Source organism: Thermoactinomyces sp. CICC 23799, assembly GCF_016055145.1.
In the GTDB taxonomy this organism is placed as follows: Bacteria; Bacillota; Bacilli; order Thermoactinomycetales; family Thermoactinomycetaceae; genus Thermoactinomyces; species Thermoactinomyces intermedius.
Genome location: NZ_JAECVV010000002.1, coordinates 1 through 57,671, shown reverse-complemented (window position 1 = coordinate 57,671; position 57,671 = coordinate 1). Strand labels below are relative to the sequence as shown.

Here is a 57,671-nt window from a genome sequence, read left to right as displayed (position 1 = left end):
ACTGGAATTTCTGACGCAGCCGAAAGATGTTTTGCAATTCAAGGCCACCATTGAAAAAAAATGGTCGGAAATGGTTTATGACGGGCTTTGGTATTCGCCGCTGAAAAAAGCGCTGGATGCGTTCATTGAAGAAACGCAACAAGTGGTGACCGGAAAAGTCCGTGTAAACTTGTTCAAAGGCCATGCGACGGTCACAGGAAGAATCTCCCCGTATTCGTTATACAACGAAAAATTGGCCACCTACTCCAATGAAGACAGTTTTGATCATCAGGCGGCCGTCGGGTTTATTAAATTGTGGGGATTGCCGACGAATATTTATGCAAGCGTGCATAAAAAGGAGGAAGACCATGAAACTGTGGGGCGGGCGTTTCACCAAGACCACACACCAGTGGGTGGAAGCCTTTAATGCATCCATCGGATTTGACAAAGAATTGGCAGAAGAAGACATCGAAGGGAGCATGGCCCATGTGAAAATGCTGGGGGCATGCGGGATTATCACAGAGGAAGAAACAAACCGGATCCTGGAAGGTTTGGCAAACATCCGGCAAAAAGTCCGGGAAGGGAAAGCCGAATTCACCATCGAACATGAAGACATCCACATGAACATCGAGAAGATGCTGATCGACGAAATCGGGGAAGTCGGCGGGAAATTGCACACCGGGCGGAGCCGGAATGACCAGGTGGCCCTGGATATGCACCTTTACGTGCGCAAGGAGACGGTCGAACTGGCCGTCAAGATCCTGGAATTGCAGGAAGCTTTGCTCAAACAGGCCGAAAAACACGTGGACACCATATTGCCGGGATACACGCACTTGCAGCGCGCGCAACCCGTCCGGTTTGCCCATCATTTACTGGCTTATGTCTCGATGTTTGAACGGGATGTGGAACGGTTCATCGACAGCTTCAAACGCGTCAACTGCTGTCCACTGGGGGCCGGCGCCATTGCGGGGACGACATTTCCCGTCGACCGGCAAATGGTTGCGGAAGCGTTGGGATTTTCTTCGCTTTACGATAACAGCATGGATGCGGTGAGCGACCGCGATTATTTGGTGGAGTTTCTTTCTGTCTGTTCCCTGGTGATGGTTCATTTGTCCCGGCTGTCGGAAGAACTGATTCTGTGGTCGAGTGAAGAGTTTCAATATGTCATCCTGGATGATGCGTTTTGCACCGGAAGCAGCATGATGCCGCAGAAAAAAAATCCGGATATCCCCGAGTTGATCCGCGGGAAAACCGGCCGGGTGTTCGGTCACCTGATGGCTTTGTTGACCACGCTGAAAGCTTTACCCCTCACTTACAACAAAGACTTGCAGGAAGACAAAGAAGGGGTTTTTGACACGGTCCGCACATTAAAAGGTTCCCTTCGTTTGATGGCGGCCCTCATTGAAACAATGGAAGTCAACCACTTGAAAATGAAACGGCATGCCGGGCAAGGGTTTGCCAATGCAACAGATTTGGCTGATTATTTGGTGGGCAAAGGCATTCCTTTCCGCAAAGCGCATGAAATTGTCGGGAAGCTGGTGTTGTATGCCATTCACAAAGAAAAAACCTTGAACGACTGCACGTTGGAAGAGTTTCACCGTTTCTCCCCGGAAATCGGGGAAGATGTTTATTCCTGTTTGGAACTGGAAAATGTGGTGGATGCACGCAAAAGCGAGGGAGGAACCGCAAAAGAACAAGTATTGAAGACACTTTCAAACAAAATGGCCACACTTGAAAAACACCGGGAAACCATATCCAATATTTACTAGGAAGGAATTCTGTGGTAAGATAATACCCCAAATCACCATCATTTGGGGTTTTTTGTATTTTTGAATAAAAAATGATTTTGCAAAATATTAACCCGGGAAATTGGTGAATGGTGTTATAATATTGAAGTAGTTTTTGAAGGAAAGTAAGCCATTTCTTTATTTGATATTTTTCTTCAAATTTAGGATGATAATGGGATGAAGTGGCGGACTATTTTTGTTACCATCAGTAAGCAGGAGAAAAAATGGTGAGAGATAAACTATATTGAAAATCATGTTTCCTGGGGTGAGTTTCTGTGATTGAAATGCATGATGTGTGGAAGGTTTATCCAAATGGGGTTGAAGCTCTCCGCGGTGTGGACGTACGGATCGACCAGGGAGAATTCGTGTACGTGGTCGGACCGAGTGGAGCGGGGAAAAGTTCATTTATCAAGCTGATGTACAGAGAAGAAAAACCCACGCACGGCGTTGTTCTGATTAACGGAGTCAACGTCAAACGGGTACGCGATTGGAAAATCCCGCATGTTCGCCGCAAAATCGGTGTCGTGTTCCAGGATTTCAAATTGCTGCCGCATATGACGGCTTTTGAAAATGTTGCTTTTGCGATGGAAGCAATCGAGGCTCCCAAACGCAAAATCAAACCGAGAGTCACCGAAGTCTTGGAGCTGGTTGGTTTGGCGGACCGGATGCATGCCTTGCCGTCGCAACTTTCCGGAGGGGAGCAACAACGTGTGGCAATCGCTCGCGCAATTGTCAATAATCCAACTTTTGTGATAGCGGACGAGCCCACCGGAAACCTCGATCCGGAAAACTCTTGGGACATCATGTATCTGTTGGAAGAGATTAACCGGCGCGGAACCACCATCGTAATGGCGACACACAACAAAGAAATTGTAAACACACTCAGACAACGCGTTATTGCCATTGAACAAGGTGTGATTGTCCGGGACGAAATGGGAGGAGAATACGGCTATGAGGATTGAGACATTATCGCGACATTTTCGGGAAGCTTATCGTGGCGTGCGTCGCAATGCCTGGATGAGTTTTGCCGCGATCAGTGCTGTAGCCGTTACGCTGTTTATCTTCGGTATTTTCCTCATTTTTGCATTCAACGTCCGCTACATGGCGGTGGAGCTGGATAAACAGGTGGCGATTCGTGCAGCACTTGCCGAGCAGTTGACGGATGACCAGCAGCTCCAGGTATTGAAACAAATCGAATCGATGCCCGAAGTGAAAAGCGCGGAGCTGGTGCCGAAGGAAGAAGGGTTGCGTCAGCTGAAGGCCCAATGGGGAGAGGAAGGAACGGAAATCTTCCGCAGCTATGAAGGGGAAGGGAAAAACCCCTTGCCCGACGTCATTACGGTTGTACCCAAAGATCCGCATCAAATCAAAAGCCTGACCGACAAGGTGAAATCGGTGACCGGGATTGACGAAGCGGATGACGGTGAGTATGTGACCGAGCAATTGCTGACATTGTCCAGCTGGATTCGCAACATCATTTTGATTTTCGGATTGGGGCTGGCGACCCTTGCTGCTTTCTTGATTTCCAACACCATTAAGCTGACCATTATTGCCCGTCGGAAAGAGATTGAAATCCAACGGCTGGTGGGAGCCAGCAACTGGTTCATCCGGTGGCCGTTCTTTATTGAAGGGGCGTTTATCGGATGGGTTGGTGCCCTCGTTCCGACCATCCTGGTTCTGGTTCTCTATCAGGTGGCTTACACCATTTTGGGGGCCGGTGAAGCCCAGTCCATTCTGAAAATGATGCCGATCCTCTCACTGGGTACGTATGTGACCCTGTGCATTTTCGCTCTGGGAACTGCGATCGGGACACTGGGAAGCATTATTTCCGTGCGCCGTTTCTTGAAAGTGTAATGAGGAGGAATCTAGTTCGAGGAGGAGCAAAGTGATTAGGAAAGAATTTGCAGGGATATTTTCTTTTTTGCTGGTTTTTTCTTTGATCCCCGTCAAAGACAGCTTTGCGATCACAGATTCCTCTTCCATTGATGAGAAAAAAGAGGAAATCCGACAACGGGATCAAGAAATCATGCAACTGGAAAAAAAGAAAGAACTAGCACAAGAGGACATGAAACAGCTTTTGGGTCAGATTGAAGCGAAAAAGAAGGAACTCAACCGGTTGGACATGCGTGTTTATGCACTGGAAAACCAGATAAAGGAAAAACAGGAAGAGCGCAAAAACGTTGAGAGGGAATTGGATCTTTTGCGTCAAACTTACAAGCATCGCATGCAGGATATTTATTTAAAAGGGAACAATTTTTACTTTGAGCTTTTGTTGCAATCCAACTCCATCGGGGATTTCCTGAAACGGTACGATTATATCAGCATTTTGGCCCGGGCCGATCAGCGCGTGATCCAAAAATATACCGGCAAACAAAAAGAATTGGCCGGAGTTGAGCAGGAATTACGGGAGGATTTGGCTAACTTACAAACAGCGCAAAAAGAAGCCCAGGGCGTCTTTGCTCAACTCCAAAAAAAATACCGGCAACATGAAGGAAAGTTGGCGGCGCTGGAGACGAACCTGGCGGAATTGGAGGACCAAAACATTCAGGCCCGGAAAGAATTGCGCAACCGGGTGGCCAAACTGGAAGAAGAAGCCCGCAAAAAAGAGCAACAAAACCATCCGGATGGCAATGTCCCGTCAAGCGACGGCTTTCTGTGGCCGGTAAACGGGACGGTGACTTCCCCGTTCGGCATGCGATATCACCCGGTTCACCGGGAATACCGGATGCATGAAGGGATGGATATCGCGGCGAAAATGGGGACTCCGATCCGCGCCGCGTCGTCCGGTGAAGTGATTGAAGCCCGTCCTTCAAAAGGATACGGTTATGTCATTGTCATTTACCATGGGAACGGACTTTCCACGCTTTATGCCCACATGTATGCCCAAACGGTAAAAGTGGAAGTCGGCCAAAAGGTATCGGCGGGAGATGTCATCGCAGCTGTGGGAAGCAATGGATTTTCAACCGGACCTCACTTGCATTTTGAAGTACATAAAGGAAGTACACCTGTCGATCCCGCCTCTTATTTGCCTCCGGAACAGGGCAAGTAAGTTGAATTGAAACGGGAGGAGTACGACCAAAGTGGTTCGAAAATGGTTTGTCACTACAATGATGCTTGTTCAGGCGATCTTATTCAGCCTCGCAAGCCCGCTTTCGGTCAAAGCAAACAGTGAACACCAGAAGAACCCGGCATGGACCGGACTGGAAGAAGCCAGAAAACAGGTCATGGCCAGGGAGCGGCAAGTTGCGGCATTAAACGAAGAAATCGCGCAAAAGAAAATGAACCTGGTGGAGAAACAAAAAAAGTTGAGCATGCTGGAAGCGCGGTTTGAGGCGGTGCTGGTACATATATATAAAAGAAGTCACAAAAATCAATATCTCTATTATTTGTTGAGCGCTGATTCCGTTTCGGAGTTTTTGATGCGCCTGGATATTCTCTCCATGTTCGTGGAAAACGAAAGTGCCGTGATCAAGCAGTATTTGAAAGAGAAAAAATCCTTGGAAAATGAAGTGGCCATGATCGAGAAAAGCAAAAAAGAAAAAGAGGCTTTGCTGAAAGAAGCCCGGCAACATTTGACACGTTATACAGCGTTGTATCAGCAACAAAGCCGGACACTCGATCCGGTACGGGAGCCGGAGCCCGAAACAATGCAACCCGTTCGTCAGGAGGATAAAAACAGGCAGGTTCGCAATTCCCGTCCGCCGGCGAATTCTTCACCGGACCGGCAGGAGAATGATGCTCTGGCCTGGCCGCAACCGGGCGGAAAAGTCTCTTCTGAATTCGGGGAACGAAACGGAAATCACGAAGGAATCGACATCAAAAATTCGATGGGCTCACCGATTGTGGCGGCAGCTTCAGGCATCGTTGTATTGACAAAATCGGACCCGGACGGATACGGCTACTATGTTGTGATTGATCATGGGAACGGATTGAAGACCCTTTATGCCCATATGTATCCAAGCACAGTGCAAGTCGAGGTCGGGGATCGCGTGGAAAAAGGGCAACAAATCGCATCGGTCGGGAATTATCCCCAGTTGGTGCCCTACCTGCATTTTGAAATACATGAAAACGGGAAGCCGGTGGATCCCTTGCAATATTACTAGGAAAAATCATGGACAAAGTCGATCTAATCCTGTTGATTAGATCGACTTCCCATTTTCATTGGCCCCATCCGATAAATTGGATAAAAAGGACAAAATCGTCAAAATTTCTAAGTATGTTTCCATATAAAATAGAATTAAACCATATTGATATGTTTTGAGTGATATAAAAAAGAACAGAGAACAGGAAGGCGATGGGGAACTAGGAGAAAGACTGGGAGGCGCTTATATCAATGAGTAAGAAATGGTTAACCATGGCTTTGATTGCTTCACTGACGGCAATGATGACTCCTCCACAAACGGTGTCAGCCGAGTCGCTCCGGGAAAAAATCGACAGCGTCCGTGAGGACAAACAAGGGATCCTGGAGCAACAGCAAAGTTTGAAACAAAAGATGGAAGAGTTTAAAAGCAAGATGGACGAAGCGGATCAAAAGATTGAGTCCATCCAGAAGGAAATCGAGCCCATTGAGCAAAAGCGGCAGGAAGCGGAAAAAGATTTGCAAGAGATCCGGAAAGACTTCGACGGGCGCATCAGCCGGATGTATTTGCACGGAGAAAATAACTATTTGGTCCAATTGCTGTCTGCGGAGGATTTCAATGAGTTTTTGAACCGCTTTGAAGTTATCCGCCTTCTCGTCAAAGGAGATTATAAAATCGTGGCTGAATACCAAAAAGCGGTCGATGAACGCCAGAAAGCCATTGACGAAAAACAGGTGAAAATCGAGGAACAACAAAAGCTGATTGATCAAATTAACAAAGAATATCAAAAGTTGATGAAAGAACTTGAAGCGTCCGATGCCAGCTTGGAGAAGCTGGAGAGCATTCTGGAGGAACATAAAGAAGAATTGATTCAAATCAACCTGGCGGAATGGCGTTCAGGTAAGCTTCGTTTTGCATACACCGGTCCGCTTATCAAACCGACCACTGTCACCAAGACTTCTAATTACGGATACCGTGTGCATCCCATCTTTGGAACGAAAAAACTGCACGCAGGAGTGGATTATGGCGGGCCGATCGGAACTCCGATCAAGGCTGCTGCTGACGGTGTCGTGGTATCCAGCCGTGCGTCTTCCGGATATGGTTGGTTGATCACCATTTATCACGGACATTATAAAGGCATGCCTTTCTTTACCCGGTATGCTCACAGTTACCCCAGCCAGGTCAAAGTGCAACCCGGGGAAGAAGTCAAAGCCGGGCAGGTCATTTCAGCGATTGGAAATAACGGAAACTCCACAGGACCGCACTTGCACTTTGAAGTACGGATCGGAGAAGGGGCCCAACCGCCATCTTATGACCCGGAACGGTATATGAGGTAAAAATGTGATATAGTTAAAATAATATCCCGGACGACTATTTTGTCCGGGGTTGTCATACATTAAAGAGTATAAAGGGCTGATCCGGATCGCCTGCAAGGGGATCCAAAGGTGGGTGTTTACTGATAATGAATTTTAAAGGCAGGACCGTCGCGATCATTACGGTTGTGACCATGATTTTCAGCAGTTTGCTGACTGTGCTGGTTGTGGGTGACGGGGGGTTGATTGATCAACTGGAATCCGGAACCCTGTTTTCTTTTGACCGGTCTCAATCATTTGAAACACACGAGGAGAAATTAAAGCAAGCATATCAAACGATTACTTCTTCTTATTTACATAAAGTAAATGAAGAACAATTGATTGACGGCGCCATCAAAGGAATGATCGAATCCCTGGGGGATCCTTATTCCGCCTATATGAGTCCGAAAGAAGCCGCGCAATTTGAGGAAGATTTGCAGTCTTCCTTTACGGGAATCGGCGCCGAAGTGACATTGACCAACGGCCAAGTGACCATTATTGCGCCAATCAAGGATTCGCCTGCGGAAAAAGCCGGATTGCGTGCCGGCGACCAGGTGTTAAAAGTCAACGGGCAAAGCCTGGAAGGAATGGACCTTCAGGAGGCAGTCAGCAAAATCCGCGGTCCGAAGGGGACCAAAGCCCAATTGCTCATTTCCCGTCCTGGCGTCAGTGAACCGCTGAACATTACGGTGGTGCGTGATGAAATTTCGCTTCAAACCGTAGAAGCAACGATGTTGCCTGACAAAATCGGACGGATCACTTTGACGCAGTTTTCGGAAAATACAGCTGAAGATTTTGCCAAAGAGCTGAAAAAACTGGAGGAGCAGGGGATCAACGGGCTGATCATTGACGTGCGCGGGAACCCGGGCGGCCTTTTGCAGTCTGTATTGGAAATTTGTGACCAATTGGTGCCCGGTAAAAAACGTGTCTTGATGACGGAGGATAAGTCGGGAAACCGCACGGAATACCATTCCAAACTGGAAACCAAAAAACCTTATCCCATCACGGTTTTGATTGACAAAGGGAGTGCGAGTGCGTCTGAAATCCTCGCGGCCGCTTTAAAAGAATCCGGTGGATATCCGTTGGTCGGGGAAACCACTTTCGGCAAAGGAACGGTTCAGACCACCAAGTCCTTTGATGACGGCAGCAACTTGAAACTGACCATTGCCAAATGGTTGACGCCGGAAGGCAACTGGATTGATCAGCATGGCGGAACCAAAGGCATCAAACCGGATGTTCCCGTGAAGAAACCCGCGTATGCCAATGTGCTTCCTCCCCAGCCGGATGCGCCGCTGAAAAAAGATGATAATTCAACCGAAGTCAAAAATATGCAGTTGATTTTGGATGCGCTGGGTTACCATCCGGGTCGCACAGACGGATACTTTGACGGTTCGACCGAACAGGCTGTCAAGTCCTTCCAAAAGAAAGAAGGAATTCCGGAGACGGGGCAACTTGATGAGGTCTCCTCCGAGAAATTGCGCCAAGCATTTATCAACTTTTTGCGCGACCCGAAAAATGATGTGACATTGCAGGTCGCAGTGGAGCTCTTGAAGAAAAAATAAAGGATTTGTCCGGGAAATATAGAAAATACCCCAATAATTTCCATTGGGGTATTTTTTTATGATATGGAGGAAGGCAAATTGTGGTCCGTTTGGGAAGATCCGCTTTCTTTTTTGACCAAGTGGTTTTCAATTTTCATTCATCCGGCCTTTTGGCTGGGAACAGGGATGATCATGGTATATGTTTGGGTACGCAGGCGGTATGAAATCAAAAAGTTTCACAGTGTGTTGGAACCCAAGTTGGCTTTGTTGCTTCGGACAATTTTTTGGTCGTCGGTGGCCGGTTTGGCCGGTTCCCTGTGTTTGTCCGGGATCCGGTGGGAGATTCAACCCGGGGACTGGCTCATGGTTTGGAGCCTGACGCTCCTTTTTTCCGCCTTTGGCCTGCGCTTTGCTTGTCTTGCTTATTCTGCCGGCATGTTGTGCCTGGTTCACTATGGGGTGACGGAGACCACGTGGCTGGGCTCTTTCCCGGTTCCCGAAATGGTGTATGCTTTTCCTGCCCGGGACTGGTTATGGCTGATTGCCTCCAGTCACTGGTTGGAATGGGTTTTGATACGCTTGGATGGGGAGAACGGAGCTTATCCGGTTCAAGTCAATCAGGTGAGTGGATTCATGCTGAAAAAAGGCTGGCCGGTTCCTTTGCTGTTGAGCGGTCCAAATGGTTGGATTCCGCTTCCGGTTTTTTTTAGTTTTGCGCGGATGAATCTGTCGGGAATGTTAAAAAAACAAAAAAGGCAGACCTCCACCTTTATTTTGTTGTATGCCGTGATTTTAAGTTTGGGGCTGGCCTTTTCAGAAGGACGGGAGTCAGGGGAGTGGATCATGGCGGTCTTGGCGGTACTCGGGCATGAAGGGATTTATCTCGGAACCAAGTGGATGGAAAAACGTTCGACGCCGTATTTTGTTTCCAACCATCAAGGGGTGAAGGTTCTGGCGGTGATTCCGGATTCTCCGGCAGAAGCGATGGGACTAAGAACCGGCGATGTGATCCAGCGCTGTAACGGCCGGCCCGTCCGGAGCATGGAAGAGCTGACCCGGGTGGCGGAAACGGCGACCCATTGCAAGCTGGCGGTGTTGGATGAACACCAAAACCTGCACATCACCCAGAAAACATTGTTTGAGGATGACCCGGCTGATCTGGGAGTGATTCCGGCCCTTCCGGCGGACGAAAAAACCCGCATCCGGTCCACGTCCTGACTTTCCCGGTACCTCCGGGATTCAGGCACAAACCGGGAACATATCAAAAGCCTTTCCAGACCGGAAAGGCTTTTTTTGGATTCGGAACGAATGTTCTTATCAGGCATGTCCGTATGTTATAATACTTTCATGTGGAAATGAGGTGAGTCGGATGGCAAAACAATTCCAACTGGTGTCAAATTTTGAACCGCGTGGGGATCAACCGCAGGCGATTGAGAAACTGGTCCGCCAAATTCAGGCGGGAAACAAGTACCAAACCCTTTTGGGAGCCACGGGGACAGGGAAAACTTTTACCATGGCTCAAACGATCGCCCGCGTCAACAAACCCACGCTGGTAATTGCGCACAACAAGACATTGGCGGCGCAGTTGTGCGGGGAGTTGAAGGAATTTTTCCCCCATAATGCCGTCGAATATTTTGTCAGTTATTATGATTATTATCAACCTGAAGCTTATATTCCGGCAACGGATACTTATATAGAAAAAGATGCATCCATCAACGATGAAATTGACAAATTACGCCACTCGGCAACCAGCGCTCTGTTTGAGCGGGAAGATGTGATTATCGTCTCAAGTGTTTCTTGTATTTACGGCTTGGGTTCACCGACAGAATACCGGGATCTGGTCCTTTCCTTGCGAGTGGGAATGGAAAGGGACCGGAACGAAGTGTTGCGAAAGTTGGTCGATATTCAATATGAACGAAACGATATCAATTTTGTGCGCGGAACATTCCGGGTGCGGGGCGATGTGGTGGAGATTTTCCCTGCTTCCCGGAGTGAACAAGCGGTCCGGGTGGAATTTTTCGGGGATGAGATTGACCGGATTCGCGAAATTGATGTCGTGACGGGAGAAATTATCGGGGAAAGGGAACATGTTGCCATTTTTCCGGCTTCTCACTATGTCACCCGTTCCGATGTGATGGAAAGGGCTTTGAAAGGGATTGAACAGGAGCTGGAAGAACGCCTCAAGGAACTGAGGGGGCAAGGAAAACTGCTGGAAGCGCAACGTTTGGAGCAGAGGACACGATATGACTTGGAAATGATGAGGGAAGTCGGATTTTGTTCCGGGATCGAGAACTATTCCCGCCACTTGGTCGGCAAAAAGCCGGGGGAACCGCCTTACACGTTGTTGGACTTTTTCCCGAAAGACTTTTTGATCATTGTGGATGAATCCCATGTCACCATTCCGCAAATTCACGGGATGTACAACGGGGATCAGGCGCGAAAAGAGATGTTGGTGGAACACGGTTTCCGGCTCCCGTCGGCCAAAGACAACCGGCCGCTGAAGTTCAGTGAGTTTGAAGAGAAAATCAATCAAATCTTGTTTGTTTCCGCGACACCGGGGCCGTATGAATTGGAAAAATCGCCGGAAGTGGTGGAACAGATCATCCGCCCGACCGGGTTGTTGGATCCGAAAATCCACATCCATCCGATCAAGGGGCAAATTGACCATCTGATCGGGATGATTCATGACCGCATCGAACGGGATGAGCGTGTGCTGGTGACGACCCTGACGAAAAAAATGGCGGAGGATTTGACGGATTACCTGAAAGAAATGGGGATCAAAGTCCGCTATTTGCATTCGGATATCAAAACCATTGAACGGATGAAAATCTTACGTGATCTGCGCTTGGGTGAATTTGATGTGTTGATTGGGATTAACCTGTTAAGGGAAGGATTGGATTTACCGGAAGTTTCCTTGGTGGCGATTTTGGATGCCGACAAGGAAGGCTTTTTGCGTTCGGAGCGTTCTTTGATCCAAACCATCGGCCGGGCTGCGCGAAATGCCCGCGGCGAAGTGGTGATGTATGCGGATAAGATCACCGACTCCATGAAAAAAGCGATTGATGAAACGGAGCGTCGTCGGCAAATTCAAGCGGCCTACAATAAAAAACACGGAATTGTCCCCCAAACGATTAAAAAAGATGTGCGTGAAGTGATTGAAGCGACCAAAGTGGCGGAACAAACCGCTGAATATGTGACAGGGAAACAAACGAAGAAAATGAGCAAGTCTGAACGGAACAAGTTGATCCGCGACTTGGAAAAAGAAATGAAACAAGCCGCCAAAGAGTTGAATTTTGAACGTGCTGCCGAATTGCGAGATTTGATTATCGAATTGAAAGCGGAGGTTTAAGACATGTCGCAAGAAAAGATTGTCGTTCGCGGTGCACGGGTGCATAATCTGAAAAACATTGATGTGACGATTCCGCGTGATCAGTTTGTCGTCATCACGGGGTTGAGCGGTTCCGGAAAGTCCTCACTTGCGTTTGACACCATTTATGCCGAAGGGCAACGTCGTTATGTCGAATCGCTTTCGGCTTATGCCCGCCAGTTTTTGGGGCAAATGGACAAGCCGGATGTCGATGGAATTGACGGGTTGTCCCCGGCGATCTCCATCGACCAGAAAACGACGAGCCGCAATCCCCGTTCCACGGTCGGGACCGTGACCGAAATTTATGATTACCTGCGCTTGCTTTATGCGCGGGTGGGACATGCGTATTGTCCGGTGCATGGAATCGAGATTCAATCGCAAACCGTTCAGCAAATGGTGGATCGGATCATGGAATTGCCGGAGCGTTCCCGGATACAGATTTTGGCACCGGTCGTCAAAGGGCGAAAAGGGGAGCATATCAAGCTTTTAAAAGACATCAGCCGCCAAGGGTATGTGCGTGTCCGAATTGACGGGGAACTCCGGGATTTGTCTGAAGAGATCAAACTGGAGAAAAACAAAAAGCATACCATCGAAGTGGTGGTGGACCGGATCATTGTCAAACAGGGCGTGAACACCCGGCTAACGGATTCTGTCGAGACCGCTCTGGCGATCAGTGATGGTGAGGTGCTGGTGGATGTGATCGGCGGAGAAGAACTGTTATTCAGCTCCAAGCTGGCTTGTCCGGAATGCGGGTTCAGCATCGAGGAATTGTCTCCGCGCATGTTCTCTTTTAACAGCCCGTACGGCGCGTGTCCGGCTTGTGACGGACTGGGAAACCGGTTGGTGATCGATCCGCAGCTGGTGATTCCCGATCCGTCCCTTTCCCTGAACGAAGGAGCAATCGAGCCTTGGTCTTCTTCCAACGGCAATCATTATTACGAACAACTGTTGAAAGCCGCTTGCGACCATTTCCAAATCGACATGGATAAGCCGTTTCAGGATTTGAGCCAAAAGGAAAAGGAAATTCTCCTTTACGGTTCCGACGAACGGTTTCCTTTCAGATATGTGAGAAACAGCGGTTTTGAACGGGAAGCCATGGCCCGGTTTGACGGGGTGGTGGGACATTTGAACCGCCGTTACAAAGAAACCGGTTCCGACATGGTGCGTGAGTATTTGGAAACCTATATGACAACCAAGTCTTGCCCTTCTTGCAAGGGGGCCCGCCTGAGAAAGGAGATTCTTCATATCTACGTCGGCGGAAAAAACATCGATGAGGTCACCCGTCTCTCGATCAAAGAGGCGCTGGAATTTTTCCAAAACCTGTCTTTGTCGGACAAGGAAAACCAAATCGCTTATCAAGTGTTAAAAGAAATTAAAAGCCGGCTCGGTTTTTTGGTCAATGTGGGACTCGGTTATCTGAGTTTGTCCCGTGCGGCCGGGACATTGTCGGGGGGAGAAGCGCAACGGATTCGCCTGGCGACCCAGATCGGGTCCAAATTGATGGGGGTTTTGTATATTCTGGATGAGCCGAGCATCGGGCTCCATCAGAGAGACAACAATCGTTTGATTGCCACCCTCAAAGAGATGAGGGATTTGGGGAATACCTTGATTGTGGTGGAACATGACGAAGATACGATGTTGGCGTGCGATTATATCATCGACATTGGTCCCGGTGCCGGGGCCCACGGGGGGAAAGTGGTTGCTGCCGGCACGCCGCAGGAATTGATGAAAAATGAGAAATCGTTGACAGGGGAATACTTGAGCGGCCGCCGTTTCATTCCCGTGCCGCAGAAGCGGAGAGAGCCGAACGGCAAATGGATCAAAGTGTCGGGAGCGCGGGAAAATAACCTGAAAAACATCGATGTTGCCTTTCCTCTCGGCGTTTTCACCTGTGTGACGGGTGTTTCCGGTTCGGGAAAAAGTACACTGGTCAATGAAATTTTGTTGAAAGGGTTGGCGCGCCGTCTGGGCAAAGCCAAAACGGTGCCCGGCAAGCACAAAAAAATTGAAGGCGCCGAACATTTGAATAAAATCATTAACATCGATCAATCTCCGATCGGGAGAACGCCGCGTTCCAATCCCGCAACGTACACCGGGGTGTTTGATGATATCCGCGAAGTGTTTGCATCCACGCCGGAAGCCAAGGTGAGAGGGTACAAGAAAGGGCGTTTCAGTTTCAACGTCAAAGGCGGACGGTGCGAAGCCTGCCGCGGGGACGGAATCATTAAGATTGAAATGCACTTCCTGCCGGATGTCTACGTACCGTGTGAGCAATGCAAAGGGAAACGGTATAACCGGGAAACCTTGGAAGTGAAATATAAAGGAAAAAGCATTTCAGACGTCTTGGAAATGACGGTGGAGGAATCCTTGGACTTCTTTAAAAACATTCCCCGGATTCAACGGAAATTGCAAACCCTTTATGATGTGGGGCTGGGATATATCAAACTGGGACAGCCGGCCACGCAATTGTCCGGCGGGGAAGCCCAACGGGTGAAACTGGCTTCGGAGTTGTATAAACGGAGTCAAGGGCGGACGTTATATGTGCTGGATGAACCCACCACCGGTCTTCACATCGATGATATCGCCCGGTTGCTCAAAGTGTTGGAGCGGCTGGTGGAAAACGGGGATACGGTGGTCGTCATTGAGCATAATCTGGATGTGATTAAAACGGCCGACTATCTGATTGACCTGGGGCCGGAAGGCGGAAGCGGCGGGGGAACGGTCGTCGCCAAAGGAACACCGGAAGAAGTCGCCAAGAGCAAAGGATCTTATACCGGACAATTCTTGGCGCCGGTTTTGGAAAGAGACAAAAAACGCATGGAAAATCTGCTGGCAAAACGGGAAGAAACCGCAACCCCGAAGTAAGGAATCAATAATTGCAAGGAATTGCGGACAAACTGAATAATGCAAGACGTTCATCCACCACCTTACGACAAAGGAGTGATTCGAATGGCAAGAAGAAACAGGCTTGTCGTTCCGGGTGCCAGAGAATCATTGGAGCAGATGAAGAACGAAATCGCTCAAGAATTCGGAGTCGAGTTGGGGGCTGACACCACAGCCCGTGCCAATGGGGCAGTAGGTGGAGAGATGACAAAACGTCTTGTGGCGCTGGGCTCCCAAGTCATGGAGCAACAGCGAAAAGGAAAAGCAGGGGAATGATTTCCCCTGCTTTTTTATGTCAACACCATCCCAAATCGCAATCGCTCACATACGAGTCAGGCGAAGGTTGGGATGGTGGGATGAGTGAAGAATGGATGTCTCCGTTTTTGAACTGATAGCCCTCTTCCAAATGAGGAAGCTTTTCGTCCAACGGAATATGGCCGATGGTTTTTCCATGATGATATAAGACCACTTTGCCATTTTTAATTTTTCCAACAACCTCGGATGTGATTTTTTGATGGCGATCCATTTCGTCCATCCCCTCCTTGCTGAAAAACCCAAAGATAAGTATACCCGTGGCATGACCCCTGAATGCAGGAAAGGGCTGATTCATTGTATTCTTACAATAGCACGGCCATATATTAAAGTCAATATCAATTTATAATAATTATAAAATGAGATTAATTATTAGTCAAATACGGGGATCAAAAATGCGTTTGGTTTCATGATTTTATTCATCGTGAATACAGTGTATTAAAGATGGGAAAGAAATCATGATACAATAAAAGAGAAGATCGGTTTGAAAAGAGGAGGAGAGAGATGTATTCATATGTCGTGGATGTGAAAGGGGCTACGACGGAGCAGGTGCTAAAACGTTTGGAGGAAAAAATCGCCGAGCATAAATTCCGATTATTGTGGAAGTATGATATTTCCACCAAATTGTTTGAACAAGGAATCCGGTTCAATCAGCTTTATTACATTCTTGAATTGTCCCACGCCGATTTGACCAAACAGCTGTTAACCGAACATCCCGACTGTGGATTTTTGCTTCCGGCCAAATGCATGGTTTACTGGGATCAAGAAAAAAATACCGTACGAGTCGGTGTTCTCCGCCCGAGCGAATTGGCCAAAGAAGTGGAAAGTGAACGGGTGAAAAGGATTGCCGGGCAACTGGAGAAAAGACTGGTCGAAATGGTGAACCAATGCACGGGAGAAGAAATGGCATCTTGAGGCTTGTGTGATGCGGGAAGCGGGACGCCGGCTTTTCCGGACAGCCCTGGTCCGATTTTAAAAAAGACAGCCATGGCGGTGGAGGGGATTCCGTAAAGTTCTGCTCCTTCATCCGGGACAGAGGGAGATTCAAGAAAAGGGTTGATTGTTCACAAAGCATTTTATATCTTTGTACAATCGGGTATGAATGGAATAAGGAGGGGAATGTTTATGAGAATCCTGTTAAAAATCATCGTGGGCGCCATTGCTGTCTTTCTTGCTTCCCAATTGGTCACGGGAATTGAAGTGGAAAGCTGGAAAGCCGCGCTTTTCGCGTCGATTGCACTGAGTATCATCAATCTGATTGTCCGGCCGGTCATCAAGGTGTTGACTTTGCCCATCACTATTTTGACATTGGGCTTGTTTTCATTTGTGATTAATACGTTCATGTTTTGGATGGCCAGCTTCTTTGTGGACGGGTTTGAAGTGGAAGGATTTGTCGCCGCATTTTTGGGGGCGTTGATCATGACCGTGGCCAACTGGATTTTGGGTTGGTTTACGGATTAACCGGCAACATAAAAAGGCTTGTGTTTTGCACAAGCCTTTTTATGAATGATGTTTGTAAAATTGGTATTGTCCGAAAAGCAGTTTGCAAACATGGATAAACATTTCTTTTCGTTTTACCTGGTTGTTGGTGAAAATGCCGACGGCTCCTTGATCACGGCGAACCCCTTTTTGTTTGGAATATTCTTCCATGATCCATCCCAATTCCTTTCCCTCATTCAGCGGAGCCCTGAATGAATCCGGAAGCGGAATGCGGGCTCCTCCGGCCAGCCGCAAGCGGTTGTTTTCATCCACAAGGGCTCCCCAGTTGCATAAAAACAAACCATTGGGCGTTTCGGTTACTCCGCCTTCCAAGCCGATTCCAATGGCTGCGTCCAAGGCTTTTTTGGCGCGGCGGGCACGGTGTATGGCCCCTTCGATGGTTTCCTCATCGGAAAAAGGCTGGTCTGAAACCCCGGAAGGAACGGATGCGGATAAAACCGTTCCGGTCCGGTTAAATTCCTGCCACGCTTCTTCAACGGCCCCGACTTTAGCGGGATTGGTCGATCCGACTGCGATGATCATCTTCGTTTTCACCTTCTTGAATTTGAATCAATTCCGCCCGGATGATGTACCGATCCGGGGCATCTCCCACGAAATCAAACGGATAACAAGTTGACAGGGTCAGAACCGGATGGGAAATGGGAACGATCACGGTCCGGTCATCGGCGTGGGTGATCCAGGATTTGCGGATTTGATAAGTGAAAAGATGGTTCCCATATTTTATGTATAACCGGTCTCCTATTTTCAGTTTGCCCAAATCCCGAAAAACGGTGTCCCGGTGGCCGGACAGGACGACGTGCCCGGTGTCCCCGGGATAAACCGTGCCATGTCCCTGATACAATCCGACCCCTTTTTTTAAGGAATCCGGGTCTGTTCCTTTGACGATCGGGAGAATCCGTCCCAGTTTCGGAATCACCAGTTCGCCCAGTTTTTCACCTTGGCGGACGGGAGGGGGCGGGACGGGGATTCCCTGTTTCAAAGAGGGCATCGTGGTTTGGACATGCCAATCGGGGGCAACGGATGCCGCCAGTTGTTCATTTTGTTCCACGACCGATGTTTCTTTCTGCCAATGATACATATTGTAACAAAAGAAAATACCGCCTGCCAGAATCAGGAGCCAGGCCACTGTGCGCATCACGCGTTTCCTCCTCGCCGGCTTCCATTTCCGTGTTTATGGTTTTTATTCGACAAGAAGACAAATATTCCCTGTATCACGCCGGGGAGAGAAAATCTCTCCTTGTGTTTTGACAAAGAAACAGAAAAAAAGGTATTTTAGGATATGAAACAAGTCAAGCCGCAAGAGGAATGGCATGCGTGAGCATAAAAACTGTCCGCCGTCAAAGCGGCAATCAAAGACCGGTTGGATGTTAGGAGATACGGACGATGAGTAAAAAGGTTACATTGGAAAAGCTGATTCAAGAGTTTCGCCTGGAAGTGATTTATGGTTGGGATCAATTGGACCGTGCCGTGACCGTCGCGGATTTGTACCGGCCGGGATTGGAGTTGGCAGGTTTTTTCACTTATCATCCGGTCGAACGTTTGCAGTTGCTTGGCAAAACAGAATTGTCCTTTATCGAGGGATTGACCAGGCAAAAAAGAGAGGAACGTTTGGAGCGGTTGTGCCATTCGGAAATCCCTTGTTTTATCGTGACGCGGCAGTTGGAAGTGCCGGTCGAATTGATCCAGGCTTCCAAGAAGAAAAAGGTGCCGATTTTGCGCACTTCACTGGCCACCACCAAATTTGCCAGCAAATTGACGAATTACCTGGAAAAATACTTGGCCCCGGCCACCACGATGCACGGGGTGTTGGTGGATGTGTATGGAATCGGTGTGTTGATTACGGGTTCAAGCGGAATCGGCAAAAGTGAAACGGCATTGGAACTGGTGAAGCGCGGCCATCGGTTGGTTGCCGATGATGCGGTGGAAATCACCCAGTCCGAAGAGGGGACACTGGTCGGACATGCCCCGGAATTGATCCGTTACCTCCTGGAGATCCGGGGACTCGGGATCATTAATGTCATGACCCTGTTTGGAGCCGGAGCCGTGCGCGATAAAAAGAAAATTTCGCTGGCCATTCACTTGGAAGCATGGAAAGAAGAACGCCAATATGACCGATTGGGCTTGGATGAAGAGAAAATCCGCATTATCGACACAGAAATTCCCAAGTTGACCATTCCGGTGCGCCCGGGGAGAAACCTGGCGGTGATCATTGAAGTGGCGGCCATGAACTACCGGTTGAAGCAAATGGGTTATCATGCCGCGCAACAATTTGTCCAGCAATTGGGTTCGGCGATTGATGACAGTGAGGAATTTGATTGATCGGGTTGAATCCGGGAGGAGGAGAAGAAAAATTTGATGAAAAATATAAATGCATGGATGAAAGAGGGTTTTTCCTTTTTACAATGGGTGGTCTTCTTGTTGGCCAATGCGCTTTCGCTTCCCGTTGTCATCGGTCAGCTTTACCATCTCTCTGCTGCAGAAGTTGCCGGATTGATGCAGCGGACTTTTTTTGTGATCGGATTGACTTCTTTTTTGCAGGGATGGTTGGGACACCGTTATCCTTTGGCAGACGGCCCGGCGGGAATCTGGCTCGGCATGTTCACGGTGATGGGAACCATGGCCGGGGCCGGTGAAGCCGGTCTTTCGGAGACCTTACGCGTGTTGGAAGGGGCGATGATCATGGCCGGGGTCATCATCATCGTGATTTCCGCCTTCCGCTTGCTTCCGAAAATCCTGTTTTTATTCACCCCGTTGGTGACCGGTTCCTTTTTAATGCTGCTGTCGCTCCAATTAAGCGGTGTGTTCTTTCAGGGAATGTTCGGGATCGGGCAAGGCCGTGACGCGTTGGAGGGCAAATTGTTGCTCGTGTCGGTGACGGTTTTTGTCTTGGTGTGGGTTCTTTCCGTTTGGGGAAAAGGCTGGATGAAAAATTACGCGGTCTTAATCGGCATTGCGGCAGGTTGGGCCGGTTTCGCAGGACTGGGTTATGATGCGGCGGCGCCGGTTTCTTTTTCTTCTTTTGTCACCCTTCCGTCCGTCTTTGCCTGGGGAACACCGGTTTTTGATCCGAACATGATTTTAACCGTATTGGTGATTGTGTTGTTGCTTTTGTCCAATTTGATTGCAAGTGTGTCCGCCATGGAACAAGTGTTGTCCGGGAAGAACCGTTTGGAATCCGGGTTGTTGTCCCGTTCCGGAACGGTCAATGGGGTGGCGACGCTTGCTTCTTCCCTTTTTTCGACGGTCGGGATGGTTCCTTTGACGGTTTCCGCCGGATTTGTCAGCATGACCGGCGAGAAGAGAAGACGTCCTTACCTGGCAGCCTGTCTCGGGGTTATCGCCATTTCCTGCATTCCGCCCGTTATCTCGTTTTTTGCACAATTGCCGGGTCCAGTGGCTTATGCGGTCTTGTTGGCTTCGTTCGGGCAAATGTTCGGCATCGGTTTGAAAGGCGTGTTGAAAGAAGCGCTTGATTCGCGGAGATTTCAGATTTTGGGCATCACCATGTCGGCCGGGGTGGGAATGATGTTTCTTCCTTCCGAAGTGTTCCAAAACTTTCCCCCGGTGATTCAGTCCCTGATGAGCAACGGATTGCTGGTGGGGATGCTGATCTGTCTGGTGCTGGAACAATGTTGGAGGCCGCGTGGGGAGGAATCATTCAAAAAGGTGTCAAACCACGCATAAAGGCTGCTTCTTCGGTCAGGAGCAGCCGGTGGTGATCTATTACTCAAGCGTGATTTCGCGATCGGCATGACAAGTTTTCGGCTTGCGCCAATGAGGAAGGTACACAAACTGGATGGGATCATTGGACAAACATCCGGGAGTGGAGCAAAATCCGCGATCTCCCATGATATACACACTTTGGCTGTTTCCGCATTCCATACAATCATAACGTTCTGCTTCTTCTCGGTGTAAATCGAACGCCAACAAAATAAATCCCTCCAATGATTTGTGTATACTATTTTAATGAATCAGACTTTTTATGTCCATAATAAATAATTCGATAAAAAATTGAAAAATACTGCATGGAAAGTCCGCCGGAATTTTCATGACGTTGCTTTGGACAGGCCATCCTGCTTCGGATGGAAACCGCTTGATCCGGCCGGGATTTCCCTTGCAAAAATTTTTAGGTTACAATGAAGACCAAATTTGTCCAAAATGGAAGGATGGATCCGTTGAGATTCCTGCTTGGGAAAGAAGGGGGATGAAGGGAATGACGTTTATGGTGATTGATCCCGTGGCCTTTTCCATCGGCCCGGTCCAAGTGCATTGGTACGGGATCATCATGGCGACGGCAGCCATGTTGGGTTTGTGGTTGGCGACAATGGAAGCAAAGCGCCAAGGGCTGGATCCGGATATTTTGTTGGACATGATGATCTGGGTGCTGCCTTCAGCGATCGTGGGCGCCCGGCTTTATTATGTGCTTTTTGAGTGGGAGTATTATGCCATGCATCCGGGAGACATCATTGCCGTTTGGAAAGGCGGACTGGCGATTCACGGCGGATTGATCGGCGCTTTTACAGCGGGATACATATTTGTGCGCAAGCATGGATTGTCATTTTTGCAAATGGCGGATATTGTGGCTCCGAGTATCATATTGGGCCAGGCGATCGGGCGTTGGGGAAATTTCATCAATCAGGAAGCCCATGGCGGGGAAGTGTCACGGGCTTTTTTGGAAAGCTTGCATTTGCCCCGATGGTTGATTGAGCAGATGAATATTTACGGTGTGTATTATCATCCGACGTTTCTGTATGAATCGGTCTGGAATTTGGCCGGATTCCTTTTACTGATCGGTTTACGGAAGATTCGCATCCGGCAAGGCGAGATTTTCTTTTCCTACTTGATCTGGTATTCACTGGGCCGCTTTTTCATTGAAGGCCTCCGGACGGACAGCCTTGCGTTTTCCGGCCCCGCTTTTTTGGAACAACTGCTGGCCGTGCTTTGGTCCCCGATGCATCTGTTGTTCGAACCGGGAATGTTAACCGGGGGGAACATCCGCATCGCGCAGTTGGTGAGCCTGATCGGCGTCTTGTCGGGGCTGGGGCTCATCATTTGGCGGCGCATGAGCAAAGCCGTCCCCAAGCAGGCCGATGAAAGTAAAAAAGCTTAAATCCCCGAAGGAGTGGAACAAGCGTGAAATATTCCGTCGTCCTTTTTGATCTGGATGGAACGCTGATCAATACCAATTCGTTGATTCTTGCTTCTTTTATGCATACGCTCAATCAGCATTGCCCCGGAAAGTACACCCGGGACGATGTGCTGAAGATCATGGGGGAGCCTTTGCTCGACCAGATGCGCCGTTTTGATCCCGGCCAGGCCGAAGCAATGGTGAAAACCTACCATGCTTACAATATCAAGCATCATGATGAATATGCCGAAGCGTTTCCCCATGTCCGGGAGGTTTTGCAAGCGTTGGATCAAGCCGGTGTGGTGATGGGGGTGGTTTCCAATAAACGCCGGGTCGTGGTGGAAAGAGGATTGGATCTGTTTCAGCTGACCCCGTTTATGAAAACGATCGTGTGCATCGGGGACACTCCCGAGGCAAAACCGGCTCCGGATATGATTTTTCTGGCTTTGGAACAGTTGAAGGCGGTTCCGGAAGAAGCCTTGATGGTCGGAGACAGCCGCTATGATTTGATGGCTGCCCGGCGAGCCGGGGTCGATGCGGCAGCGGTGGGTTGGAGCCTTCATGCGGAAGAGCTGAAGAAGTATGAACCGGCGTATTTCTTGCACGATATGCGTGATTTGCTTCGCATTTTGGATACAGAGAAGGGGTAAGCGGACAAAATGCGCAAGACGGAACGATTCAAAGTGAGCGGGCCCAATTCATTATGGCAGGTATACCGGACGGTTCCCTTTTGGAAAGTGTTTAAAAACACCCTCGTGATCGTGATGGCCCGATATTTGCCGTGGATGGGGCTGAAAAGGCGGGTTTACCGCAAGCTGACCGGCATCGAAATCGGGGAATGCACGGCGGTTGCTTTCATGGTGATGATGGATATTTTGTATCCGGATAAAATCCATATCGGGAAAAATACGATTATCGGATATAACACCACCATTTTGACGCATGAGTATTTGATTGATGAGTACCGGCTGGGGGATGTGTATATCGGCGATCATGTGATGATTGGCGCCAATTCCACCATCCTTCCGGGAGTGACGATTGGAGACCGTGCGGTGGTCGGAGCCGGTTCCGTGGTCACCAAAGATGTGCCCCCCGGCACTTTTGTGGCAGGAAATCCGGCCAGAGTGATTAAAAGTACAAACTAATAAGGCATTGATCCAAAAACCGGAATCCGATTCCGGTTTTTGGCATTCATGGGATGAAAGATTGGAATTTATATGAACAACGGTGAGATACACTATATTTAAATTCGCTGGGAAGTTATTATTTAATCAGATTAATTATTCATGGGTGATATGAAAGGGGAGTCAAGGTGAATTGGTTGACCCGTTTTTCACTGCGAAACGTTGCCGCAGTGTTGATATTGATCATTTTGGTAACCGGTGGCGGTGTTTATACAGCAACCCAATTAAAGATGGAAGCCATGCCGGATATCAACTTTCCGGTGATTGTCGCAGTCACCCCGTATCCGGGGGCATCGCCTGAGGATATCGCCGAAGAGGTGACCAAGCCGATAGAAAGAGAAATCATGGGAGTCAAAGGGGTGGACAAGGTTACATCCATCTCGGCAGACAGCACTTCCGTGGTGGTTGCCCAATTTGATTTTGACGCGGATCTGGACAAGGCGCAGCAACAAATGAGAGACGCCCTGGATCGTTTGGATTTGCCGGACGATGTGATGGATACAACCTTTAACCGGTTTGGATTCAACACCTTCCCCATGATTAACTTCACGGTAACCAGTGACAAGAAAAATGCCACTGAACTGGAGCAATGGGTCAAAGATGTGGTGAAACCCAAGCTGGAGTCGATCGAAGGGGTCGGTGAATTACAGGTAAAAGGAGAAGGACCCAAAGCGGTATACATCCGTTTGAATCCGGAAGCATTAAAGAAACATAACCTCACTTTGCAACAAGTGCAACAAGCTTTGGCCAGTGCCCAAATGTCTTTGCCGCTGGGGGATTTAAACACCGGTAATGTGGATATGCCTGTACGCATTCACCAAGAGATCACTTCGGTGGAAGACTTGAAAAATTTTGAGTTGACCGTTCCGACCAATCCGACGGAAGGCATGCAGGATGCCTTCAACCAAATCGGTCAATCCATGGAGAGCTTGGGTCAAGCCGTAGGCGGCTTGGGACAAGCTGTCGGAGGATTGAGCGAAGGGCTCGGACAAATGAGCAAGGGATTGGGACAGGTGAGCCAAGGATTGGGCCAAGTCAGCCAAGGAACCCAGCAGTTGGCGAAAGTACAGGCCCATACCCAAAAAGTCCAAGCCGAAATGATCGGGATTCAGATTGAGTTAAATAAAGCGATGGAGCAACTGCAAAAAGATCCTGAAAATCCGGAGCTGCAACAACAAATCGCCATGTTGCAGGGACAGTTGAAGGCCAAACAAGCCGAACTGGTGGCGCTGAGCAAACAATTGCAAGCAATGCTGGCGAAGATGCCCAAATCCTCCGGAGCCGTGCCGAAAGGAAACGGCCAATCGGTTAAAATGCCGGCTGCACAAGGAAAAACTTCTGCCGGTACCGGAAAACCGGAAATGAAAGAACCGGAAATCAAAACCGTCAAACTTCAGGACATCGCCACCATTACGGAATCAGCAGAAGGTCAATCCATGATCACCCGGACCAATGGGAAACCCTCCATCAATGTGGAGGTCATCAAAAATCCGGATGATAACGTGGTGGAAACGGCGGATGCAGTGAATGCGCAACTGGATCAGCTGGCAAAAACCAATAAAGACGTTCAATTCATGGAGTTGTTCGACCAGTCGGACAGTGTCAAAATGTCCATCCATTCCATGATGCGGGAAGGATTGCTCGGGGCTCTGTTTGCTTCGGTTGTGATTCTTCTGTTCTTACGGAATGTGCGCATGACATTGATTTCGATTGTTTCGATTCCGGTGTCTGTTTTTGCAACCTTGATCTTGTTGAAACAAGCGGATGTGAGCCTCAATATCATGACCCTTGGCGGAATGACAGTGGCCATCGGACGCGTGGTCGATGACAGCATTGTCGTGATCGAAAACATTTACCGCCACCTGATGAAGGGAGTGGAGCGCACATCTGAATTGATCCGGTTGGCGACCAAAGAGGTTGCTTCAGCCATTACTTCCTCCACGTTGACGACGGTTGCGGTGTTTGTTCCGCTCGGGATGATTGAAGGGATTATCGGGGAAGTCTTTTATCCCTTTGCGCTGACGGTGACCATATCGCTTTTGTGCTCGCTGGTGGTGGCTGTCACCATTGTTCCGGTCTTGGCGAAATTGCTGGCCTTAAACGGAAAGCCGTTGAAGAGAGACCGGACAAGAAGCCGATTGGCGGAACAATACAAAAAAGCGTTGCGCTGGTCCTTGAATCATAAAAAAATCGTTTTGGTCGGGTCGACTTTATTGTTGCTGGGAAGTTTTGCGCTCGTTCCTTTGATCGGAACCATTTTCCTTCCTTCCGATAAAGAAAAAGCGATGAGCATCGAATTGAAGATGCCTTCCGGCACGAATTTGGAAAAAACGAATCAAGTCGCCGAACAAATGGAGCAAAAGTTGAAACAGCACCCGGAAGTGAAAACGATCAGCAGTTCGGTCGGGAACATGAGCGGCCAGATGATGGCCAATGACGGATCGGCGGGCAGCAGCAACCGCGCTTCCATGTTCGTCACCTTGGCGGATGACACCGAGCTGGACACCTTTTTGGAAAACGTCCGCAAGGAATTGAATGCGGTGGATCAGAATGCTGTCGTGAATGTCAGTGAAGTCAACAGCATCAATCCCGCTACCAACTCCATTGAAGTGGTGATTACCGGGGATTCGATGGACAAGATCCGGACATTGACCAACCAATTGACGGCAAAAATTCAAAAAGTGAACGGCCTTGCCAATGTGGAAAACAATTTGAGTGAACAGAAGAAAATCGTCACCATTGAAGTGGATGATGCCAAAGCCGCCAAAAAAGGCTTGGTGGCCCAACAAGTCGCCGCCAGTGTCCGCGGCTTGTTGCAGGCGGATACAATCTTTGAAATAGAGAAAGGAAACGAATCGCAAGAAGTGAAATTGGGATTGGAACAAGATGAAGTCAACTCGGTGGATAAGGTGAAAGAAATCCGGATTTTATCTTCCGCCGGTGAACTGGTTCCGCTCAAAGACATTGCCACCGTCAAAGTGGAAGAAGGACCGGTGACCGTCAAAAGAGAGAACGGGCAGTTGGCTGCCACCATTTCCGGGGATGTCACTGTGAAGGACACCGGAGCCGTTTCCAAAGACATTCAAGCGCAAATTGACGGCACCCCGATCCCGAAAGGCGTTTCGGTCAAACTGGGCGGGGATATCGAACAAATGAATGAAAGCTTTGCCGATCTGGGGAAAGCCATGATTGTCGCGGTCTTTTCCGTTTATGTGGTCATGTTGATTGCATTTGGGGAAGCCACGGCACCCTTTACCATTTTGTTCTCTCTTCCGTATGCCGTCATCGGCGGTTTGCTCGGTCTGTGGATTGCCGGTCAGCCGATCAGTGCGCCGGCTTTGATCGGGGCATTGATGTTGATCGGGATCGTGGTCACCAATGCGATCGTCTTTGTGGATCGTGTGCAACAGATGAAAAAACGCGGGCACAATACCGTGGATGCGTTGTTGGAAGCGGGGGAAACCCGTCTGCGTCCGATTTTGATGACGGCTTTTGCCACGATTTTCGCCTTGTTGCCGCTGGCTCTCGGGTATGGAGAAGGTGCCGCCATGTCGCAAGGGTTGGCGATTGTGGTGATCGGAGGGCTTGCCTCGTCCACGTTTTTGACGTTGTTTATTGTTCCGATCGTTTATCTTTTCCTCTCCCAATTGCAAGAAAGAAGGCAGTCCAAAAGAAGTCAGCAGGCGGAAGCATAACCAAATCCCCCGGGCATGATGTCCCGGGGGATTTTTTATAACGGGTCCACCTCGATCAATTGATCAAAGGTGATTTTTTTCTTCCATTCGCCATTGGCCATGATGAACCATTCTTCATACGGATGGATTTTTTCAATGCGTCCGTAAAACTGAAGGGGTGAATATTTCCCCGCATAGATCACGATGACGGGTTTTTGCAATTCATAAGCTTCTTCCAGCAAAAAGGTCATGTATTGACGCTCGTCTTCGTCCATTGCGGGGGGATGGTAGGTTGCGGCCGGCCTGTGGGTGACCATGTTATGCCGCTGGGTTTCATACCATTTGTGAAAAGAAGCTGCCAGCATCTTTCTCCGCCTCCTTGTTTATGATCATACACGAACACAAGTTCGTATTCAAGGAGGAACAGAGAAAAATTTATTGTTTAATCAACTTGAAGGCATCGGCCACCACATAACCGGAACCGGATGACCATCTGGATACGGCAATTTTATAATCGGTGCCTTGTGACATGTGAAAACGGCCCAGATAGTTCCATTTGCCTCCGTTTTGCTGCTGGTTGACATAAACCGTCTGGTTGCCGGAAGATGTTTTGATGATCACAGGCGTGTTGGAGTTATAGCCGCTGTTGGCCGGCCACCAGCCGTAAATATCATAGTTTCCGGAGGAAGGGATATTGATTTGGTACCAGAAAGGGTCGCTGGCAAGCACCGGTTCGGCAAAATGATAGTTGCTTCCGTATTTTTGGGAATTCCAAGTGCTGGTCCCCCATGCGTCGCTGGCCATTTTTGCGCCGGTGTTGTCATAAACGAGTTCCTGAGACTGGTTGATCAAAGACATATAGTAATTCCAATCCCAGTTGGAACCCGGATCGGTATGGGTTGCGCCCGGTACTTCACTGTGTCCGATGATATGGCTGCGGTCTTTGGGAATGCCGTACCGGTCACATAACCAGCGGGTCAGGTTGGCTGAAGCGCGGTACATGGCATCTGTGTACCAAGCCGGATCGCTGACATATCCTTCATGTTCGATCCCGATGCTGTGAACGTTGTAGTTCCAGTTTCCCGCATGCCATGCAATGTCCTTGTTTTGGACCATTTGGGTAATCTCTCCGTCACTGGAGCGGATCACATAGTGGGCGCTGACGCTGGCTGCCGGATTTTGGAACCAGCTGATCGTGCCGCTGTAAGAACCCTGAGTCGTATGAATGATGACATAGTCGATGGAATTGCCGTCGCTTTCGCGATTGGCCGCCGTATAGTTGGAACTGGATGCAGCCACCCATTTGGCACCGGGGTAATCGGGCGTTGCCTGTTTTTCCAATTGCTTTTCCACTTGTTCATACTTTCCTGTATGAGGTGTCACCGGGGTCGGCAGAATGAAAACATCTTCCCCGTCAATCACCCGTTGTGCGCCTTCATTGATGATTTTGAAAACTTCATCGGCATACCATTTGGCAGCCACTTCGGAGGACGACCCGCTGTAATCGGCCACGGTGGTATACCAGTCAGCCAAATTTTGCGGGATTTGTCCCTGATTGTTTTCCTTGGCCAGTTCGGCCAAAACGGCCGCGCCACCCCGGATGTTTTGTTTGATATCCGTTTTCAGTGTGGATTCGGGGAGATTCAATAAGCGGCTGGCTTCTTTCAATGATTGGTTGGACGGGTTGTCGGCCAGGTGCATCAACCCGTAGCCGTTGAGCTGGCTGGGTTGTCCGTGATGGTCTTGCCAGCGGGTTTCGGCATAACTGACAGCCAGCAAAATTTCATCGGGAACTTGAAATTCCTTGGCCGCCTGCCGGAACGTTTCATATAAAGTTCCCGGCTGAAAGTGGTCGTCGGCTGCAAAGCTGACCGGCGGACTGAAACTGAAAAAGACCATGCTGAAAAGAAGAAGCGAGATCCCCAAAATTCTCCTCACACCGGATTCCCCCTTTTTATGTCTGGAGTGATTCTCTATCTTTAATTATATAGCTATTTTATTTTTCATAACAATCTTTTCATTTTAAAAATGAATAATATTCTATATAAAAAAGCAGCGGCCGGAGGAAGGATTTAAATGTAAGAAAAAGAAACAAGGAAAGAGAGAAAGGGGAGTGACAGGGGATGAACCGAGAACAAGACCAAATATTGAGCCAATTAAAGGAAAAGGGGGATACCGTCAAAATATATTTGGTCAACGGATACCAATATCAAGGGAAGGTTAACGATTTTGACAAATACACCATTTCCATCGAGGTGGAAGGCGAAATGTTTGTCATCTCCAAGAAGATGGTCAGCACCATTGAAATGCCAAAGCCACCTGAAATGGTTTGACAGGAAAAAGACGGGCTTTTACAAGGGAACCCGTCTTTTTGTTTCGTGCAAGTCTTGGCCGATCCATTCGGTAAAATGGCTGATTTGTTCTTTTTCCATCTGAGCAAGCAGTTCCTGGTTGATTTTCTTGACGATCCCGGGTCCCTCATAAATCATGCCGGTATAGATTTGAACCAGATTGGCCCCCGCTTTCAGTTTTTCGATCACATGTTGTCCCGTAAAAATGCCTCCCGAACCGATGATGGGAATGCTGCCTTGTGTCACGGAATAAATGTGGCGGATCATTTCGTTGGATTTTTCCCGCAGAGGCTTTCCGCTCAAACCCCCGTTTTCATTTTGGGCCGGGGCGGTCAATCCTTGGCGGGACAATGTGGTGTTGGTAGCGATGATGCCGTCAATCCGCAAGGAAACCGCCGTGGAGACAATTTCTTTTAATGCTTCGATTTCAAGGTCCGGAGCGATCTTCAACAGCACGGGCTTTCTTTTTTGATGGATTTCTTCCGATTCCGTTCGTTGGTTCATCATTGCCGTCAATAACGACTGCAATGCCTCGATGTGCTGGAGGTCGCGAAGCCCTTTGGTGTTGGGGGAGCTGACATTGATCACAAAATAGTCCCCGTACGGATACAGTTCTTTGAGCCCCAGGGTGTAATCCTCCACTGCTTTTTCATTGGGGGTGTCTTTGTTTTTGCCCAAATTGATGCCGACCGGAATGGCGGGATGCCCCAACCGCTCAAAGGATTCCTTCGCCGCGGCAACCCCGTGGTTGTTAAACCCCATCCGGTTGATCACGGCTTCATCTTCCGGAAGGCGAAACAGCCGGGGTCGGGGATTCCCGCTTTGCGGACGGGGAGTCAGGGTGCCCACTTCCACGAACCCGAATCCCAAGGCGGCAAGGGCCGGATAAACATGGGCATTTTTATCAAATCCGGCCGCCATCCCCACCGGGTTTGGAAAAGAAATTCCCCATAATTCGGAGGCAAGGCGCGGATCTTGGACGGAAAATGGTTTGGAGACGGTCTTTTGAACCAGGGAAGCAGACTGCATCCATTTCAATCCCCGGACGGTCCAGTTGTGGGCGGTTTCCGGATCCATCCGAAACAATACTTTGCGAAATAACTGGTAGTTCATGGGTGTGACTTCTCCTTTACCGCAAATATCTGAAGGTAGCATACCACAAGGGGTGGACAAAAAAAAGCTGACTGGCTTATACCGGCCAGTCAGCAGAATGTGTATCAAGAGTTTTCAAAACAGAGGGGATCGTCCGTCATATGTAATCAATAATTTAAATTGGTGAAAAGGTTCGCTCTGTAAACTTCTTCTTTCCCTACATAGGCTACCAGATAATCGGCTGCATCGTTGATCCAGCTTTGGGCAACAGCTTGTCCTTCTTCGCTGGCCAGGATTTTTTGCAGGGCATCGGGGCTTGCGAAGTAAATTTCGCACATTAAAGCAAAATCGTTATCCGGTGTCACATCGGTCGGGCTGCTGTTGGAAACCATCAAGTCTGTCACTTCCACTTTAATTACACCGTGGATTTTTAAGATTCTCGGGATCAATGTATTTTTTAATCCCTCTGCAAACTCTTCAATTCCATCTTTTCTTTTGTAGTAACCAATGATCTTATACATAAATAAAAACCCCTCTTTCCTTATATCTTTCTGGAAATATATTTGATCGGAAATAAGTAAATGATAATTAACAGATAAGTTCATTACTTAAACCCAATAATTCAATTTTAATACCTTTATTAATCATTGTGTAGAATTAATCGAATCTTTTCAAGATGATTTCATGGTTTTTATCACAAATTTGTTACAGCAAAAAGAAGAGATCGTTAAAATCCGACGTTATTTGTAAGCGCTTTCAAAAAATCGCAAAAAAGCTTTGTTTTTTAAATAGCGGTTTTATATGGAAATCATTCCAACCAACAGGAAAACGAGGCCCATCATAATGGGTTCCAATGATCGGTTTTTTCCCCGATAGACCAGAAAGATTCCGATCAGTTCCAGAACGATTCCGGTTGCCAGGAAAGAGAGTCCCAAGTAGCCCATTCGCTTTCGCCTCTTCCTTGTTCAAGTCTCTATTGTATTTATTCGCATTGAACCGATCGTTTATGTCTTTTTTGAAAAAAATAATGTGGATGGCAGTGTATTATTTATATTACTGGTGCAAGAGAATTCGCGTTAAAATGAGAAAAAATCAAAGTCAGATCGAACCATCGGAGGGGAAAACATGAAACTTTTTTTCGTGACTCAAAACAAAGCAAAAGTGGCAGAAGCGAAAGGAATCCTGGCGCCTTACGGAATTGACGTGGAGCAGAAGACGGTTTCCTTTGTGGAACCGGATAAGGGAACGGTGGAAGAAACGGCCCGGGCCAAATTGAAACAAGTCCGCAAACAAGGGCTGGACCAATTCATGGTGGATGATGCCGGGATCTATTTTGCTGCTTACAAAGATTTCCCCGGGATTTTGTCCAAACGGATTTATGAGCGGATTGGCTACAAAGGAATCCGCAAACTGTTGCACGGGGAAAGGAGGGAAGCCTGGTTCCGGGGAGCGGTCGGCATCTGCTTCAACGGGGAAATGAAGATCTTCAGCGGAGAAACCAGAGGGCACATCATTGAGCAAATCGACCAACCGGAAAGTCCCGTCACCGACTTTCCCTATGACCCGATTTTTATTCCGGAAGGGGAGTCGCGGGTGCTGAGTGAGCTGTCCGAAGAAGAATGGCAGACTTATTCTTACCGCCGCAAAGCATTGGTTGGTTTGGCCGAATGGTTGAAAGAGAAAAAACAAAACACTAGTCAATAAGAAGTGCTTCATGTTATACTACTTGAAACGATCCTTTAATTCATTATCGATTTAATAAGATAAAGTAAAGCGAAGGGGAGTACGATGACCAAACCGCAGACATTTGAAAAACCAATGGGTTTTCGGGATTTTCCGCCGCTTATTGCGGAAAAGAAACGTTTGTTGGAAGACCGGGTCCGGGAGCAATTTGTCAAATGGGGCTATCAGGAAGTCTGCACACCGGCCTTGGAATTTTTTGATACAGTGGGACAATCCAGCCAGATTCCCGTTTCGCGGATGTTTAAATGCATGGACCGGGACGGGAATTTGTTGGTTTTGCGTCCCGACCAGACCGCTCCGATCGCGCGGCTGGTGACTTCAGTTTTAAAAAGGGAGCCTTTGCCGTTGCGCCTGTTTTATCACGGGACGGTTTTCCGCGCCCAAGAAAAGGAAGCAGGTCGAAACAGCGAAAAATTTCAGTCGGGGGTGGAACTGGTCGGACAGGCCGGGCCGGAAGCCGACGGGGAAGTGATCGCGTTGGCCGTGGAATCGCTCCAAGCTTGCGGCATCGGCGCTCCGACCATCGTACTCAGCCATGTCGGACTTTTGGAAGGATTTTTAAGGGAACGGATTCATCGGGATGAAGCGATTGAAAAGTTGAAAGAAACATTGGAAGTCAGGGATTTGGTTGCATTTCGCCGCATTCTGGAGGAGTTGGATCTTTCCCTTGAAGAACGGAAAGAAATCATGGAGCTGACCAAACCCGGCCTGGAAGGGAAAGATTGGCAAAAACTGTCCGCGTCGGCCAAAACGGAAGAAGTGCGGGATAAATTTTGTTATCTGAAACGGGTTTGGGACCAGTTGCAGATCTTTGGCTGCATGTCGCAAGTGAAAGTGGATTTGAGCTTGGTGGGAAGTCTCGGTTATTATACCGGCGTTTATTTTGAAGGCTATGCGGAAGGGATGGGATTTCCCCTCGTCAGCGGAGGACGGTATGACCAGTTGTATCAATCGTTCCACACCGATCTTCCGGCAACCGGTTTTGCTTTAAATACCGACCGCCTGCTGGAGGCCAGTCCGTTAAAACCGGTATCGCCGAAACGGATCGCGGTCTTTTATGAACCTCATTTGCAGCAGGAGGCTTACCGGAAAGTACGTTCCTTGCGGGAGGAAGGTTGTGCGGTGATCATGCAGCCGGTGGAAAGCCGGGCAGACCGGACACCGGATGTGGATGAAGTGTTGACGATCGCCGGTGAAGGAGAGTGGTCCACGTGTTAACGATCGCCATGGCCAAAGGGCGGGTGATGGAAGAAGCTTTTGACCTGTTTCAACAAGCCGGCTTGCCGGTTCCGAAAGCGGATGATCTGGATTCGCGAAAACTGGTGGTGTCGGTGCCGGAAAACGAGTTGACCTTTTTTTTGGCCAAGCCGATGGATGTCCCGACCTATGTGGAATATGGAGTGGCGGACCTCGGTGTGGTCGGGAAAGATGTACTGATGGAGCAGTCCCGCGATGTTTATGAATTACTGGATTTGAAAATCAGCCCCTGCCGGATGTCCGTGGCCGGGAAGCCGGATTCCACTCTTTCCCCTCATCCGAAGGTGGCAACCAAATATCCGCGGATTGCAGAACAATATTTCAAAGAACAGGGACAGCAGGTGGAAATTATCAGCCTGCACGGATCGGTCGAACTGGCTCCGATCATCGGATTGGCGGAACGGATTGTCGATATTGTCTCCACAGGCCGGACACTGAAGGAAAACGGGTTGGTGGAGTGGTGTTGTATTGCCGACATTACTTCGCGGTTGATTGCCAATAAAGGAAGTTACCGTTTAAAAAATAAACGGATCCAAAAGATCCTGGGGGATTTGGAACGCGTGATTGAAAAGGAGGGGAACCTGTGATCAAAATTGTCTCGCGGGAGGATTTAAAACGTCTTAAACGGGCCGGAGCCGAAACGGAAGAACCATTGTCAGCGGTGCAAGAGATCATTGACCTGGTCCGGAAAAAAGGCGATGAAGCCCTGCGTACCTTCACGCTTCAGTTCGACGGTGCCGACGTTCAAAAATGGGAAGTGGGGCCGGAAGAAATGGAAGAAGCCATGGAGCAGGCGGATCCGGCGTTGGTCCGGGGATTGACCGAAGCGGCCCGTCGCATTCGGAAGTTTCATGAACACCAGCGGCAACAGTCGTGGTTTTTTACGGAGGAAGACGGAACCGTTCTGGGACAAAAAGTCGTCCCTTTGGAAAAGGTCGGAGTTTATGTGCCGGGAGGGAAAGCCGCTTATCCCTCATCCGTGTTAATGAATGTGATTCCGGCCAAAACCGCCGGTGTCGACGAGGTGATCATGGTGACGCCCCCGCTGGAAAACGGGAAGGTGTATGAAACGACGCTGGTGGCGGCAAAAATTGCCGGAGCGGACCGGATCTTCCGGGTCGGAGGGGCTCAGGCGGTTGCCGCTTTGGCTTATGGAACGGAAAGCATTCCCCGTGTGGACAAAATTGTGGGGCCCGGCAATGTTTATGTGGCGTTGGCGAAACGGGCAGTGTTCGGCCAAGTGGATATTGACAGCATCGCCGGCCCGAGCGAGATTGTGGTTCTTGCGGATGAATCGGCGGATCCGGTTTATGTGGCAGCTGATCTGCTTTCCCAGGCGGAACATGACCGGATGGCTTCTGCTGTGTGTATCACTCCTTCCCGCGATTTGGCTGAACGCGTCGCGGAAGAAGTGGAAAGGCAATGCCGCCGGTTGCCGCGCCGCGAAATTGCGGAAGCATCGATCAAAAGTTTTGGCGCCGTTTGTCTGGTGAAAGATATGGAAGAAGCGGTGTCAACCGCAAATCAGCTGGCGCCCGAGCATCTGGAACTGATGGTTCGCGATCCATGGCATTGGCTGGCCAAGATTAAACACGCAGGTGCCGTCTTCTTGGGCGAACACAGTCCGGAACCGGTGGGGGATTATTGGGCAGGGCCCAATCATGTTTTGCCGACCAGCGGAACGGCCCGCTTTTTTTCTCCGCTGAGCGTGGATCAATTTGTGAAAAAGACCAGTGTCATTTCCTACAGTCCGGAGGCGCTTTACCGTGACGGGGACAAAGTGATGTACCTCGCGGAAGCAGAGGGCCTGACGGCGCATGCCGAATCGGTCCGGGTGAGACTGACAAAGAAAAGGGAAGGTGAGGGAATTGGTGAAAACAGGGAAACGGATGAGTAACATCTCCCGTCAAACCAGGGAAACCGAGATTTCTTTGGCCCTGCAATTGGACGGGATGGGGCAAACCAATTTGAAGACAGGCGTCCCGTTTTTGGAACACATGCTGGATCTGTTTGCAAAACACGGGAAATTTGATTTGTTTGTCGAAGCCAAAGGAGATACCCATATTGATGATCACCATACCGTGGAAGACATCGCCATCTGTCTGGGGCAGGCGTTGCGGGAAGCGCTCGGGGACAAAAGGGGAATCCGCCGCTACGGGAATGCTTTTGTTCCGATGGATGAGGCGTTGGGCCAGGTGGTGGTCGATTTGTCCAACCGTCCCCATCTGAAATTTCGTGCTGAATTTCCGAGTGAGAAAGTGGGGCGGTTTGACACGGAGCTTGTCCATGAATTCTTTTGGAAATTGGCGCTTGAAGCGCGTATCACTTTGCATGTGATCCTTCACTATGGCAAAAACACCCACCATATGATCGAAGCTTGTTTCAAAGCATTGGGGAGAGCATTGGATGATGCGGTGCAGATCGATCCCCGCGTACAGGGAATTCCTTCATCGAAAGGAGTCTTGTGATGATTGTCATTGTCGATTACGGAATGGGAAATTTGCACAGTGTGTCCAAAGCATTGGAACGGATGGGCTATGAGAGTGCCATTACGTCGGACCGGGAAACGATTCTTCAGGCGGATGCCATTATCCTGCCGGGAGTAGGCGCGTTCGGCAAGGCGATGTATGAACTGACCCAAAGGGATCTGGCCGCGGTGATCAAGGAAGCTGCCCGCCGGAACAAACCGGTTTTGGGGATTTGTCTGGGAATGCAATTGTTGTTCACCAGCAGTGATGAACATGGCTATCATCAGGGATTAAATCTGCTGCCCGGTCACGTGGTCCGGTTTGAAGGGGATTACCGGATTCCGCATATGGGGTGGAATTGGCTGTGCTTCAAGCATCCGCATCCTTTATTTCAGGGGTTGGAAGAAGGACATGTTTACTTTGCCCATTCCTATCATGTCCAAGCGGACAATCCCGAAGATGTGATTGCCACCACCGATTACCACCAGACAGTGGCGGCGGTGGTGACTCGCGGAAACATTTACGGCATGCAATTTCATCCGGAAAAAAGCGGTGAGCTGGGACTCAAATTGTTGGAACGGTTTGCCAAGCTCAGTGAAAAGGTGGGGAAATCATGAGTTTTGTCATCTATCCGGCCATCGATTTAAGGGGCGGCAAGTGCGTCCGGCTCAAACAAGGAGATTACCGTCAGGAAACGGTGTACAGCGAAGATCCGCTGAAAGTGGCACAAACGTTCATCAATCAGGGAGCGAAATGGCTCCATATCGTGGATTTGGATGCGGCGCGTTCGGGAGGGATGGAAAATGCCTCCATCATTCAAAAGATTGTGGAATCCTCTCCGGTTCCGGTTCAAATCGGCGGGGGCGTCCGGAATATGGAGCGGTTGGAGCGGCTTTTAAATTGGGGCGTCCGCCGGGTGGTCATCGGTTCCGCAGCCATTGATGACCAGGCGTTTGTGAAAGAGGCATTGAAGCTTTATCCCGGACATATTGCCATCGGTTTGGATGCCAGGGACGGATTTGTCGCCACCCACGGCTGGCTGAAGACATCCCGGGTGAAAGCGGGGGAATTGGCACAACAAATTAGTGAATGGGGTGCGGAAACGTTTATCTTTACAGACATCTCTAGAGACGGAATGCTGACCGGGCCGAATATCGGGGCCGTGCGGGATCTGGCGGCCGCCTGCGGGAAAACGGTGATCGCGTCCGGGGGGGTTCACCGGGTGGCGGACCTGAAACAATTGGCTTCTTACCAACACGAAGGCGTGAAGGGGGCCATTGTCGGAAGAGCGTTGTACACCGGTGCGATCCACTTTCCGTCAGCCATCCGTGTGACAAAGGAGGCGAATTCATGATTACCAAGCGCATCATTCCTTGTTTGGATGTCAAAGACGGCCGTGTGGTCAAAGGGGTTTCTTTTGTTGATTTAAAGGATGCGGGCGATCCGGTGGAACTGGCGGCTTATTATGACCGGAACCAGGCGGATGAACTCGTTTTTTTGGATATCTCCGCTTCCCACGAGGGGCGCAAAACCATGCTGGATGTGGTGAAAAGGGCAGCGGAACAGCTGAGAATCCCTTTCACCGTGGGCGGGGGAATCCGTACGGAGGAAGACATGTATGACATTTTGCGGTCGGGAGCGGACAAAGTGTCGGTCAATACGTCTGCCGTGTTGAATCCCGAATTGATCGAATCAGGCGCCGAACGGTTTGGCCGCCAATGCGTCGTGATTGCCATTGATGCCAAGTATGACCCGGAGGAGAAAGACTGGTTTGTTTATACACACGGCGGCCGGAAGCGGACAGATAAGCGGGCGGTGGACTGGGCCGTGGAAGCCGTCGCAAGAGGGGCCGGGGAGATTTTGCTGACCAGTATGGACCGGGACGGGCACAAGAACGGCTATGATCTGCCGCTGACCCGGCTGATTGCCGAAAAAGCGGGCGTCCCGGTGATTGCGTCAGGCGGGGCCGGCAAAGTGGAGCATTTTGTGGAAGTGTTTCTGGAAACCGAAGCGGATGCGGCGTTGGCGGCTTCTATTTTTCATTTTCAAGAAGTCGGAATCGATCAAGTGAAAAAGGCTTTAAAAGAAAACGGGGTGAATGTGCGTTGATCCATCCGGATGATATTCAATTTGATGAAAAAGGGCTGGTGCCGGCGATTCTGCAGGATGCGGCCAGCAAAGAAGTGTTGACCCTGGCTTATATGAACCGCGAAGCATTGGAATTGACGCTGAAGACAAAGGAAGCCTGGTTTTACAGCCGTTCCCGCAATCAACTTTGGCATAAAGGGGAAACTTCCGGAAATGTGCAGGAAGTGGTGTCTGTCCAGGCGGACTGCGACAGGGATGCGATTTTGGTGAAGGTGCTTCCGGCGGGGCCGTCTTGCCATCAAGGAACCTACTCTTGTTTTGAGGAACAACCGGAAGATCCGGACTTGTCCGGCCGTTTTCAGATTATCAATCGGTTGGAATCGGTGATTGCCAAAAAAGAAGCGGAACGGCCCGAAGGCTCTTATACGGCTTATTTGTTTGACAAAGGATTGGACAAGATCTTGAAAAAAGTCGGTGAGGAAGCTTCCGAGGTGATCATTGCCGCCAAAAACCGCAGCGCCGAAGAGTTGAGCAATGAAACGGCTGATCTCCTTTATCACTTGTTTGTTTTGTTGCGGGAACAAAAATTGCCTCTGGATGAGGTGCTTCGTGTATTAAAAGACCGGAATCAATAGCAAATATTTAAGCATTCAGACAAGGGAGCGTGCGTTCCCTTGTTTTTATTTTGTTTGTGACCCTCCATATATCGATGTTTTGTTGTAATATTTAAATGGATCCATGTTAAAAAGATGGCTGTTAAAATTTGTCGGATCCGTTTAGAAATATTATCCATTTTTTTGCTAGGATTCTTGGTGATCCCCTTGTGTTTGCGCTATAATTGAATAAAATAATGAAACAACTTCTTTCATGGCTTTCTTGTTCGGGTTTTGAAATTTATTTCTGTATTTGCATCATTTTATGTCAAATCGTTGACAAGCACCCTGAGAATGATACGAATTTGGTATACTACCAAAAAACCACACACCAGCCTGGCGAAAACATTGTGCTGGGTGGAGGGGAAATTCATGAGAAAATCACAGGCCGGAGCAGACCGCCAAAAAAATAAAAAGGTCATCCGTTTGCGGATGGATGCCGGTTTTTTCTTTGAACGGGCTTTATATTACCTTGACCGCCACCGTTACGACAAAGCGGTCAAATATTTTCGTTTGGCGACGGAAAAGGAACCGGGAAATCCGGTGAATCACTGCAACCTGGCCGGCATTCTTTCGGAACTGGGGCGCTTTGAAGAGTCCAATCAAGTGCTGATGTCCGTTTTGGAAGAAGTGGATCCTGATTTATATGAATGCTGGTTTTATATGGCGAATAACGCGGCCAACATGGGCGATTTGGAACTGGCCGAAGAATACTTGTTGCAATATTTGAGCCTGGACCCTTACGGAGACTTTGCAGAAGAAGCAGAAGAAATGCTTTACATGATTGCCCAGGAGCTCGGACGTCCCCCAAAAGAATGGAAGCCGGTGAACCAGCCCGGTTATGTTGAGGATCATGAAAAAGCACGCGGTTATTTGGAAGAAGGGAAATTTCTGCAGGCCATACAGCTGCTCGAAGAAATTTCCGAGGCGCATCCGGAGTTTTTGGCGGCGAAAAACAATCTGGCGTTGGCTTATTATTACACGGGGGACTTGGAAAAGGCGACGGGATTGATTGAACATGTGCTGAAGATCGATCCCAATAATCTGCATGCATTGTGCAATCTGGCGGTTTTGTCCCGGAATCTCGGTGACGAAAAAAAGGAACGGGCCATTATTGATATGTTGAAAAAACTGGTTCCGTTTCATCAGGAAAATACTTATAAATTGGCAACCACGCTGGGAATTTTGGGAGAACATGAAGTGGCGTACGCATTGTTTTCCCGCCTTTTGAAAGTTGACGGGATTCAGGAACCCGGACTTTACCATTACACGGCGGTTGCGGCTTGGAACTGCGGTCTCTTTGAAAAAGCCCGGCAATATTGGAAAAAGGCAATGAATCTCGAAGGCAGGGAAGCGATTGCGGCTTTCTATTACAAACATATGGACCAATGGGTAAAGCTGGATCAACCGCCAAAGCTCCCTTATCATTACCAGCTTCCTTTTGAAGAACAATTAAACCGGATGGAACTGTTCGGACCCAATGAGGAGATTGTCAAGCAATTACAGAGCAATCTGCTTTTGCGCTCTGCTTTTTTCTGGGCTTTGAGCCGGGGCGATCATCAAACGAAAAGGCAGGTCATCAAGTTTTTGACCTGGTTTTCGGATGATGAAGTGAAACAGTTGTTGAAGCAGTTTGTGTCACAGCCGGAAGAAGACGAAGAATTGAAAGAGTTGGCGCAAATGGTGCTTCGCGAATTGAGCCGCACGGAAAGCGGAGAAACGGAAGAAACCCTTCCTTCGGTTATTGAAGTGAATCATAAGTGGAAAAAAGTGTTGGAATGCTGTCTGGAGCATGTTCAGGAAACATCCACCGCCCATCTCTGTAAGGAGATCGAGCGGTTGTGGTTCGAATGGGCTGCAAGAAACCGTGACTTTTCGGTAGTCCGGAAAGTGGAAGGATGGGCGGCGGCTCTGGAATATTTGACGGCAAAATATCACGGGGTGGCCGTGACGCAGCGTGAACTGGCCAAAAAATATGAAGTATCCATGTCAACGGTATCCCGGCTTGCCAAACAGTTGGAAACCATCGCCAAAGAATGTTTTTCCTGAGGAAAAGGGAGGGATCGTTGTGAAAAAAGTGGACAAAGGAAGCTTTCACGACTTTATTGCAGAAGGGGACAAAGTGGTGGAATTCAGTGCAAAGTGGTGTATTGATTGCAAACGGATCGCGCCCGATTTGCCTGAGATCACCGAACGCTTTTCCGGGCGGTTTGAATTTGCAGAGCTGGATGTGGATGAATCCAGGGAAATTGCCGATGAATACAATGTAAAAGGAATCCCGACCTTTATCGTTTATCGTGACGGAAAAGAAGTCGACCGGTTGCCGAGTCGCCATGCCAAGACAAAAGAACAAATCGAAAGCTTTTTGAGCCAGGTGTAAAAAGGAAAAGCTTCGAATTTGGAATCCGAAACCGCCGGTGTTTGCCGGCGGTTTAGTTCTACATTGATGACATAAATTAATCATGATATTATAAAATGAATAAAAATATAGCTATTGAAACATTTTGAAAAAAAAGAATCAATCCAGCCGGAACGATGAGGGGTGTGGACGTGAAGCAGTATTTCGTCGGAATCGATCTGGGTGGAACCAATATGAAAATCGGATTGGTTCATCAGAACGGAAATGTGATCAAAGATATAGAAAAACCTACACTAAAAGAAGAAGGCCCGGACGGCGTTATTCGCCGGATGGTACGCTATACACAGGACTTGGCCCAAGAGACCCGGGTGCCGTGGGAGGAAATCGGGGGAGTGGGTGTGGGTTTGCCTGGCTTTCTCGATATACCCGGCGGTGTTGTCAAGTATTTGACCAACCTGGGTTGGCGGGATGTCCCGATTCGTGACCAGCTGGAGTCGGCGTTTGGAGTTCCTGTGAAGATTGATAATGATGCCAATGTTGCCGCGCTTGGGGAAGTATGGGCCGGTGCCGGTGCCGGCGAACAAAATGTGGTGTTGATCACACTCGGAACCGGTGTGGGCGGAGGCATTATTGCCGGCGGCAAGCTTTTGCACGGAGCCCGGGGCATTGCCGGGGAGATCGGGCATATTCCGATTGATCCGGACGGGGTGTTGTGTAACTGCGGACGAGCCGGATGTTTGGAGACGATCGCATCGGCGACCGGAATGGTCCGGCTGGTTCGTGAAGCGGTGGAGGCGGGGGAAACCTCTTCGCTTGTTCTTCCGCTTCAAAACGGAACATTGTCAACCAAAGAAATTTTCGCCGAAGCGGAAAAAGGAGATTCCCTGGCCAAGACAACAGTGGAAAGGGCCGTTGATGCGCTTGCCCGGGCGATGGCCATTCTTTCGGTCGTGGTAAATCCTTCGCTGTTTATCATCGGAGGCGGTGTTTCCAAGGCGGGGGATGCTTTGCTGAAGCCTTTGGAAAACCACTACCGGAAGCAGGTGCAACAAAATGCCGGCCAAGGCGTGCGGATTGAGTTGGCGCGGTTGGGCAACCAAGCCGGATTCATCGGGGCTGCGGGTCTTTTAGCAAGGACGGGAAAATAATGTATAATAAGAGGAAATGGTTGCCTCAGAGGTGATGGCCGTGGAAAAAAAACAAGAAGTGAATATGGTTGTCATCACCGGTATGTCCGGAGCTGGAAAGTCCGTAGCGATGCAAAGCTTGGAAGATCAAGGCTACTTTTGCATAGACAATTTGCCGCCGATCTTGCTGCCCAAATTTGCAGAGCTTCTGAAAGAATCGAAGAGCAAATACCATAAAGTGGCCGTGGTGATTGACTTAAGAGGCCGTGAGTTTTTTTCTTCTTTGCTTGATTCACTGGATCTGTTGGTGAAAAATCACGGGATTCATCCCCGGATTATCTTTTTAGACGCTGATGACAACACACTGGTCCGAAGGTTTAAGGAGACGAGGCGTCGCCATCCGCTTTATCCCGGCAGCACGCCGTTAGATGCCATTTTGAAAGAGCGCAAGTTGTTGGAAGAAATCAAGGGCCGTGCACACTATCTCATCGATACGAGTGATTTGAAGCCTTCCGAGCTGAAGGAAAAAATCGCCGTCATGATTTCGGAAAAAGATTCGGCCAAGATGATGGTGACCTTTGTATCCTTTGGATTTAAACATGGCATCCCCATCGATGCCGATCTTATTTTCGATGTGCGCTTTTTGCCAAATCCCCATTATGTTGACTCCCTTCGTCCGCAAACCGGACGGGACCCCGAAGTGGCCGAATACGTCATGAAGTGGGCGGAAACCAAACAGTTTCTGGAGAAGTTGACGACTTTGTTGGAGTTTTTGATCCCCCGGTATGCGCGGGAAGGAAAGTCGCAACTGGTGATCGGAATCGGATGCACGGGAGGAAAACATCGTTCTGTGGCCATTGCAGAGCATTTGTATCAGACTTTCAACAAACAGGAGCATTGTCGAATCGCACATCGAGACATGAAGAAAGGCGGATAGCATTGTCGGCAAAGAAGAACCTGAATTCGAATGTATTTAGGCGTCCGCGTGTGGTTTGCATTGGTGGCGGTACAGGATTGTCCGTTATTTTGCGTGGTTTGAAAAAGCTGCCCATTGAGATCACGGCCATTGTGACCGTGGCAGACGACGGAGGTAGTTCGGGGCGGCTGCGCAATGATTTACGGATGCCTCCCCCCGGCGATATCCGTAATGTTTTGATTGCGCTTGCAGATACGGAACCTCTGTTGGAAAGTGTTTTGCAATACCGGTTCAAAAACGGGGATGGTTTGGCAGGGCACACATTGGGGAATTTAATGATCGCCGCGATGAAAGAAATCACGGGGGATTTCACGCAAGCGGTCAAAGAAATGAGCCGCGTTCTGGCGGTGCGCGGGCGGGTTCTCCCTGCCAGTGAGCAGGATGTTGTGTTGATGGCGGAAATGAAGGACGGAAGCATTGTCGAGGGAGAGTCGCAAATTCCGCAAACCGGAAAGCCGATTCGCCGTGTTTTTTTAAACCCGCCTGATCCGCATCCCCTTCCCGAGGCGTTGGAAGCCATCGAGGCGGCGGATGGCATCGTGGTCGGGCCTGGGAGTTTGTACACCAGCATTCTTCCCAACTTGCTGGTCAAAGACATGAGCCGGATGATCTGCAAGTCCGATGCCTGCAAGATTTATGTTTGCAATGTCATGACGCAACCCGGGGAGACTGACGGGTTTTCTGCCAGTGATCACATCCAAGCCATTTATGATCACGTTGGTGAACGCTTGTTTGATGTGGTCATCATCAATAATGAGGTCCCACCGCTTGCCATCCAACAGCAATATGCCGAACGGGGCCAAAAGATGGTTTTGCCGGACATGAAAGAGATTCACCGTCTCGGCTGCCATGTCGTTGCCGATAACTTGCTGTTGTATCAGTCTGTATTGCGCCATGACGCCGAACGGATCAGCGGACACATTTTCCGCTTGATACATGAGCGCATGAAAAAGCGGCAAAGTGGTTAAAAGAAGGGATGTTCTATGTCATTTACTGCGATGATCAAAAAAGAATTGACACAGCTTCAGTCGGAGATTTGTTGCAAGACGGCTGAGCTGTCGGCATTGGTCCGGATGAACGGCACGGTTCACATTATGCACAAAAAACCCATGATCGATATTGTGACTGAAAACCCGTCGACGGCGCGATACATTTTTTCTTTGGTCAAAAGTTTGTATCAGATTCATCCCGAGGTGTTGGTGCGCAAAAAAGTCCGCTTGAAGAAAAACAATGTTTATTTAATACGCCTGACTTCGGACACGAGCCGGATTTTGGAAGAACTGCATATCATGAAGAAAAATTCATGGGAAAGGGTCGAAGGAATTTCCCAAACCCTCATTGGCCGGCCTTGCTGCAAAAGAGCTTATTTAAGGGGGGCGTTTTTGGCCGCCGGTTCGGTGAACAACCCGGACAGTGCTTCTTATCATTTGGAAATTGTATCGACTTACCAAGACCATAGTCAATCGCTTTGCGAACTGATGAATCAGTTTCATTTGCATGCCAAAGTGATTGAGCGCAAAAAAGGCTTTGTGGTTTATATTAAAGAAGGGGACAAAATCGGGGAGTTTTTAAATATCATCGGCGCGCATCCTTCTTTGCTCGAATTTGAGAACGCACGCATCATGAAAGATATGAGAAATTCGGTGAATCGGCTGGTCAATTGTGAAACGGCGAATTTAAACAAAACGATCCAGGCTGCCATGCGCCAAATCGAAAACATCAAACGGATTGACCGGGAAATCGGTTTGGAACAATTGCCGAAGAAATTGCGGGAAGTCGCTGAAGCCCGTTTGAAATATCCGGAAGCCAACCTGGCGGAATTGGGCCAGTTGTTGCCGGATGGAAAGATCAGCAAGTCGGCCATTAACCACCGTCTCCGCAAATTGGAGGAAATTGCGAAGAAATTGTGAAGTAAGGAGGATTCTGATGGTAGAAAAAAAAGTAACCGTTCAGTTGGAAACCGGACTTCATGCCCGACCGGCGGCTTTGTTTGTGCAAGAAGCGAACAAGTTTGCTTCCGAGATTTTTGTGGTCAAAGGGAATAAAAAAGTGAATGCCAAAAGCATCATGGGGATCATGAGCCTGGCGGTCTCCCGCGGTACGGAAATCACCATCACCGCGGAAGGATCCGATGAGGAAGAAGCGGTGGAAAAACTGGTGGAATTGGTCAGCAGACCGGAGTAAAAAGAGGAAGCGGGCGTTTTCGGAAGAAAACAAGCCCGCTTTCATGAAATGGGAAAGAATGTCAAAAATGACACGGAATCGTTGAAAGCATGTCACATTTTCCGGGTATGAATTGTTAAATTTTGACTATGATGGAATTAAATCAGGGGAGGACGTTTGGATAACCGACTGAGAAACCCTTGGAAGGATACATATGATTGGAGGAAATTATGGATGCTTTCCTTTATCCGGTTTTGACAATTGGATATCTGGCATTGTTTATCTGGAGTTTCCGTTCCTTTCGGGAATCTTTTTTTTGGGGAACTTCATGGGTTTTATTCATCATTTTGGCATTCGTTTATGACAATTTTGTTTTGTCGCTTGGGATCTGGATGGGACAATCCGAATTATTTGAGATGCTGAGCATTGTCCGTTATTTGCTTCATGTTTTGCTGATCCCGACGCTGGTGTATGTATCCCTTGATATTATGCGGCGTATCCGTATTGAATGGTCGGAATACTTTGTGACCCATGTTGTGTATCACCTGTATACTTTTTTCTTGACGGTGCTCGGAATCTTCACCAATTTTTTGTGGGTGGAAATTGTCCCGAAAAAAGTGAGCGGAGTGGTGCAATATGTGCCGCAACAGATCCAATTTCCGGTTGTGTTGATGCTTGTGATGATACCGCTCATTATTTCCGGTTATTTGGTGTGGAAAAAGTTGCGCTGGCCCGTTTTGATTTCAGGGATCGTATTGACCGTGATCGGAGGCGGTTTGGCATATGCCCTGAAATTTCCGGGCATGGCCGCGGTGTTCCATTTTATCCTGATGGGTAGCCTGGTATTGACGGAACAAAGGTTGAAAGCAGAGGATTATGAATAACAGGTCGAAGCCGTTGCTTCGGCTTTTTTGCGCATAAAGAACGCTTTCCTTCATCAAACTAGGAAGGGAGGTGTTCTTTGTGAAGCGGTTTTTTTGTCTTTTTCTCTGTCTTTTATCCGTCATGTTGTTTGCCTGCCAACGCTTTGAGAAGCCCTCGGAACGGGAGGGGCTGGACAAGGACAGCCACTCTTTCTCCAATGTGAGCTTTCCGGAAAGCAAGATGAAACAGGTGGCCAGAGATGTGGAAGGCGTGGAAGATGTCCGCGTGGAGTATAAAGAGCAAAAAATCATCATGTACATTTTGCCGGAAAAACGCATTCCATCTTCGAAGTACCGGGATTTGGCCAACCGGGTTTATAAAAAAGTGAACGAGTCCACGCCGTTAAATCCCTTTCATGTGGAAATTGTCCCTCCGGAAAAGTGGATGGAGACGCCCTATTAAACCGAACGGAAAGCATAAAAAAGCCTTGGGTTGTCCCAAGGCCTTTTGGTATCCAAGCTTAAAGCTTATTTGTGTTTCATGACTTGGTCGATCAAACCGTATTTCAGTGCTTCTTCCGCACTCATAAAGTAATCGCGGTCGGTATCCCGTTCAATTTTTTCCAACGGTTGCCCGGTGAATTCGGAGAGCAGCTTGTTCAAGCGGTCTCTGGTCCGCAAAATTCGTTTTGCCCGGATTTCAATGTCGGAAGCCTGGCCTTGCGCCCCGCCCAGCGGCTGATGGATCATGACTTCGCTGTTGGGAAGGGCAAACCGTTTTCCTTTTTTCCCGGCGGCCAGCAGGAATGCGCCCATGGATGCGGCCAATCCCACGCAGATGGTGGAGACATCCGGTTTGACGTATTGCATGGCGTCATAAATGGCCATTCCCGCGGTGATGGAGCCGCCCGGCGAGTTGATGTACAGATGGATGTCTTTCTCCGGGTCTTCGGCTTCCAGAAAGAGAAGTTGAGCCACGATTAAGTTGGCGACTTCGTCGGTCACCGGGCTTCCAAGCAAAATAATCCGGTCTTTCAAAAGGCGGGAATAAATATCATAGGAACGTTCACCGCGATTGGTTTGTTCCACAACCATTGGGATTAAATTCATCTATCAGGGGTGCACGGATCGCCCGGCACCCTTCCCCCCTTTCAAGGATCAAGGATGGTTTTCATTTGGTAAGGTTCATGTCCACATAGATGTTGCTTTACTTTTATGATACCCAAAAGGTCAAAAAAGGTCAAATCAATTTTGACGGATAAAAAAACAGGGCCGCCAAGGGCCCTGAAATACAAGGGATTTATGTCATAAGGGGAATCCCATAAGAAAAAGAAGGGGGAGGACGAAGCTGGGACTTCGTCCATAAACAGAATTTAGAAACAGAGAAGGCCTTTTCTAACGTGACGAAAAAGCTTTGGGAACAAATAGTCTGGTTAGGAGGACCATTTACTTAACAGACGTAAGGAAAAGAGAAAGTGTTGCAGAGAAAAAATATTTTTTCAAAAAGTTTTTTTGCCGGGTTCATATTTGCAGAAATTCCATCACGGTTTGGTCAATCTGCCGGATCAGTTCATTGAACAACCTTTCCCCTTTTTCTTTGGAAGCCCGGGTGGGATAACCGATGGTTCCCGTTTTGGTATAAGCCTGCATTCCCAAAACTTCCAGCAAGGGGCGGTCGGAAACTTCCACATCTTCCGCTTTTTCCAATTGCACCGCTTGTTCCTGCAACAAATGGAGCAAGATGGAAGTTTCCCCTTCTCCGGCATGCATGTCCTGCGAGGGGGTGGATGACAATCCCGCTTTTTGGTAGGCTTGTTCCCAGTGTTTCCGGCTCGGGGCAATCAAAAGTCTGGTTTTGCTTTGATTGAGTTCCTGGGCGATGTTGGCGAGCAGTTTGTTTCCTCCGTGCCCGTTGATGATGACGCATCGCTTGACCCCGGATTGTTCCAAAGAAGAAAGCACATCTTGGACAATGGAGAACAGCGTCCTGATGCGGAGGGAAATGCTGCCGGGAAAGCCCGCATGCTCAAAGGAGCAAGAGTAAGGCAGGGTGGGAACGACAAATGCTTGGTGTTTCATTGCCAGCCTTTGGGCGATGGCGGTCGCAATGAGGCTGTCGGTATTGGTGGGCAAATGGCATCCGTGCTGCTCGGTGGATCCAATCGGAAAAAATGCCAGCTCCTTGTCTTTGAAATCCGGCCATGTTGGAAATGGGTTCATGTTTCCGCTCCCCTTTTCTTTTTTGAAATGTATTCTGGGTTTAGTGTAGAGCATCCTGCGGAAATTGGAAATGATTTTCCCAAAAACATCTTGCATGATTATTTTTTTCGTGATATAATTTCTTTCGTCAACTCGAAAAACGAGCGCCTATAGCTCAGGGGATAGAGCACTGGTCTCCGGAACCAGGTGCCCAGGTTCGAATCCTGGTAGGCGCACCATCAGAAGAAAAGGTGCTTTTTACAAAAGCACCTTTTTTGTGTTTTTCTGCCCTTTTTTTCGAGGAAGAGAGTGGTAAAAAAAGCGTAAAATGATGAATGGTATATTATGATAAAATATAAATGAAATTGTTTATTGAAGAAATTATTGAGCTGCATGTATGATGAAGGCGGAGGTGGATGAGAGAATGGCTCTGCAAGTGGGTTTTGGCTTGATTCAGGAACAGCGGATGAAGATGGTGATGACGCCGGAACTGCGCCAAGCGATTCAAATTTTGCAATTCTCCGCAACCGATTTGCGCAAATATATAGAAGACCAAATGATGGAAAACCCGGTTTTGAATGTTTCCGAAGCAGAGAAAAAAGAGCCGGATTTGGACCGGTGGATGGAGTATATGCGTGACTTGCCCCGGCAAAGCAGGACCGGTTACCGGAAAGAATCGGATGAACCGTCGTTTGAGTCTTTTGTCACGGGATATCAAACGCTGGCCGATGAATTGGAAGCGCAACTTTGTGATTATTCCCTGACTTTAAAAGAACGGAAGGTTTGTCTGTATCTGATACACAATCTGGATGAAAAGGGATATTTGGATTTGGATTCCGGCGAAGCATGTAAGCGCTTGCATATCGATGACGGGATGTTTGCGAAGTGTTTGAAGGTGATTCAATCGATGGAGCCGGCCGGTGTGGGTGCCCGCTCGCTGGGAGAGTGTGTGGAGTTGCAGTTGCGCCGGAGGGAGCGCATCAATGAAACGGCCATCCGCATTGCCCGGGAGCATTTGCAGAATGTGGCGGATGCAAAATGGCGCAAGATTGCCGATGCTTTGCAAGTGGATCTGAGTGAAGTGCATCGGGCGGTGGAAGAGATTAAATCATGCAATCCCAGACCCGGTCTTCAATTTCATTCATCCCCTCCCCGTTATGTATCACCGGATGTGTATGTCGAGAAAATGGATGATGAATACGTGATCCTCCTGAATGAAAGGGATATGCCGAATCTGACCGTGAACCGGTATTATCAGCAATTGTTGCGGCAAAAAGATGAGTTGGGCGAAGAGGTCAGCCGGTATCTGAAAAACTGGGTGCAGTCCGCTTTGTGGCTGATGAAGGGGATTGAGCAGCGCAGAGATACCATCTACCGTGTCGCACAGGCCATTGTGAAGAGGCAGCGTGACTTTTTCGAGCACGGGGTTGATCATTTGAAGCCGCTTACATTAAAGCAAATTGCCGAAGAAGTGGATCTCCATGAATCGACGGTCAGCCGGGCGACCCAGCATAAATACATGCAGACGCCAAACGGTTTGTTTCCGTTCCGTTTTTTCTTCCCTTCCGGTTTACAGACCGACACCGGGGTGGACATGGCGCAAAGTACGGTGCAGAAAAAAATCCGGCAAATGATTGAAAACGAGGATAAATCAAAGCCGTTATCCGATCAGAAGATCGCGGATCTGTTGAAGGAACAGGGGGTTTCGATTTCCCGGCGCACCGTGGCCAAATACCGGGATGAAATGGGAATCGCATCATCTGCAAAACGAAAGCGTTTTCTGTAAATGTTCAATAAAATCAGGCAGGAGGAAACTTGTCAAAGGCTGTGTTTTTAGGATAAAATAAAACTGATCCCAGTAACGGGGATTTTTTTTGGAGTGGTTGGGACGATTTTTTCTACACGGGACATATTTCGTCCCGATGGTGGGGGTTTGATGAAAAATCTACTTAATTTGCAGAAACAATTATTGCCTGACTTGCTGAGGGTTATGCATAAGCGGTATGAAATACTGCGGCATATTCAGTTGATGCAACCCGTGGGACGGCGGAGCCTTTCCGGTGTGTTGGATTTCACCGAACGCGTGCTTCGGGCCGAAGTCGATTTTTTAAGGACACAGGACTTGGTAGCCGTTGATTCCAGCGGCATGAGGCTGACCGAAAGCGGAGCCGATTTGTTGTCCGAGATGGAACCGATGATGAAAGAGCTGTTTGGACTCAATCAATTGGAGCGCGATTTGGAGTCCTGCCTCAACTTGAAAAAAGTCATCATTGTTCCCGGCGACTCGGATCGGTCGGATTGGGTGAAAAAAGAAATGGGAAGGGCTTGTGCGCGATTCCTCCGGAAAATTGCAGAACCGGATCAGGTGATTGCCGTCTCCGGAGGGAGCACCATGTTGGCCGTCGCGGAGATGATGATACCGTCTTCCGCTTTCAAATCCACCATGTTTGTTCCGGCCCGGGGCGGGGTCGGGGAAGCGGTGGAATTGGAAGCAAACTACATTGCTTCGCTCATGGCCAAAAAAACCAAAGGCCATTACCGCATGATGCATGTTCCGGATCAAGTCAGCGATGAGGCTTACCAAACGTTGCTTCGCGAACCGCATATTCAGGAAGTGCTGGAGTCTCTCAAAAGAGCACACATTGTCATTCACGGGATTGGCAATGCTATGACCATGGCAGTACGGAGAAAATCAAGCCAAGCCATCCTGGACAAGTTGCAACGTGAACAGGCGGTAGGGGAGTCTTTCGGATATTACTTCAACCGCAACGGGGAGATTGTTTACCGTGTGCAATCCTTGGGGTTGAAGTTGGATGATTTGGCCAATGCCAAAAATATCATTGCGGTGGCAGGCGGCTCGAGTAAGGCGGAAGCCATCCGGGCCATCAGCACCAAGGTTTCCAGAGATATTTTGATTACTGACGAGGGAGCCGCCAAAGCGATTTTGTCGCTGGAATGAAACCGCTTGGACGGTTCCGTCCTCAGTGATACTTTGCATAGATAACAAGGAGGAATTTTACCATGATCAAAGTGGGAATTAACGGATTTGGCCGTATCGGACGCAACGTTTTCCGGGCCATGATGAATCATCCGGAATTGGAAGTGGTGGCTGTCAATGATTTGACAGACTCCAAAACCCTGGCTCATCTTTTGAAATATGATTCGGTCCATGGAAAATTCGACGGCGAAGTGGCAGCCACCGAAAACGGCTTCAGCGTCAACGGACGGGAAATCAAAGTGTTGGCTGAACGCGATCCGGCCCAAATCAAATGGGCAGACTATGGTGTGGACATCGTTGTTGAATCCACCGGACGTTTCACCAACCGGGACGACGCTGCCAAACACCTGATCGGCGGGGCCAAAAAAGTGATCATTTCCGCTCCGGCCAAAGGGGAAGACATCACGATTGTGATGGGGGTTAACCATGATAAATACGACGCCGCTTCCCATCACGTGATTTCCAATGCATCCTGCACCACCAACTGTCTTGCGCCTTTTGCCAAAGTATTGCATGAGAACTTCGGCATCCGCCGCGGTTTGATGACCACTGTCCATGCTTACACCAACGACCAACAAATTTTGGACCTGCCTCACAAAGACTTGCGTCGTGCACGTGCAGCGGGTCAATCGATCATTCCTACCACTACGGGGGCTGCCAAAGCCGTTTCTTTGGTGCTGCCTGAATTGAAAGGGAAATTGAATGGTTTTGCCATGCGGGTTCCGACCAAAAACGTATCCGTTGTGGACCTGGTTGCCGAACTGGATCAGGAAGTCACCGTTGAACAAGTGAATGAAGCATTGCGCAAAGCGGCAGAAGGAGAATTGAAAGGCATCCTCAACTATTCCGAAGAGCCGCTGGTGTCTGTCGACTACAACGGTGATCCTCATTCTTCCACCATTGATGCACTGTCCACGATGGTATTGGAAGGAAACATGGTGAAAGTTGTTTCCTGGTACGACAACGAATGGGGTTACTCCAACCGCGTTGTGGACCTTGCCAGCTACATTGCCAGCAAAGGTCTGTAAAGTTGAAAGATCAATAAGTTATACTAATTGAAAATATGCTATACTGATTTCGGAATTGAACCTGAAAAGAGGAGAACCTTTCTCCTCTTTCTCATGCATTAAGGAGGGAGTCCCCTTGAACAAGAAATCAGTCAAAGATGTGGATGTACGCGGAATCCGCGTGTTTTGCCGCGTGGATTTCAACGTTCCGTTGCAAAACGGAAAAATTACCGATGACACCCGGATTCGTGCGGCTCTTCCCACCATCCGCCATTTGGTGGAACAAGGTGCCAAAGTCGTGCTTGCCAGCCATCTGGGACGGCCGAAAGGAAAAGTGGTGGAGGAGTTGCGTCTGAATCCGGTGGCTGAAAGGCTTTCGGAATACTTAAAGCAACCGGTGATCAAAGTCGATGAAGTGGCAGGTCCGGAAGTGGAAGAAAAAGTATCGGCGTTAAAGAACGGAGAAGTGTTGCTTTTGGAAAACGTCCGTTTCCATCCCGGTGAAGAAAAAAATGACCCGGAACTTTCCAAAGCTTTCTCCCGTCTGGCCGATTTGTACGTCAATGATGCCTTCGGCGCCGCTCATCGAGCGCATGCGTCCACAGCCGGGGTGGCTGAATATTTGCCGGCCGTTGCCGGGCTTTTGTTGCAAAAGGAAATTGAAACGTTAAGCGGTGCGCTCAACCATCCGAAACGTCCATTTACGGCGATTATCGGGGGAGCCAAAGTGAAAGACAAAATCGGCGTCATTGAAAATTTGCTGGATAAAGTGGACCATTTGATCATCGGCGGAGGATTGGCTTATACATTTGTTCATGCCAAAGGATATGAAATCGGAAAATCGTTGTTCGATCCGGATAAAGTGGAATTGGCCAAATCATTCATGCAAAAAGCCGAAGAAAAAGGAGTCCGCTTTGAACTGCCGGTGGATGTGGTGGTTGTCGATGAATTCGGCCCCAATCCTTCCACGGTGAAAACAGTGGATATTGATCAGATTCCCGAAGACATGGAAGCGGTCGATATCGGCCCCAAAACGAGAGAACGGTACAAGTCGATTGTGAAAGAGTCCAAGCTGGTGATCTGGAATGGCCCCATGGGCGTTTTTGAATTTGATCAATTTGCCAAAGGAACCAATGCCGTGGCCGAAGCCGTAGCAGAAAGCGAAGCCATGACCATTATCGGTGGCGGGGATTCGGCAGCAGCCATCAAAAAGTCCGGTTTGGCTGATCGGGTCGATCACATTTCCACCGGCGGAGGCGCATCCCTGGAGTTTTTGGAAGGAAAAGAATTACCGGGAGTGGCGGTGCTACAAGATCAATAACAGGAGGTTGCTTCGATGCGGAAGCCAGTGATTGCAGGAAACTGGAAAATGCACAAAACCATTGACGAAGCATTGCGTTTTGTCAAAGAGCTGAAAGAGACTGAGCTCCCTCAAGATGTGGAAACAGTTTTGTGTGCACCATTCCTGGCGTTGCCTGCATTGGTGGAAGAGACCAAAAACAGCGGGATTGGAATTGGTGCGCAAAACGCCCATTATGAAGAACAAGGCGCATATACCGGTGAAGTGAGTTTGCCGATGTTAAAAGCCACAGGCGTGCAATACGTGATTTTGGGCCACTCGGAGCGACGCGCCTATTACAATGAAACGGATGAAGACGTGAACAAAAAAACCAAAGCGGCCCACGCCCACGGCTTGATCCCGATCGTATGCGTCGGGGAAGTGTTGGAAGAAAGAGAAAGCGGCAAAACCATGGAAGTCGTTGCCGCACAAGTGAAAGCCGCAGTTGAAGGGCTTTCTGCCGATGAAATGAAGAAAACGATCATTGCTTATGAGCCGGTTTGGGCCATCGGCACCGGAAAAGCTTCCACGGCTGAAGATGCGGAGGAAGTATGCTCTTTCATCCGGAGCACCATTTCCGACCTGTATGATTCATCCGTGGCCGAAGCGGTGCGGATCCAATACGGCGGCAGTGTGAAACCGGAAAACGTGGCTTCCTTCATGAAGCAGAAAAACATTGACGGAGCGTTGGTGGGCGGAGCCAGCTTGAAGCCGGATTCGTTTGCATCGTTGGTAAGTCAGGCAAGTGAAGGTGAGAAACAATGAACCGACCGAAACCAGTGTTGTTGTGTATTTTGGATGGTTTTGCCCTCCGTGAAGAACGGGAAGGAAATGCCGTCAAGCAAGCCAACAAACCGAACTTTGACCGCTATTGGAACGAATATCCGCATGCAACGCTCGAGGCCAGCGGGGAAGCCGTCGGTCTGCCTGACGGACAAATGGGAAACTCCGAAGTGGGGCATTTGAATATTGGTGCCGGACGGATTGTGTATCAGGATCTGACCCGGGTGACCTTAGCGATTGAAGACGGCAGCTTCTTTGAAAACGAGGCGTTCCTTCAAGCCATTAAACACGTGAAAAAGAACCAAAGCCGCCTCCATTTGCTCGGATTGCTTTCTGATGGCGGGGTGCACAGCCACATCAATCATTTGTTCGCGCTTCTGGACCTGGCTGCCAAAGAAAAAGTGGATGAAGTTTATGTGCATGCGTTTTTGGACGGGCGCGACGTGGCACCGGACAGTGCCGTCCGATACATCCGGCAGTTGCAGGAAAAAATGGATGAAGCCGGTGTCGGCAAGATTGCCACGGTTCAAGGACGTTATTATGCGATGGACCGTGACAAACGGTGGGACCGGGTGGAAAAATCCTATCGTGCCATGGTTTATGGTGACGGACCCCGGTCCGGCGATCCGGTGGAAGCAGTACAAGCCTCCTACCAAGAGTCCGTCTATGACGAATTTGTTGTCCCGACGGTCATCGTGGATGAAAACGGAGAGCCGGTCAGCCGAATCCGCGATCATGATGCAGTGATTTTTTACAATTTCCGTCCGGACCGGGCGATTCAACTTTCCCTCGCTTTTACTGATCCGGACTTTGACGGGTTTGACCGCGGTCCGGGGCATCCGCAGGACCTGGCTTATGTCTGCCTGACGCATTACAGCGATGCGGTGAACGGGGAAGTGGCTTTTAAACCGACTGATCTCGTCCAAACGCTCGGGGAAGTGGTCAGCCGGCATCAGCTGAAACAATTGCGGATTGCAGAAACCGAAAAATACCCGCATGTCACTTTTTTCTTCAGCGGTGGACGGGAAGAGAAGTTTCCGGGCGAAGAACGGATTTTGATCAATTCGCCGAAAGTGGCGACTTACGACTTGAAGCCCGAAATGAGTGCCTATGAAGTGGCCGATGCGCTTTGTAAGGAAATCGAGGCGGAAAAACATGATGTGATTATCTTGAACTTCGCCAACCCGGACATGGTGGGCCACTCCGGAAAACTGGAACCGACGATCCGGGCGGTGGAAGCCGTTGACGAATGCTTGGGGAAAGTGGTCGACCTGACAATCGAAAAAGGCGGAGTGGCTGTGATCATCGCCGATCACGGAAACGCAGACATGGTGGTGAATGAAGACGGAAGTCCGCACACGGCCCATACCACCTTCCCGGTTCCTTTTATCGTGACGAAAAAAGGACTGGCTCTGCGGGAAAAAGGGATCTTGGCGGATGTATCTCCGACCCTGCTCCATCTGTTAAACATTGAACAACCTGAAGAAATGACAGGAAGATCGATGATCAAATCCAAATAAAAGTGAGGGATCAAGCAAATGACAACCATCATTGAAGTTTATGGCCGCGAGGTTTTGGACTCCCGCGGAAATCCGACAGTGGAAGTGGAAGTCGTATTGGAATCCGGTGCAACGGGACGTGCCATTGTACCGTCCGGTGCATCGACCGGTGCTTATGAAGCCGTGGAGTTGCGCGACGGGGATGAAGAGCGTTTCTTGGGCAAAGGGGTGCTCAAAGCCGTTCAAAACGTAAATGACGTGATTGCCCCCCAACTCACGGGAATGGATGCACTGGATCAAGTGGCCATTGACCGTGCCCTGATTGAATTGGATGGCACCGAAAACAAAGGAAACCTGGGGGCCAATGCCATTTTGGGAGTATCCATGGCGGTTGCGCGCGCTGCCGCAGAAGCTCTGGGAGTTCCGTTATATACTTACTTGGGCGGATTTAACGCCAAAGTGCTGCCGGTTCCGATGATGAACATTTTAAACGGCGGCGCTCATGCCGATAACAATGTGGATATTCAAGAATTCATGATTATGCCGGTCGGTGCGGAAAGCATGCATGAAGCAGTCCGGATCGGCGCCGAAATCTTCCATAACCTGAAAAAAGTGTTGAAAGAAAAAGGTTATGCAACCGGTGTGGGTGACGAAGGTGGATTCGCCCCGAACTTGAGCTCCAACGAAGAAGCACTGTCCACGATCGTCACAGCCATTGAACGTGCCGGATACAAACCGGGAGAAGAAATCATGCTGGCGCTCGATGTGGCTTCCAGCGAAATCTACCGTGACGGCAAGTATCACTTTGCCGGGGAAAACATCAGCCGCACTTCCGAGGAAATGATCGATTTCTATGAAGAATTGATTTCAAAATACCCGATCATCTCCATTGAAGACGGTTTGGCAGAAGACGACTGGGATGGATGGAAAAAAATGACCGAGCGTCTGGGTGACAAAGTGCAACTCGTCGGGGACGACCTGTTTGTCACCAATACCACCCGCCTCAAAGATGGAATCGAAAAAGGCGTCGGCAACTCCATTTTGATCAAAGTCAACCAAATCGGCACACTCACCGAAACCTTTGATGCGATTGAAATGGCAAAACGCGCCGGATATACCGCAGTGATCTCCCACCGCTCCGGGGAGACCGAAGACACCACCATTGCAGACATCGCCGTTGCAACCGGTGCCGGCCAAATCAAAACCGGGGCACCTTCCCGCACGGACCGTGTGGCCAAATACAATCAATTGATCCGCATTGAAGATCAATTGGGTCATATCGCTCAATACCCGAAGCGTTCCGCTTTTTACAACCTGCGCTCCATCGAAAAAGAATGACATGACATCCCATAAAAGGCACCGGGAATGTTTCCGGTGCCTTTTTTGTTGGAATGACCGACGGCTTCTTGTCCGCTGGCGCCGGATTATTGAAATGCCGCTTCGAATGTGGTAAAGTCATCTAGAGAGACGGCAAGGAGGTTGTGAACGTGGCGCTTGTTTCAAAATGGGTCCTTGCAATCATCTGCATCGGATTGATTGTCGTTATCCTGCTGCAACCTGGAAAGAGTGCAGGATTGTCCGGTGCGATTGCAGGTGGAGCTGAACACCTGATGGGAAAAGCAAAAGCACGCGGTTTGGATGCGCTGTTGCACCGGTTAACCGTGGTGTTGGGAGCCTTGTTTATTATTGTTGCTTTGGTCGTTGCTTTCTTTTTGAAGTAATCTGAACCCGGAATTCCTTAAGAGACTTCTTTAAGGAATTCTATTTTATTTTTTTAAAAAAAGACTTGCCAAAAGGATAAGGGCATGCTATTATAATAAATGTCTGGTGACCATAGCGGAGGGGATCCACCCGTTCCCATCCCGAACACGGAAGTTAAGCCCTCCAGCGCCGATGGTACTTGGGGATGACCCCTGGGAG

General features: G+C 49.1%; 58 protein-coding genes, 1 tRNA gene and 1 rRNA gene (1 of these 60 running past the window's edge). 49 read left to right on the top strand and 11 right to left on the bottom strand.

The window, feature by feature from the left end:
• From I8U21_RS02705 to I8U21_RS02650, 12 genes are all read left to right on the top strand, one after another.
• On the top strand, positions 1-406 hold the final stretch of the coding sequence (locus I8U21_RS02705; RefSeq protein ID WP_181731377.1) for an argininosuccinate synthase. It extends 857 nt beyond the left edge of the window; only the last 406 of its 1,263 coding nucleotides appear in the window; the start codon falls outside the window, past its left edge; it ends in the stop codon at positions 404-406.
• Positions 348-1,748, top strand: coding sequence for an argininosuccinate lyase (gene argH, locus I8U21_RS02700; protein ID WP_198053217.1), 1,401 nt, complete (start codon positions 348-350; stop codon positions 1,746-1,748). The genes I8U21_RS02705 and argH overlap by 59 nt, the downstream gene beginning before the upstream one ends.
• 293 nt (positions 1,749-2,041) lie before the next feature.
• Positions 2,042-2,728, top strand: coding sequence for a cell division ATP-binding protein FtsE (ftsE, locus tag I8U21_RS02695; RefSeq protein WP_037997772.1), 687 nt, complete (start codon positions 2,042-2,044; stop codon positions 2,726-2,728).
• Complete coding sequence (gene ftsX, locus I8U21_RS02690; RefSeq protein ID WP_181731379.1) at positions 2,718-3,620, top strand: permease-like cell division protein FtsX; 903 nt, start codon at positions 2,718-2,720, stop codon at positions 3,618-3,620. Before ftsE ends, ftsX begins: the two co-directional genes overlap by 11 nt.
• Before the next feature lie 31 nt (positions 3,621-3,651).
• The gene (locus I8U21_RS15245) at positions 3,652-4,815 is read left to right on the top strand and encodes a murein hydrolase activator EnvC family protein (protein ID WP_198053216.1); all 1,164 of its coding nucleotides are present in this window, start codon (positions 3,652-3,654) and stop codon (positions 4,813-4,815) included.
• A gap of 31 nt (positions 4,816-4,846) precedes the next feature.
• Complete coding sequence (locus tag I8U21_RS15240; protein ID WP_181731381.1) at positions 4,847-5,869, top strand: murein hydrolase activator EnvC family protein; 1,023 nt, start codon at positions 4,847-4,849, stop codon at positions 5,867-5,869.
• A 230-nt stretch (positions 5,870-6,099) separates the two neighbouring features.
• The gene (locus tag I8U21_RS02675; RefSeq protein WP_198053215.1) at positions 6,100-7,182 is read left to right on the top strand and encodes a murein hydrolase activator EnvC family protein; all 1,083 of its coding nucleotides are present in this window, start codon (positions 6,100-6,102) and stop codon (positions 7,180-7,182) included.
• 125 nt (positions 7,183-7,307) lie between these two features.
• On the top strand, positions 7,308-8,759 hold the full coding sequence (locus tag I8U21_RS02670; protein WP_181731383.1) for a S41 family peptidase: 1,452 nt from the start codon (positions 7,308-7,310) through the stop codon (positions 8,757-8,759).
• Positions 8,760-8,837: 78 nt separating this feature from the next.
• Positions 8,838-9,956, top strand: coding sequence for a PDZ domain-containing protein (locus I8U21_RS02665; protein WP_198053214.1), 1,119 nt, complete (start codon positions 8,838-8,840; stop codon positions 9,954-9,956).
• Positions 9,957-10,107: 151 nt separating this feature from the next.
• Positions 10,108-12,087, top strand: coding sequence for an excinuclease ABC subunit UvrB (gene uvrB / locus I8U21_RS02660; RefSeq protein ID WP_198053213.1), 1,980 nt, complete (start codon positions 10,108-10,110; stop codon positions 12,085-12,087).
• A 3-nt stretch (positions 12,088-12,090) separates the two neighbouring features.
• On the top strand, positions 12,091-14,970 hold the full coding sequence (uvrA, locus tag I8U21_RS02655) for an excinuclease ABC subunit UvrA (RefSeq protein WP_198053212.1): 2,880 nt from the start codon (positions 12,091-12,093) through the stop codon (positions 14,968-14,970).
• A gap of 84 nt (positions 14,971-15,054) precedes the next feature.
• Complete coding sequence (locus I8U21_RS02650; RefSeq protein WP_181731387.1) at positions 15,055-15,264, top strand: alpha/beta-type small acid-soluble spore protein; 210 nt, start codon at positions 15,055-15,057, stop codon at positions 15,262-15,264.
• A gap of 19 nt (positions 15,265-15,283) precedes the next feature.
• Here I8U21_RS02650 and I8U21_RS02645 read toward each other — a convergent pair whose 3' ends face one another.
• Positions 15,284-15,514, bottom strand: coding sequence for a DUF2553 family protein (locus I8U21_RS02645; RefSeq protein WP_181731388.1), 231 nt, complete (start codon positions 15,512-15,514; stop codon positions 15,284-15,286).
• 290 nt (positions 15,515-15,804) lie between these two features.
• On the opposite strand from I8U21_RS02645, the gene I8U21_RS02640 reads away from it, so the two are divergent.
• The gene (locus tag I8U21_RS02640; protein WP_198053211.1) at positions 15,805-16,215 is read left to right on the top strand and encodes a DUF302 domain-containing protein; all 411 of its coding nucleotides are present in this window, start codon (positions 15,805-15,807) and stop codon (positions 16,213-16,215) included.
• Positions 16,216-16,425: 210 nt separating this feature from the next.
• Entirely contained in the window at positions 16,426-16,761 is a 336-nt protein-coding gene (locus I8U21_RS02635) for a phage holin family protein (protein ID WP_181731390.1), read from the top strand.
• A 39-nt stretch (positions 16,762-16,800) separates the two neighbouring features.
• On the opposite strand, the gene I8U21_RS02630 is transcribed toward I8U21_RS02635, so the two are convergent.
• Together I8U21_RS02630 and I8U21_RS02625 are read right to left on the bottom strand one after the other, a co-directional pair.
• Positions 16,801-17,322 carry a DUF84 family protein gene (locus I8U21_RS02630; protein ID WP_181731391.1) on the bottom strand — a complete coding sequence of 174 codons (522 nt, stop codon included), beginning with the start codon at positions 17,320-17,322 and terminating at the stop codon, positions 16,801-16,803.
• Positions 17,288-17,935, bottom strand: coding sequence for a class D sortase (locus I8U21_RS02625; RefSeq protein ID WP_181731392.1), 648 nt, complete (start codon positions 17,933-17,935; stop codon positions 17,288-17,290). The genes I8U21_RS02630 and I8U21_RS02625 overlap by 35 nt, the downstream gene beginning before the upstream one ends.
• A 248-nt stretch (positions 17,936-18,183) precedes the next feature.
• On the opposite strand from I8U21_RS02625, the gene hprK reads away from it, so the two are divergent.
• Together hprK and I8U21_RS02615 are read left to right on the top strand one after the other, a co-directional pair.
• A complete protein-coding gene (gene hprK, locus I8U21_RS02620; RefSeq protein WP_181731393.1) occupies positions 18,184-19,119 on the top strand; it encodes an HPr(Ser) kinase/phosphatase in 936 nt (311 codons plus the stop codon).
• 36 nt (positions 19,120-19,155) lie between these two features.
• Positions 19,156-20,484 (top strand): purine/pyrimidine permease, encoded by a 1,329-nt coding sequence (locus I8U21_RS02615; protein WP_181731394.1) that lies wholly within the window; start codon positions 19,156-19,158, stop codon positions 20,482-20,484.
• Between the two features lie 39 nt (positions 20,485-20,523).
• Here I8U21_RS02615 and I8U21_RS02610 read toward each other — a convergent pair whose 3' ends face one another.
• A complete protein-coding gene (locus tag I8U21_RS02610) occupies positions 20,524-20,727 on the bottom strand; it encodes a hypothetical protein (protein WP_131470896.1) in 204 nt (67 codons plus the stop codon).
• Positions 20,728-21,013: 286 nt separating this feature from the next.
• On the opposite strand from I8U21_RS02610, the gene lgt reads away from it, so the two are divergent.
• From lgt to I8U21_RS02590, 4 genes are all read left to right on the top strand, one after another.
• The gene (gene lgt, locus I8U21_RS02605; protein ID WP_220214980.1) at positions 21,014-21,910 is read left to right on the top strand and encodes a prolipoprotein diacylglyceryl transferase; all 897 of its coding nucleotides are present in this window, start codon (positions 21,014-21,016) and stop codon (positions 21,908-21,910) included.
• A 23-nt stretch (positions 21,911-21,933) separates the two neighbouring features.
• Positions 21,934-22,578 (top strand): pyrophosphatase PpaX, encoded by a 645-nt coding sequence (ppaX, locus tag I8U21_RS02600; protein WP_181731396.1) that lies wholly within the window; start codon positions 21,934-21,936, stop codon positions 22,576-22,578.
• A 9-nt stretch (positions 22,579-22,587) separates the two neighbouring features.
• On the top strand, positions 22,588-23,073 hold the full coding sequence (locus I8U21_RS02595) for an acyltransferase (protein ID WP_181731397.1): 486 nt from the start codon (positions 22,588-22,590) through the stop codon (positions 23,071-23,073).
• A 167-nt stretch (positions 23,074-23,240) separates the two neighbouring features.
• Positions 23,241-26,807 carry an efflux RND transporter permease subunit gene (locus tag I8U21_RS02590; RefSeq protein ID WP_198053210.1) on the top strand — a complete coding sequence of 1,189 codons (3,567 nt, stop codon included), beginning with the start codon at positions 23,241-23,243 and terminating at the stop codon, positions 26,805-26,807.
• A gap of 35 nt (positions 26,808-26,842) precedes the next feature.
• Here the strand turns inward: I8U21_RS02590 and I8U21_RS02585 are convergent, their stop codons facing one another.
• A complete protein-coding gene (locus I8U21_RS02585; RefSeq protein WP_181731399.1) occupies positions 26,843-27,151 on the bottom strand; it encodes a YolD-like family protein in 309 nt (102 codons plus the stop codon).
• A 70-nt stretch (positions 27,152-27,221) separates the two neighbouring features.
• Positions 27,222-28,724: a golvesin C-terminal-like domain-containing protein gene (locus I8U21_RS02580; RefSeq protein WP_181731400.1), complete on the bottom strand. Its 1,503-nt coding sequence runs from the start codon at positions 28,722-28,724 to the stop codon at positions 27,222-27,224.
• Positions 28,725-28,909: 185 nt separating this feature from the next.
• On the opposite strand from I8U21_RS02580, the gene I8U21_RS02575 reads away from it, so the two are divergent.
• Positions 28,910-29,119: an RNA chaperone Hfq gene (locus I8U21_RS02575; protein WP_181731401.1), complete on the top strand. Its 210-nt coding sequence runs from the start codon at positions 28,910-28,912 to the stop codon at positions 29,117-29,119.
• A gap of 18 nt (positions 29,120-29,137) precedes the next feature.
• Here the strand turns inward: I8U21_RS02575 and I8U21_RS02570 are convergent, their stop codons facing one another.
• The 3 genes from I8U21_RS02570 to I8U21_RS02560 all read right to left on the bottom strand — a co-directional run bounded on the left by I8U21_RS02570 (position 29,138) and on the right by I8U21_RS02560 (position 31,173).
• Complete coding sequence (locus I8U21_RS02570) at positions 29,138-30,250, bottom strand: quinone-dependent dihydroorotate dehydrogenase (RefSeq protein ID WP_181731402.1); 1,113 nt, start codon at positions 30,248-30,250, stop codon at positions 29,138-29,140.
• Positions 30,251-30,396: 146 nt separating this feature from the next.
• Positions 30,397-30,750, bottom strand: coding sequence for an EthD family reductase (locus tag I8U21_RS02565; protein WP_198053209.1), 354 nt, complete (start codon positions 30,748-30,750; stop codon positions 30,397-30,399).
• 276 nt (positions 30,751-31,026) lie between these two features.
• Positions 31,027-31,173: a hypothetical protein gene (locus I8U21_RS02560; protein WP_181731404.1), complete on the bottom strand. Its 147-nt coding sequence runs from the start codon at positions 31,171-31,173 to the stop codon at positions 31,027-31,029.
• Between the two features lie 181 nt (positions 31,174-31,354).
• Here I8U21_RS02560 and I8U21_RS02555 point away from each other — a divergent pair, with 181 nt between their 5' ends.
• From I8U21_RS02555 to I8U21_RS02470, 18 genes are all read left to right on the top strand, one after another.
• On the top strand, positions 31,355-31,933 hold the full coding sequence (locus I8U21_RS02555) for a non-canonical purine NTP pyrophosphatase (protein ID WP_181731405.1): 579 nt from the start codon (positions 31,355-31,357) through the stop codon (positions 31,931-31,933).
• An 84-nt stretch (positions 31,934-32,017) separates the two neighbouring features.
• Positions 32,018-33,190 carry an ATP phosphoribosyltransferase regulatory subunit gene (hisZ, locus tag I8U21_RS02550; protein ID WP_181731406.1) on the top strand — a complete coding sequence of 391 codons (1,173 nt, stop codon included), beginning with the start codon at positions 32,018-32,020 and terminating at the stop codon, positions 33,188-33,190.
• Positions 33,175-33,816 (top strand): ATP phosphoribosyltransferase, encoded by a 642-nt coding sequence (gene hisG, locus I8U21_RS02545; protein ID WP_181731407.1) that lies wholly within the window; start codon positions 33,175-33,177, stop codon positions 33,814-33,816. Before hisZ ends, hisG begins: the two co-directional genes overlap by 16 nt.
• Entirely contained in the window at positions 33,816-35,126 is a 1,311-nt protein-coding gene (gene hisD, locus I8U21_RS02540; protein WP_181731619.1) for a histidinol dehydrogenase, read from the top strand. The genes hisG and hisD overlap by 1 nt, the downstream gene beginning before the upstream one ends.
• Positions 35,119-35,697, top strand: coding sequence for an imidazoleglycerol-phosphate dehydratase HisB (gene hisB, locus I8U21_RS02535; protein ID WP_198053356.1), 579 nt, complete (start codon positions 35,119-35,121; stop codon positions 35,695-35,697). The genes hisD and hisB overlap by 8 nt, the downstream gene beginning before the upstream one ends.
• Positions 35,697-36,314 carry an imidazole glycerol phosphate synthase subunit HisH gene (hisH, locus tag I8U21_RS02530; protein ID WP_198053208.1) on the top strand — a complete coding sequence of 206 codons (618 nt, stop codon included), beginning with the start codon at positions 35,697-35,699 and terminating at the stop codon, positions 36,312-36,314. The genes hisB and hisH overlap by 1 nt, the downstream gene beginning before the upstream one ends.
• Positions 36,311-37,051: a 1-(5-phosphoribosyl)-5-[(5-phosphoribosylamino)methylideneamino]imidazole-4-carboxamide isomerase gene (gene hisA, locus I8U21_RS02525; protein ID WP_198053207.1), complete on the top strand. Its 741-nt coding sequence runs from the start codon at positions 36,311-36,313 to the stop codon at positions 37,049-37,051. Before hisH ends, hisA begins: the two co-directional genes overlap by 4 nt.
• A complete protein-coding gene (gene hisF, locus I8U21_RS02520; RefSeq protein WP_181731410.1) occupies positions 37,048-37,806 on the top strand; it encodes an imidazole glycerol phosphate synthase subunit HisF in 759 nt (252 codons plus the stop codon). Before hisA ends, hisF begins: the two co-directional genes overlap by 4 nt.
• A complete protein-coding gene (gene hisIE / locus I8U21_RS02515; protein WP_181731411.1) occupies positions 37,803-38,420 on the top strand; it encodes a bifunctional phosphoribosyl-AMP cyclohydrolase/phosphoribosyl-ATP diphosphatase HisIE in 618 nt (205 codons plus the stop codon). The genes hisF and hisIE overlap by 4 nt, the downstream gene beginning before the upstream one ends.
• A gap of 390 nt (positions 38,421-38,810) precedes the next feature.
• On the top strand, positions 38,811-40,487 hold the full coding sequence (locus tag I8U21_RS02510; protein WP_198053206.1) for a tetratricopeptide repeat protein: 1,677 nt from the start codon (positions 38,811-38,813) through the stop codon (positions 40,485-40,487).
• A 19-nt stretch (positions 40,488-40,506) separates the two neighbouring features.
• Positions 40,507-40,818: a thioredoxin family protein gene (locus tag I8U21_RS02505; RefSeq protein WP_370527011.1), complete on the top strand. Its 312-nt coding sequence runs from the start codon at positions 40,507-40,509 to the stop codon at positions 40,816-40,818.
• Between the two features lie 170 nt (positions 40,819-40,988).
• Positions 40,989-41,945 (top strand): ROK family glucokinase, encoded by a 957-nt coding sequence (locus tag I8U21_RS02500; RefSeq protein WP_370527010.1) that lies wholly within the window; start codon positions 40,989-40,991, stop codon positions 41,943-41,945.
• Positions 41,946-41,979: 34 nt separating this feature from the next.
• Positions 41,980-42,861 carry an RNase adapter RapZ gene (gene rapZ / locus I8U21_RS02495; RefSeq protein ID WP_181731621.1) on the top strand — a complete coding sequence of 294 codons (882 nt, stop codon included), beginning with the start codon at positions 41,980-41,982 and terminating at the stop codon, positions 42,859-42,861.
• Between the two features lie 2 nt (positions 42,862-42,863).
• A complete protein-coding gene (locus I8U21_RS02490) occupies positions 42,864-43,868 on the top strand; it encodes a gluconeogenesis factor YvcK family protein (RefSeq protein ID WP_232337459.1) in 1,005 nt (334 codons plus the stop codon).
• Positions 43,869-43,883: 15 nt separating this feature from the next.
• Positions 43,884-44,810 carry a DNA-binding protein WhiA gene (whiA, locus tag I8U21_RS02485; RefSeq protein WP_181731415.1) on the top strand — a complete coding sequence of 309 codons (927 nt, stop codon included), beginning with the start codon at positions 43,884-43,886 and terminating at the stop codon, positions 44,808-44,810.
• Between the two features lie 16 nt (positions 44,811-44,826).
• Positions 44,827-45,084, top strand: coding sequence for an HPr family phosphocarrier protein (locus tag I8U21_RS02480; protein ID WP_181731416.1), 258 nt, complete (start codon positions 44,827-44,829; stop codon positions 45,082-45,084).
• 209 nt (positions 45,085-45,293) lie between these two features.
• Positions 45,294-45,947 (top strand): hypothetical protein, encoded by a 654-nt coding sequence (locus I8U21_RS02475; RefSeq protein WP_181731417.1) that lies wholly within the window; start codon positions 45,294-45,296, stop codon positions 45,945-45,947.
• A 79-nt stretch (positions 45,948-46,026) separates the two neighbouring features.
• Complete coding sequence (locus I8U21_RS02470; protein ID WP_198053202.1) at positions 46,027-46,389, top strand: hypothetical protein; 363 nt, start codon at positions 46,027-46,029, stop codon at positions 46,387-46,389.
• A gap of 65 nt (positions 46,390-46,454) precedes the next feature.
• Here I8U21_RS02470 and clpP read toward each other — a convergent pair whose 3' ends face one another.
• Positions 46,455-47,036 carry an ATP-dependent Clp endopeptidase proteolytic subunit ClpP gene (clpP, locus tag I8U21_RS02465; protein WP_037997422.1) on the bottom strand — a complete coding sequence of 194 codons (582 nt, stop codon included), beginning with the start codon at positions 47,034-47,036 and terminating at the stop codon, positions 46,455-46,457.
• A gap of 411 nt (positions 47,037-47,447) precedes the next feature.
• Complete coding sequence (locus I8U21_RS02460) at positions 47,448-48,146, bottom strand: creatininase family protein (protein WP_181731419.1); 699 nt, start codon at positions 48,144-48,146, stop codon at positions 47,448-47,450.
• A 143-nt stretch (positions 48,147-48,289) separates the two neighbouring features.
• On the opposite strand from I8U21_RS02460, the gene I8U21_RS02455 reads away from it, so the two are divergent.
• From I8U21_RS02455 to rrf, 10 genes are all read left to right on the top strand, one after another.
• Positions 48,290-48,364, top strand: a tRNA-Arg gene (locus tag I8U21_RS02455).
• 185 nt (positions 48,365-48,549) lie between these two features.
• Positions 48,550-49,911, top strand: coding sequence for an RNA polymerase factor sigma-54 (gene rpoN, locus I8U21_RS02450; protein ID WP_181731420.1), 1,362 nt, complete (start codon positions 48,550-48,552; stop codon positions 49,909-49,911).
• 150 nt (positions 49,912-50,061) lie between these two features.
• Positions 50,062-51,084: a sugar-binding transcriptional regulator gene (locus I8U21_RS02445; protein ID WP_181731421.1), complete on the top strand. Its 1,023-nt coding sequence runs from the start codon at positions 50,062-50,064 to the stop codon at positions 51,082-51,084.
• A 62-nt stretch (positions 51,085-51,146) separates the two neighbouring features.
• The gene (gene gap / locus I8U21_RS02440) at positions 51,147-52,151 is read left to right on the top strand and encodes a type I glyceraldehyde-3-phosphate dehydrogenase (RefSeq protein WP_181731422.1); all 1,005 of its coding nucleotides are present in this window, start codon (positions 51,147-51,149) and stop codon (positions 52,149-52,151) included.
• A 115-nt stretch (positions 52,152-52,266) separates the two neighbouring features.
• A complete protein-coding gene (locus tag I8U21_RS02435; RefSeq protein WP_198053201.1) occupies positions 52,267-53,451 on the top strand; it encodes a phosphoglycerate kinase in 1,185 nt (394 codons plus the stop codon).
• A gap of 15 nt (positions 53,452-53,466) precedes the next feature.
• Complete coding sequence (gene tpiA, locus I8U21_RS02430; RefSeq protein WP_181731424.1) at positions 53,467-54,234, top strand: triose-phosphate isomerase; 768 nt, start codon at positions 53,467-53,469, stop codon at positions 54,232-54,234.
• Positions 54,231-55,772: a 2,3-bisphosphoglycerate-independent phosphoglycerate mutase gene (gpmI, locus tag I8U21_RS02425; RefSeq protein WP_181731425.1), complete on the top strand. Its 1,542-nt coding sequence runs from the start codon at positions 54,231-54,233 to the stop codon at positions 55,770-55,772. The genes tpiA and gpmI overlap by 4 nt, the downstream gene beginning before the upstream one ends.
• 18 nt (positions 55,773-55,790) lie before the next feature.
• On the top strand, positions 55,791-57,089 hold the full coding sequence (eno, locus tag I8U21_RS02420) for a phosphopyruvate hydratase (RefSeq protein ID WP_181731426.1): 1,299 nt from the start codon (positions 55,791-55,793) through the stop codon (positions 57,087-57,089).
• A gap of 149 nt (positions 57,090-57,238) precedes the next feature.
• Complete coding sequence (gene secG / locus I8U21_RS02415; RefSeq protein WP_181731427.1) at positions 57,239-57,472, top strand: preprotein translocase subunit SecG; 234 nt, start codon at positions 57,239-57,241, stop codon at positions 57,470-57,472.
• Positions 57,473-57,574: 102 nt separating this feature from the next.
• Positions 57,575-57,671 (top strand): 5S ribosomal RNA (gene rrf, locus I8U21_RS02410); the annotation flags it as partial.

Excerpts from the sequence above, each read along its gene's own strand:
- I8U21_RS02570 (WP_181731402.1), bottom strand. The coding sequence starts at position 30,250 with ATGAACTACCAGTTATTTCGCAAAGTATTGTTTCGGATGGATCCGGAA.
- I8U21_RS02595 (WP_181731397.1), top strand. The coding sequence starts at position 22,588 with ATGCGCAAGACGGAACGATTCAAAGTGAGCGGGCCCAATTCATTATGG.
- I8U21_RS02640 (WP_198053211.1), top strand. The coding sequence starts at position 15,805 with ATGTATTCATATGTCGTGGATGTGAAAGGGGCTACGACGGAGCAGGTG.
- I8U21_RS02560 (WP_181731404.1), bottom strand. The coding sequence starts at position 31,173 with ATGGGCTACTTGGGACTCTCTTTCCTGGCAACCGGAATCGTTCTGGAA.
- I8U21_RS02510 (WP_198053206.1), top strand. The coding sequence starts at position 38,811 with ATGAGAAAATCACAGGCCGGAGCAGACCGCCAAAAAAATAAAAAGGTC.
- I8U21_RS02565 (WP_198053209.1), bottom strand. The coding sequence starts at position 30,750 with ATGTATAAGATCATTGGTTACTACAAAAGAAAAGATGGAATTGAAGAG.
- I8U21_RS02675 (WP_198053215.1), top strand. The coding sequence starts at position 6,100 with ATGAGTAAGAAATGGTTAACCATGGCTTTGATTGCTTCACTGACGGCA.
- I8U21_RS02460 (WP_181731419.1), bottom strand. The coding sequence starts at position 48,146 with ATGAACCCATTTCCAACATGGCCGGATTTCAAAGACAAGGAGCTGGCA.
- whiA (WP_181731415.1), top strand. The coding sequence starts at position 43,884 with ATGTCATTTACTGCGATGATCAAAAAAGAATTGACACAGCTTCAGTCG.
- gap (WP_181731422.1), top strand. The coding sequence starts at position 51,147 with ATGATCAAAGTGGGAATTAACGGATTTGGCCGTATCGGACGCAACGTT.
- gpmI (WP_181731425.1), top strand. The coding sequence starts at position 54,231 with ATGAACCGACCGAAACCAGTGTTGTTGTGTATTTTGGATGGTTTTGCC.
- lgt (WP_220214980.1), top strand. The coding sequence starts at position 21,014 with ATGACGTTTATGGTGATTGATCCCGTGGCCTTTTCCATCGGCCCGGTC.
- argH (WP_198053217.1), top strand. The coding sequence starts at position 348 with ATGAAACTGTGGGGCGGGCGTTTCACCAAGACCACACACCAGTGGGTG.
- rapZ (WP_181731621.1), top strand. The coding sequence starts at position 41,980 with ATGGCCGTGGAAAAAAAACAAGAAGTGAATATGGTTGTCATCACCGGT.
- uvrB (WP_198053213.1), top strand. The coding sequence starts at position 10,108 with ATGGCAAAACAATTCCAACTGGTGTCAAATTTTGAACCGCGTGGGGAT.
- hisA (WP_198053207.1), top strand. The coding sequence starts at position 36,311 with ATGAGTTTTGTCATCTATCCGGCCATCGATTTAAGGGGCGGCAAGTGC.
- clpP (WP_037997422.1), bottom strand. The coding sequence starts at position 47,036 with ATGAATTTAATCCCAATGGTTGTGGAACAAACCAATCGCGGTGAACGT.
- I8U21_RS02585 (WP_181731399.1), bottom strand. The coding sequence starts at position 27,151 with ATGCTGGCAGCTTCTTTTCACAAATGGTATGAAACCCAGCGGCATAAC.
- uvrA (WP_198053212.1), top strand. The coding sequence starts at position 12,091 with ATGTCGCAAGAAAAGATTGTCGTTCGCGGTGCACGGGTGCATAATCTG.
- I8U21_RS02625 (WP_181731392.1), bottom strand. The coding sequence starts at position 17,935 with ATGCGCACAGTGGCCTGGCTCCTGATTCTGGCAGGCGGTATTTTCTTT.
- hisF (WP_181731410.1), top strand. The coding sequence starts at position 37,048 with ATGATTACCAAGCGCATCATTCCTTGTTTGGATGTCAAAGACGGCCGT.
- I8U21_RS02615 (WP_181731394.1), top strand. The coding sequence starts at position 19,156 with ATGAAAAATATAAATGCATGGATGAAAGAGGGTTTTTCCTTTTTACAA.
- I8U21_RS02445 (WP_181731421.1), top strand. The coding sequence starts at position 50,062 with ATGAAAAATCTACTTAATTTGCAGAAACAATTATTGCCTGACTTGCTG.
- I8U21_RS02670 (WP_181731383.1), top strand. The coding sequence starts at position 7,308 with ATGAATTTTAAAGGCAGGACCGTCGCGATCATTACGGTTGTGACCATG.
- I8U21_RS02630 (WP_181731391.1), bottom strand. The coding sequence starts at position 17,322 with ATGATCATCGCAGTCGGATCGACCAATCCCGCTAAAGTCGGGGCCGTT.
- I8U21_RS02480 (WP_181731416.1), top strand. The coding sequence starts at position 44,827 with ATGGTAGAAAAAAAAGTAACCGTTCAGTTGGAAACCGGACTTCATGCC.
- hisB (WP_198053356.1), top strand. The coding sequence starts at position 35,119 with ATGAGTAACATCTCCCGTCAAACCAGGGAAACCGAGATTTCTTTGGCC.
- eno (WP_181731426.1), top strand. The coding sequence starts at position 55,791 with ATGACAACCATCATTGAAGTTTATGGCCGCGAGGTTTTGGACTCCCGC.
- I8U21_RS02635 (WP_181731390.1), top strand. The coding sequence starts at position 16,426 with ATGAGAATCCTGTTAAAAATCATCGTGGGCGCCATTGCTGTCTTTCTT.
- ftsX (WP_181731379.1), top strand. The coding sequence starts at position 2,718 with ATGAGGATTGAGACATTATCGCGACATTTTCGGGAAGCTTATCGTGGC.
- I8U21_RS02475 (WP_181731417.1), top strand. The coding sequence starts at position 45,294 with ATGGATGCTTTCCTTTATCCGGTTTTGACAATTGGATATCTGGCATTG.
- I8U21_RS02555 (WP_181731405.1), top strand. The coding sequence starts at position 31,355 with ATGAAACTTTTTTTCGTGACTCAAAACAAAGCAAAAGTGGCAGAAGCG.
- hisZ (WP_181731406.1), top strand. The coding sequence starts at position 32,018 with ATGACCAAACCGCAGACATTTGAAAAACCAATGGGTTTTCGGGATTTT.
- I8U21_RS02650 (WP_181731387.1), top strand. The coding sequence starts at position 15,055 with ATGGCAAGAAGAAACAGGCTTGTCGTTCCGGGTGCCAGAGAATCATTG.
- hprK (WP_181731393.1), top strand. The coding sequence starts at position 18,184 with ATGAGTAAAAAGGTTACATTGGAAAAGCTGATTCAAGAGTTTCGCCTG.
- hisH (WP_198053208.1), top strand. The coding sequence starts at position 35,697 with ATGATTGTCATTGTCGATTACGGAATGGGAAATTTGCACAGTGTGTCC.
- I8U21_RS02645 (WP_181731388.1), bottom strand. The coding sequence starts at position 15,514 with ATGGATCGCCATCAAAAAATCACATCCGAGGTTGTTGGAAAAATTAAA.
- tpiA (WP_181731424.1), top strand. The coding sequence starts at position 53,467 with ATGCGGAAGCCAGTGATTGCAGGAAACTGGAAAATGCACAAAACCATT.
- rpoN (WP_181731420.1), top strand. The coding sequence starts at position 48,550 with ATGGCTCTGCAAGTGGGTTTTGGCTTGATTCAGGAACAGCGGATGAAG.
- I8U21_RS02575 (WP_181731401.1), top strand. The coding sequence starts at position 28,910 with ATGAACCGAGAACAAGACCAAATATTGAGCCAATTAAAGGAAAAGGGG.